We start from the raw sequence: 54,137 nt of genomic DNA on the forward strand, positions 1-54,137 counted from the left end.
GGGGGCGGGTCCCTGCGGGTCCTTGCTCCCATTTTATCTCCCTAGTTCGGGCCTCGCCCCCGGCCCAAGCGGGCCGCGTGGGCCCCCCCCCGGCGTCGCCCGCTTCCCTTAAGCGCAACGCGCTGGAATCACCGCGCCGCGGCTACGGGCTGCTCCTGAAAGGCCGGCACCACGTGCTCGATGAAGAGCTCGAGGGAGCGCTTCTTCTCCTCGTGGGTGAGGCTGTTGTCGGACCAGAGGCTGAACTCGGTGACGCCGAGTGCCTCGTAGTGGCGGAGCCGCTCGATGACCTCCTCCGGCGTCCCGATCATCGCCGTCTGGTGCAGGGACTCCGGCGTGAACTCCGGGCGGCCGGCGAACTTCTCCTCAGGGCTGGGCTCGAGGAAACCGTTCTTCGGGGCGGTCTTATTGCCGAACCAGGCATCGAACGTCCGGTAGAACTTGTTGATGCCCTCGGCCGGACGCCGCCAGCCGTCCGGCTCGTCCGCGGGGTGGACGTGGGTGTGGCGGAGCACCATGAGGTCCGGGCGGGGGACGCCGGGGTTGTTCTCGACGGCGGTGTCGAACTTGCGCGCGAGGTCCTCGACCTCCTCGTCGCCCTTCATCAGCGGCGTCACCATCACGTTGCAGCCGTTGGCGACGGCGAACTCGTGCGAGGAGATGTCGCGGGCGGCGATCCACATGGGCGGCGTCGGCTTCTGCACTGGCTTGGGGACGCTGGTGGAGGTCGGGAACTGCCAGACCTCGCCGTCGTGCGCGTAGTCGCCTTCCCAGAGGGCGCGCACGGCCGGGACCATCTCGCGCAGGTGCTTGCCGCCGTCGACAGCGGACATGCCGCCCATGAGGCGGTCGAACTCGAACTGGTACGCGCCGCGCGCCAGTCCCACTTCCATCCGGCCGTTGCTGATGACGTCCAGGAGCGCCGTCTCGCCGGCCACGCGGAGCGGGTTCCAGAACGGCGCGATGATGGTTCCGGCGCCAAGGCGGATGCGCGAGGTCCGCGCCGCAAGGTAGGCGAGCTGGGGCATCGGGCTGGGGGAGATGGTGTACTCCATGGAGTGGTGCTCACCAATCCAGACGGTGCTGAAGCCGCCGGCCTCCGCGATGAGCGCGAGCTCCGTCAGGTTCTCGAAGCACTCGCGGTGTGAGACGGACTCGTCCCAGCGCTCCATGTGGACGAAAAGGGAAAAGCGCATTAGGAACTCCTTCGATCTGCGGCGATGCTCGCCGGCGCCTGCTGGGCGGTCGCTTGCTGGGCAGTTGCCTGCTGGACGGTTGCCTGCTGGGCAGGGGCCGCGGCCGCCGCGTTGCGTTCGGCGATGGTCTGGTTGCCGCGGGACCAGTGCTCGTGCTCAATCTCGCGGATGATGACGGTGGTGTTTTCCGGTGCTGCGCCCACGGCGTTCTCGGCGGCGCGGTGCAGTTCGCCGATGAGCGCGCGGAGCTGCTCGGGGGTCCGGCCCCGGGCAATGGAGACTTCGATAAGAGGCAAGGTGGTCAGCTCCTCATGATGAAGGGGTCGGCGATGGGGGACTCGTCAGTGTTGATCCAGATGCTCTTGAGCCTGGTGTACTCACGGATGCTCTCGATGCCGTGTTCGACGCCGACGCCGCTGGTCTTGAAACCTTCGCGCGGGGACGCCGGGGACATGGCACGGTACGTGTTCACCCACACGGTTCCCGCTTCCAGCCGGCTGGCCATCCGGTGCGCCCGGGCCAGGTTGGTGGTCCAGACCCCGGCAGCCAGCCCGTACGTGGTGTCGTTCGCGAGCCGCAGGACCTCCTCCTCCGTTTCGAAGGGCATGATGGCCGCCACGGGGCCGAAGATCTCCTCCCGCACCACGCGCATGGAATTGTCGACGTCGGTCAGCACGGTGGGCTCGAAGAAGTAGCCGCCCAGCGGGATGTTGGGGCGGCCGCCGCCGGTCAGGACGGTGGCGCCTTCCGAGACGCCCAGGTCAACGTAGCTGGCTACCTTGTCGCGCTGGTCCTGGAACGCCAGGGGGCCAAGTTCGGTGGCGTCGAGGAGCGGATCGCCAATCACGATGCTCCGGGCACGGTTGGCGACGCGCTCCAGCAGTTCGTCGTAGACGGACTTGTGGGCGAAGACGCGGCTGCCCGCAATGCAGGTCTGGCCTGCCGCGGCGAAGATCCCCGCCACAACACCCATGGACGCGTTCGTGATGTCGGCGTCGGCGAAGACGATGTTCGGTGACTTGCCGCCCAGCTCCAGGGTGGAGCCGATGAAGCGCGACGCCGTTGACGAGGCGATCCGCGCGCCGGTGGCGGTGCTGCCGGTAAACGAGACCTTGGCCAGCCGCGCGTCGTCCACCAGGGCCGCGCCGGCCTCTGCACCGAAGCCGGTGACCACGTTGATCACACCTGCCGGGAATCCTGCCTCGTCGGCAAGGGCGGCCAGGCGGAGGACGGTGGCCGAGGTGTATTCGGACGGCTTGATGACGATGGTGTTGCCGGCCGCAAGTGCGGGGGCGAGCTTGCTGGTGGTCAGCGTCAGCGGCGAGTTCCACGGCGTGATGGCACCCACCACGCCCAGCGGTTCGCGGAGCGTGTAGTTCAGGATGGCCGGGGTGGAACCGGGAATGGTGTCGCCCTGGATCTTGTCGGCCAGCCCGGCATAGTAGTAGTAATACTCCGGCATGGCCGCCAGCTGGGCCCGCATCTCCCGCAGGAGCTTGCCGTTGTCCTGGCTTTCCATCCGGGCGAGCTCGTCGGCGTGCTCGCCCACCAGATCACCGAGACGGCGGAGTAGGTGGCCGCGCTTGGTCTGGCTAAGGTTCCGCCAGCTGGGATTCTCGAAGGCCGCGGACGCCGCTGAGACGGCGCGCTCGACGTCGGCCGCGTTACCCCGTGCGGCCTGGTACAGGACGTCAAGGGTTGCCGGGTTGGTGCTGTCGAAGTAGTCACCACCCGACGGCGGGACCCACTCCCCGTTGATGAAGTGGTTGTAGCGGCGTTCAACGGACATGTGAATGCTCCTTGATGAAAGCGGTAAGCGTGTTGGCGAGCTCTTGGGGACGTTCCACCGGCATCATGTGGCGGGCGCCGCTGATGATCGAGTAGGTGCAGCCGGGGATGGCGGCGGCCAGCCGGGCGCTCATTTCGGGTGTCGACCCCGGGTCCAGCTCGCCGGTCACGGCATGGGAGGGGACGGTGATCAGGGGCAGTTCGGCGGCGATTTCCGCGTCTGCGGTGGCGAACACGCGGTAGCAGGCCAGGAAGGACTCCGGGTCATTCCTGAGCAGGACCTCCCGGGTCGCTTCGACCAGCTCGGCCGGGACGGCGGACCCTTCCGGATACCACCGGCGGATTGATGCTTCCACGGTTGCCGGAAAATCGGATCCCGCCGAGGCCAGCCGGACCATGACAGCGGCGTGCTCCTCGGAGGTGCGTGCGCAGACCGAGGCGACAGAGGCCAGGCTGGCAACCAGGTCTGGCCTGAACCTGGCCAGGTGCTGGGCCACGAGGGCACCCAGCGAGAACCCCACCAGGTGCGTGTCCGGCTCGAGTTGTTCGGCGGCATCCGCCGCGAGCCCGGCAAGCGTCACCCCACCAGGCGCCGGCGGCCGGCGTCCGTGTCCCAGGAGTTCCAGGACCTGGACGTCGTATTCCGGTTCAAGGAATTCGCGAAGGGGGCCCCACATCGACCCGTCGAGGCCGACGCCGTGGATGAGGGCGATGCGGTCGCGGCTCACGGCGGCTGGCACCTACTTCGTTTCGGTGGCGAACGCTGCCAAGCGCTGCTGGGGCCGTCCCTGGGCAGCGGCGGCGAGGGCGATCACGATTTCATCGGCGTGCGGTGCGTCGTTGATCCGCACCTCGATGCTCTGGTGGTGGGAGCGGATGGTGGCGTCAGTGATGTGCTTGAGCGGGATGTCGAAGACAACACCGGCCGGCCCGCGCTTTTCCACTGCCGGCAGGAGCGTGGTGGCGTTGGCGGCGTCGCGGAAATGGTTTCCGAAGGCGAGCGTGTGGATGAGCCCTGAACCGTGCTCGATTTCGCCGTTCAGTCCCACAATGGCGGCCTTGCCGTACGCTTCGGCCGGGGAGCCAAGGGCCTCGAGCACGCGGGGGGCCAGCAGCGCCCCGATGGCGGATGCGTTGCCGTCGATGCCGGCGGAAAGGTCCTCGACGAATCCCTGGCCTGCCCAGGGATTCTTGACGATGGCGGCGACGACGGCAACGCGTGCGGCGGGGCTGACTTCGCGGCCTCCTTCGATGAGGACGTCTTCGGTCAGGGTGACGATCTTACGGATGCTCATGAAACAAGTTCTCCTAGTGTGTCTGCTTTGACGATCGGGTCGGTGAGGCGGTCACCGATGCGGGAGTGGGGGCGTGGCCCGGTTGATGCACCGAGGACGACGACGATCTCACCCGGGCGGGGTGCGTCACCGATGCGTGTGGTGATGGTTTGGTAGTGGGTCCGTGTTGCTGCGGCGTTCTTGTGCCAGAGGGGTACGACGAGTGAGGCGCCGGCGTCGCCGCGGTCATCGGCGAAGCAGATGATGGATTCGCCTTCGAAGTACTCGCGGACGAGGTTGCCGAAGAACGGTGTGTGGATGAGCGCGGCGCCGTGTTCGATTTCGCCGTCGGTGCCCACAATCGCGGCCTTGCCGAAGGCCTGGATTGCGTCCACGCCGCCGAGGTTGGCAGCGAGCACGTCGGTGAGTTTGCGCGCCAGCACCGGGGCAAGCTGCACCACTTCGTCGCTGAGGTCATCGGTCGCGTTGCCGCCCAGCCAGGGGTTGCTGACCACGGCCGCTGCCGTTGCGCGGACCGCGGGCACGGCGGGGGAGTGGCCGTTTTCGAGCAGGATTTCCTCGCTGTAATACACGATCTTGCGGATGCCGAAGCTTTGGTCGTTCGTCATTTGGGCTCTTCAATCATGGAGAAGCGCATGGCTTCCTTTCGTGGACGTTGGGTCAGTTCCGGCGGTCTTGCGCCGGGTCGGTCAGGGCCTCCCGCGATGAGGCGTGGACGTGGTTCCGCATGGCGGATTCGGCCCCGAAGGGGTCTTTATGCTCGATCATGTCCAGGACGGCGCGGTGTTCACGGGTGGAGGCCTCGAGCCTGCCCGGATGCTCAACCGTGCGCAGGACCAGACGCTGGTAGGCGAGCTGGTTCATGAGCCGCTCGTAATGCTCAACAAGCTTGCGGTTATCCGAGCCGCGGACGATCGTCCAGTGAAACTCGTGCACCAGCCGGGCATAGGCGTCGGTGTCATGCGTGAGGGAAACCATTTCGGACTCCTCAAGGTTCCGCCGGAGTACGGACAGTTCCTGGACTTCCCCGCGGCGGGCAAGCAGGGATGCCGCGAGTCCCTCCAAAGATTCCTTGAGCTGGAAGAGCTCGATGATCTCCCTGCGGGTGGGTTCCCGCACGAACGTGCCCACCTTTGGGCGGATCTCCACCAGGCCTTCGTGCTGAAGCTGCTTAAGTGCTTCCCGGATCGGAGTCCGGCTCACGTCGAACTCCTGGGCGAGGAAAGCCTCGGGGACGACTGCACCCGGGGGAAAGTCGCCTCCAAGGACGAGTCGGCGGATCCGGTCCAGGAGTCCGTCACGGTCAGCTGCTTCCCTGACTACTTCGAGATCATCTTGCATACATGAAAGCGTATGTTGCATGCATCAGCAGCGTCAACAGCTGTGGCGATACTTTTCGAAAACTCGCTGGTTTCTGGGAAATACGCGGAATTTCGTATTCCTCTTGACCTTAGGTTGTGAGCTGGATTACCGTCATTGGTATGCAACAGACCTTGGAACCGCTCATCACATCGGCTTGGCTCGCGGCCTGGGACAAGGGAGACCTTGATGCCCTCGATGGCCTCGTAGCCGCCGGCTACACGCGCACCAGCAAGGCGACGGGTGCAACTGTCGACCTCGCTGGCCTCAAGTCAGAGATCGCTGCGGTGCGGGGGGCTTTCCCCGACCTGCGCACCACGGTCGATGACGTCGTCGAAGGGGACGGCACCGTCGCCGTCTTCTGGACATCCACCGGCACACACACCAATGAATATCTTGGGGTTCCGGCAACGGGACTCACCGTACAGACCCGGGGTTCGAACATCCTGGTCCTCGAGGAGGGCAGGATCGTTCGGGAATCGGTGACCTGGGACGGAAGCGAGCTGCTCGCCGGCCTCGGCATCCGGCCCCTGCGCGGCATTGCAGCACCCGCCGATTCCGACGGCGACGACTTCCCGGAACTCGACCCGGACCTGATGAAGGCCTTCAACCGGCAGTTCATCACCGGAGTTACCGTCGTGACCACCAAGGAAGGCGAAACCCCCAAGGGGCTGGCGGCCAACTCCTACTGCTCCGTCTCGCTCGAACCGCCCCTGGTGCTTGTATGCGTCCAGAAGACGTCCAGCACCTACCCCGCGCTCTTCTCCTCCAGCCACCTCGGCATCAACATCCTGGGAACCGGGCAGCTGGACACGGTGAAGGTCTTCGCCTCGAAGGCGGCGGACAAATTCGCCGAGCTCAACTGGCATGAAGGGCCCCAGGGAAGCCCCCTCCTGGACGGCTCCGCTGCTTCCCTTGAAGCCGAAATCCAGGAACGGTTCCAAGCCAAGACCCACACGGTCTTCATCTGCCGGGTCCGCCACGCGGAAACCAGCAGCACGGCGCCAATGGTCTACAAGGCCGGACGGTTCTTCGACGGCGCCGAACTCGCCCAACTCTAAAGTTCCGGCGCGGCTGACCACCCTCGGACAGGAAACCAGCCGCGCCGACCCAATCTGCTCTCAAGCAGCGCACCTAGGTGCGCATCCCACATTAGGACAACAATGAGCCCAGACACCATGCGCGCCGCCGAAAGCAGCGTCGCCGAAGACCGCGGTTACCGCGACAGCCTCACCAAAATCGAGCCCTACGGCATCGAGCACATCCCCGACGTCGAACGCCACGGGAAGCCCCGCTCCCAGTTCTTCCTCTGGTTCGCCGCGGGAATGAACTTCCCCATCGTCGTCCTCGGATTCAGTGCCACCTACTTCGGACTCCCCTTCTGGGCAGCGGTCCTGGCGATCGTCCTCGCCGGCGTGACCTCCTCGGCAGGAATGGGATACCTGTCGGCAATGGGAGTCCGGCTGGGCGTCCCGCAGCAGATGCAGGGCCGGGGACCGCTCGGCTTCATCGGCAACCTGTTCCCGGTGGCCTACGTGAACGTGTTTGCCGGCATCGGCTGGGCTGCCGTGACCGTCATCCTCGGCGGCCAGGCCATCGCACTGCTGACCGATATTCCGTTCTGGCTTTCCGCCCTGATCCTCATGGGGATCCAGCTCGGGGTGGCCGTCATCGGCTACAACCTGATCCACTTCCTGCAGCGCATCCTGTCGTTCGTCCTGGTGGTCGGCTTCGTCTTCATCACCATCGTGGCAGCGGCCAACGGCAAGGTCGTCAACACCGCCAACGAATCCGCCCCCGGCTTTGACGGCATCGGCGGATGGATCATCTTCTTCGGCTGGTTCTTCTCCTTCATCGTCGCCTGGATGCCGTTTGCCTCCGACTACTCCCGCTACCTGCCCAATACCCCGGGCAACCGGCGCGGCGCCGGCTGGGCCACCATGTCGGGGAACTTCGTCACCCTCGTCTGGATGGGCATCCTGGGCACCCTCCTCGGATCCACCACCACCGCATCCGACAGCATCGGTGCGCTCAAGGAGCTCATGGGCCCCTGGGCCGCCGTCGGCCTCGGCGTCGTCGCCCTGTCCTCCTTCACCCAGAACTTCCTAAACGTCTACGGCGGTGCCATCTCCATCCAGACCATGGGCGTCCCCGTCAAGCGCCACACGGCAGTGGTCTTCATCTGCGTGGCCTCCTACCTCGTGGCGCTGTGGGGCCAGACCGGGTTCAACAGCGGCTTCACCGCCTTCCTCAACCTGACCGCGTACTGCATCGCCCCGTACGTCGCCGTCCTCGTGTGCGACTACCTGTTCGGAGGCCGGCGCACCGAACGGGGCCTGCGCGAGCTCTTCGACAAGAGCCGGAAGTTCGAATGGGGTTTCGTGGCCTGGGCTGCCGGCGTCGTACTTTCCTCCCCGTTCTGGATGTCCTCGATCTACACCGGACCCATCGCGGCCGCCTTCCCGCAGATCGGTGACCTCTCCTACTACGTCGGCGGAGCGGTCGCAGCGGGTGTCTACTTCGCCACCCACCGGCGCCAGCGCCTCTCCGGACGGGAAATGCTCGACCGCGGCGCCGCGGCCCAGACCCTGTGAAAACAGACCCTGTGAAAACAGGCCCTGTGAAAGCAGCCCCTGTGAGCGTCGACCGTTCCGGGCTGGAGGGCAGGACGCTCGTGGTGATCGACATGCAGCGGGCGTTCCGCGACGAGGGCCAGTGGCAGGTGCCCCGGTACCAGGAGATCGGGCCAGTCATCAGCCGCCTGCAGCAGGCGCTCGGCTCCGGTCCCGTCTTCACCCGGTTCATCCGGGACGAAGCCGAGACCGGCGCCTGGGCCGCCTACTACCGGCGCTGGAACGGCATGCGGTTCCCGTCCGGCTCCGAGGCCTGGGACATCACCATGGATGTCCCGGGCGGGGCAACGGTGCTCGATGCCCCGACCTTCTCCAAGTGGGGACCGGAGCTCGCCGCCCTGGTCCCCGAAGGCGCGGAGATGGTCCTCACCGGCGTGGCCACGGACTGCTGTGTCCTGTCGACGGCCCTCGGCGCCATCGACGCCGGTCGCTTCGTGACTGTCGTTTCCGATGCCTGCGCCGCGGTCAGCGACGAAGCCCAGAAGCAGACCCTGGCCCTCCTGGAACTGCTCTCGCCGATGTGTGAAGTGGTCACCAGCCAGGAGTTCCTCGCCCGCACCACGAGCACCGGATGAGCACCGCAACACTGCAAAGGCCACGAACCGAAGAAGACCCCACAGTCTGCCCGCCCCGGGCCGTGGTGGCTGTAGTCGTTGAGTGGCGCGGGCGGCAACCCCTGGCTGGTGCACACGTTCACCGCCGTCAGCAAGCGGCGCCGGCTGACGATCAACGACGAGCACCACGCGTACCGCTGGACCGTCCCCGCCAAGATCAGCCGGTTCTCCAACCGGGTTCCCTGGCTGGACACAGTCCTCCAAGGCGCTGAGATAGAGCCGCGGATCGTCGAAAACCGAACATGAGCTACGCATAGTAAGGAGCCCGATGTGGCTGAAGGAAACACTGTGACCACTGAACGCGAGACGGGACTGCTGGCGTCAGTGCCCACCGGGCTGCTGATCAACGGCGCATGGCGGGACGCCTCCGGCGGCGGCACGTTCGACGTCGAGGACCCGGCAACCGGCAAGGTCCTGGCGACGCTGGCCTCGGCCACCAGCGAGGACGCCCTCGCCGCGCTCGACGCAGCGGACGCTGTCCAGGCGTCCTGGGCGCGCACGGCACCGCGGCACAGGGCCGAGATCCTGCGCCGGGCCTTCGACCTGGTCACCGAACGCGCCGAGGACTTCGCCCTGCTGATGACCCTGGAAATGGGGAAGCCGCTGGCCGAGGCGCGGGGCGAGGTGGCCTACGCTGCCGAGTTCCTGCGCTGGTTCTCGGAAGAAGCGGTCCGCGATTACGGCCGGTACCTGACCACGCCCGAAGGCAAGAACAAGATCCTCGTTCAGCACAAGCCGGTGGGCCCGTGCCTGCTGATCACGCCATGGAATTTCCCGCTGGCGATGGCCACCCGCAAGGTGGCGCCTGCCGTGGCGGCCGGCTGCACCATGGTGCTCAAGCCGGCAAAGCTCACGCCGCTGACCTCTCAGCTCTTCGCGCAGGTGATGATGGAAGCGGGCCTGCCGGCCGGAGTGCTGAACGTCGTGTCGTCGTCGTCGGCTTCTTCCATCTCCGGACCCCTGCTGAAGGATGCCCGCCTCCGGAAGGTTTCCTTCACTGGCTCGACGCCGGTGGGCAAGCAGTTGATGGCGGAGGCGTCCCGGAACGTGCTGCGCACCTCGATGGAGCTCGGCGGCAACGCCCCGTTCATCGTGTTCGAGGACGCTGACCTGGACAAGGCGGTGCAGGGCGCGATGGCGGCGAAGATGCGCAACATGGGTGAGGCGTGCACCGCCGCCAACCGGTTCCTCGTGCACGAGTCCGTGGCGGAGGAATTCACGGCCAGGTTCGCCGGGGCCATGAAGGCACTTCGGCCTGGCCGTGGCACCGACGCCGGCGTCACGGTGGGTCCGATGATCGACGGCGGCGCGCGCAAGGACGTGCATGCCCTGGTGGAGGACGCCGTCATTGCCGGTGCAACGGTTATCACCGGCGGTGCGCCCGTGGATGGCCCCGGCTACTTCTACCAGCCCACGGTCCTGGCCGGCGTCTCCAACACCGCGGAGATCCTGCGCACCGAGATCTTCGGTCCGGTCGCCCCGATCACCACCTTCAGCACCGAGGAAGAGGCCATCGCCATGGCCAACTCGACCGAGTACGGCCTTGCTGCTTACCTTTACACCCGCGACTACGCGCGGATGTTCCGCGTGTCCGAGCAGATTGAATTCGGCATGGTCGGCTTCAACGCGGGTGTCATTTCCAACGCCGCGGCACCCTTCGGCGGAGTCAAGCAATCCGGCCTGGGGCGTGAAGGCGGTTCCGAGGGCATCGCCGAGTACACCACCACCCAGTACATCGGCATAGCCGACCCCTACGCATAGAAAGTGGGAGTTTTTGTCCAGATAATGGCCGCTGTAGGTCCATTAGGGCCGATTATCTGGACAAAAACTCCGGAGTTATATGCCTGGCGGTCAGCGCGTCAAGGGTGCCGTAAGCCCGTCTGTTGAGGTCCTCGGTGTGAGCCGGCTTCCGTTGGAAACCGGGAAGGGGAAGCCGAGGACGGCGAGGCGGCCGCGGACCTGGTTCTGGGCCTGGCAGTCCTGGACGCACTCGGTGGGGGAGTTGGCCACTTCGGTGGCGTCCTCGCCGGTGACCATGCCCATCCGCCCGCCGCTGGCGACGTCCCAGACAGACATGCCGCCGCAATGGTTGCGGGTCTCGCTCAGGCCGAGGGCGTTGGTGAAGTCCGGGCCGCAGGCCGCTTGCGGCACCCGGTCGGCCACCTGGGCGCTGTCGCGGACGGCGAACCTGGCTGAGACATTGTTGCCGATGTTCACCCGGGGCCGGACCCGGACGCAGAACTGGCTTGGCGGTCCGGTCTGCACACTGGTGCAGGCGGATCCGACGTAATCGCCGAGGCGCGCGCGGAACTTGGCGTTGTCGAAGTAGAAGGCTTCGGTGGCGAGGCTGTGCACGATGCGGGTCCGGGTACCGTCGCCGCGTTCGGGCTCCATCTGGAACAGCCCGCCATTGGCGCAGTCCTTGGCCTGGATCGTCATGGACAGCCCGCCGGTGCCTGTCCGGGAGAGCGTTGCTTCTTCGCCCTTGACCTCAAGGGCGATGGTGCCGGTCAGTGTGAGTCCGCGGTGGTCGGGGATCTTGCTGGCAAAGACCGGGGTGTACCGGCCGCCGGTGATGTCGAGTTCATTGGCCGCGCCGGTGAAAGCGTAGTTGTAGATCGCGAAGTTCGCCGGGTCCACCTCGAACCGGACATACTTGCCCTGGACCACGAACCGGCCCCCGGTTGCCCCGACTGTGCCGTCGAATTCACCGGTCTTGCCCAGCACCGTGAACCCGCCGCCCACGCACCCTTTCGACGACGCTGCCTGCGCCGGTCCGGCGAGGCCCGCGAAGCCGGCCGCCGACGCCGCCAGTGCGATGGCCGCCGCCGCTGCCCGGAATTTCAAGTTCGGTTGCTGCCCCACAGCACGCATCAGATCCTCCTTGTCGGCTGGCATCGCAGAACTCATTTATTGAGTTTCCGTCCCGTCAACCGACGTCAGACTATGACTCGGGCAGCGCCGCAGGAGTGGAAGTTGCCGTATACGGTACAAACCTTGGATAAACCTTGGAAGTTCCCTGAAGGTCTCCGCCGGAGGGTCCCCCCGAGGCCGCCGAGAGGTCCATGCCGCTTAGACCAGCGGCCACGGGTAGCGCATCCCGGTGCGGTCAACGGGCAGCACCGGTTCGTGCAGCAAGCGCCGGACCCGGCGCCGCAGGGCGGCGGCCTCGTCGCCGTCGAGCAGTTCGGCCACACTGGCAGGCACAGCCTCGGCGAGCGGGGCGATGTCCTCGAGCAGGGCTTCGGGGATGGGGTCACCCGCAAAGTCCCAGATCACGGTGCGCAGTTTGAAGATCGCCGAGAAGCACAGCCCGTGGTCGATGCCCCACACCCGCCCGTCGTCGCCGCGCAGCACGTGACCGCTTTTGCGGTCAGTGTTGTTGGCGACGTAATCGAACAGGGCGATGCGGGCCAGGTCGCTGTGGGTCTCCGGGACATCGGCGTACAGGGTGAAGTAGTGCTCGCTGAAGTCGCAGTCGATGAACCACTGGAGTGAGCCGACACCCAGTGGGGCTTCCTCGCGGATCACCGTCGCCGGCACGATTCCCCAGCCCAGGGACTCGCTGAGCAGGTACGCCGCACGCTCCCGCCGGTACAGCCCGGGCTCGAAATCGGACAGCGGCCGCTCCCCGGCCTCCGGCTTGTACACGGCAAAGCCGGTGTCGTCCCCCGCGGAAATCTCCACCAGGAACGTTTCGTTGCTGCTGCGCGGAATGCGCCCGAGCAGCTCAACCTGCCCCTCCGCCAGCAGCGTCAGCTCGCGTCCGGACACCGGCTGCCCCGTTTCACGGTCCGCCCCGTCTCACGGAACCCTCAGCCCGCTCAGCGGTTCCGACGTCGAATTCACCATGAGCACGGCCGGCGCCTGACCGTCCGAATAGGAGATGGCGGAGACCGACCCCGGGCTGATGACGATCCGCTGGAAAAGGTCCAGGGGCGTGCCCAGGGCATGGGCGACAGCCGCCTTGATGGGATCGGCATGGGAAAAGCAGACGACGACGCCCCCTGCGTGCGCTGCGCCCAGCACCTCGAGCGCCCCAACGATCCGCGCCTGCATCTGCGTGAAGCTCTCGCCGTTCGGGAAGCGGAAGGCCGACGGGTTGTGCTGCACCGTCTGCCATTCCGGCAAGCCCGCCAGTTCGGCCAGCGCGGCGCCGGTCCACTCGCCGAAGTCGCATTCAATCAGGCCGGCGTCCTTGCGCACGTCCAGACCTGCGCTGGCTGCCGTGGGCTGGGCCGTCTCGCACGTTCGCTCCAGCGGCGAGGAGTAGACGGCATCGACCGGCAGGCCCACGAGCCGTTCCGCCACGCGCTCGGCCTGGGCCCGGCCACGGTCGGACAGGTGCAGCCCTGGTGCCCGCCCCGGCAGCACCATGCCCGTGGTGGGCGTCTCCCCGTGGCGCACCAGAAGGAGGAGCGTGCCCCGGGCTTTCGAAGGCGGTGCGGACGGTGCTGCTGCAGTCATCAGGATCTAAGCGTAGCGGCAGGGGCCCCGACCGAGCTTGCAAGGGTGGGGGAGCCGCGAAGCGGTAGCGGTATCGAAATTGCTCGATTCCCGGCAGGGTCGAGGACTACGGTAGAGGGGTGAGTGATCGTCCCGATATCTTCACCGTTGGCGAACTGCGTGCATCCGGCCACGTCCACAAGGACCTGCGCCATGAAATCCGTGACAATCTGATCGCCGCGCTCGCGGCGGGCCGCGATCCGTGGCCGGGATTGTTCGGGTTCAGCCGGACCGTCCTGCCGCAGCTCGAACGTGCCCTGATCGCGGGGCACGACGTCGTCCTGCTCGGCGAACGCGGGCAGGGCAAGACCCGGCTGCTCCGCACCCTGGCCGGGCTGCTGGACGAGTGGTCGCCGGTGATCGAGGAATCGGAACTCAACGAGCACCCGTACGAACCGATCACCGAGCAGTCCCGCGCCCGTGCCCTCACCGAAGGCGACCGGATGCGGGTGGCCTGGCGCCACCGCTCGGAACGGTACGTCGAAAAGCTCGCGACGCCGGACACCTCCGTGGCCGACCTCATCGGCGACGTCGACCCGATGCGCGTGGCCGAGGGTCGCCGGCTCGGGGACCCAGAGACCATCCACTACGGCCTGGTCCCGCGCTCCAACCGCGGAATCATCGCCATCAACGAGCTGCCTGACCTCGCCGAACGGATCCAGGTGTCCATGCTGAATGTGATGGAGGAACGCGACATCCAGATCCGCGGCTACGTGCTGCGGCTGCCGCTTGACGTGCTCGTCGTCGCGTCCGCCAACCCGGAGGACTACACCAACCGCGGCCGGATCATCACGCCGCTGAAGGACCGCTTCGGCGCCGAAATCCGCACCCACTACCCGATCGAGCTCGATGACGAGGTCTCCGTCATCCGGCAGGAGGGGAAGCTGGTGGCCGACGTGCCGCCCGTCATCCTCGAGATCATGGCCCGCTACACCCGGGCGCTGCGGCAGTCCCCGGCCATCAACCAGACCTCCGGCGTTTCCGCGCGGTTCGCGATCGCCGGCGCTGAAACCGTCGCCGCTGCGGCCCTGCGCCGGGCCAGCGTGCGCGGCGAGGACGAGGCCGTGGCGCGGATCATCGACCTGGAATCCGCCGTCGAGGTCCTGACCGGCAAGATCGAGTTTGAGTCGGGCGAGGAAGGGCGCGAACAGGGCGTTCTGGACCACCTGCTGCGCACGGCCACTGCCGAAGCCGTCCGGGCGCATTTCCAGGGCATCGACATGGGCCCTCTCGTGGCCGCGCTCGACGGCCACACCACCGTGACCACCGGGGATCAGGTCACGGCGCGGGAGTTCCTGGAGAACCTTCCGTCCCTCAACGGATCGAGCCTCTACGACAAAATCACGGAGCGCCTTGGCGCGGCAAACGACGGTCAGCGCGCCGCCGCCGTCGAACTTGCGCTGGAAGGCCTCTACCTCGCCCGGCGGATCTCCAAGGAGTCCGACGACGAGGAAACGGTCTACGGCTAAGCACAGTTTCCGCGGGGTACAAGTCCTCCGCGGTACAGATCAGCGGGTACAGGAGGCATCATGACCCTTCATAACCGGTCCAGGTACGGCCGGTATGCCGGTGGTCCGGATCCGCTCGCCCCGCCGGTGGACCTGGCAGAGGCTCTCGACGCGATCGCCGAGGACGTCATGGCAGGGTACTCGCCCCGGCACGCCCTGCAGGAGTTCCTGCGGCGCGGCGGCCAGAACCGCGACGGGCTGGACAACCTGGCCCGGCGCGTCCAGCAGCGGCGGAGTGAGCTGCTGGGCCGGCACCGGCTGGACGGCACCCTCAACGAGGTCCAAAAGCTGCTGGACACCGCAGTGCTGGAGGAACGCAAGCAGCTCGCCCGCGACGCCGTGATGGACAACACCGAGCGCGCCTTCCGCGAGATGCAGCTGCAGAACCTGCCCCAGTCCACGGCGGCTGCCGTCAACGAACTCGCGTCCTATGACTGGCAGGCGAACAGCGCCCGGGAGGCCTACGAGCGGATCAAGGACCTGCTGGGGCGTGAAGTCCTGGAACAGCGCTTTGCCGGCATGAAGCAGGCGCTTGAGAACGCCACCGACGAGGACCGCGAAGCCGTGAGCGAGATGCTGCGCGATCTCAACGAGCTGCTGGGCAAGCACCGCCGCGGGGAAGACACCGCCACGGATTTCCGGGACTTCATGGCGAAGCACGGGGACTTCTTCCCGGAGAATCCGCAGTCGGTCGAGGAGCTGGTGGACGCCCTCGCCAAGCGTGCCGCCGCGGCCCAGCGGATGCTGCAGTCGATGTCCCCCGAGCAACGCGAAGAGCTGATGCGGCTGTCCGCCCAGGCATTCGGCTCGGCAGAACTCATGGCCCAGCTCAACCAGCTCGACGACAGCCTGCGCGCCCTGCGGCCCGGCGAGGACTGGAGCGGCTCCGAACGCTTCCAAGGCCAGGAAGGGCTCGGGCTGGGTGACGGCACAGGCGTGCTGCAGGACATCGCCGAGCTCGACGAGCTGTCCGAGCAGCTGTCCCAGCACTACAACGGGTCAACCCTTGACGACCTGGACCTGGATGCCCTCGCCCGCCAGCTCGGGCAGAACGCCGCAGTGACGGCACGTACCCTCGCCGAGATCGAACGGGCCATGCAGGATGGCGGCTACCTGCGGCGCGGTGCCGACGGCGACCTCAGGCTGTCCCCGCAGGCCATGCGGCGGCTCGGAAAATCGCTGCTGCGGGATACGGCCAAGCAGCTGTCCGGCCGGCAGGGGGGCCGGGATACGCGCCTTGCCGGGGCCGCCGGCGAGCAGACCGGCTCCAGCCGCCAGTGGGAGTTCGGCGACGCCGAGCCGTGGGACGTCACCCGCACCATAACCAATGCGATCCGGCGCACCATGGCCGACGGCGGCGATCCGGGCCAGGGACTGCACCTCGCCGTGGGTGACATCGAGGTGACGGAGACGGAGGCGCGGACGCAGGCCGCCGTCGTCCTGCTTGCCGACGTGTCCTTCTCGATGGCCGCCGAGGGGCGGTGGGTGCCCATGAAACGCACGGCGCTCGCCCTGCACCACCTCGTCTCAACCCGGTTCCGCGGGGACCGGCTGCAGCTGATCACGTTCGGCCGCTACGCGCAGTCGATGGACATTGGCGAGCTGACGGCCCTGTCGGCGTTGCGGGAACAGGGAACCAACCTGCACCACGGATTGCTGCTGGCCGGCCGCTTCTTCCGCCAGCACCCGTCGATGCAGCCCGTCCTCCTCGTGGTGACCGACGGTGAGCCCACCGCGCACCTGCTGGCCGACGGCGAGTCGTGGTTCTGCTGGCCGCCGGACCCGGAGACCATCCGCGTCACCGTCGCGGAGCTGGACCGGCTGGCGCGTGCCGGCACGCAGGCGACGTTCTTCCGGCTTGGTGACGACCCGGGCCTGGAACGCTTTGTCCGGCGGCTGGCCCGCCGGATCGACGGCCGGGTGGTTGCGCCGGAAACCGGAGACCTGGGCGCCGCCGTCGTGGGGGCCTATCTCCGCACACACTTCCGCGACGGCCTGTACGACGACGACTGGTCGGCGGGGATTTAACGCCGGCCTTGTGGGGCGAAGGTCAGGCGGCGGCCAGCACAGGTGCGGCGACCGGAAGCGCTGCCGGCTTCGGTGCTGTGACCTTCGGGGCGACGATGCTGAACCGGTAGTCGCGCTGGAGCGGATCGACCTGCAGCGGAAGGTGATGGGAGCGGGCGCAGCCGCGGAGCTCTTCGAGAGCCTGGGGCTCGACGTCGGCCAGGGTCATATCCAGTTCCAGTGACAGTCCGGGGACCAGTGAGTCGGCCCGCTTCATGACGTCGTACAGGCCCTGAATGCTTTGGACAGTCACATGGCCCTGTGTCTTGACCCGGGCCTTGGCGCCGTCGAGGTCAACGCTGACCAGCACCCGAAGCTTCTCGTTCACTCAGTTGTCTCCCCAGTTTAGAAAGGGCCACCACGCTGTGGCCCCCGACTACGATAGACGAATGTGACCTGACTAACAAGTGTGCGGGCTGGGAGGCCCTGTCCGGACCTCCCGGAACGGATGCCCGCTGGGGTGTAATGGCACCATGAGCAAGAAAGACGACATCCGGAAGTTCCTCATCTCCCGGCGTGCGAACGTCACCCTCGCACAGGCCGGGCTGCCCGACTTCGGCGACGAACGGCGCGTGCCCGGACTCAGGCGTGAAGAGGTCGCGCAGCTCGCCGGCGTCAGCGTGGACTACTACACGCGGCTGGAGCGCGGCAACATCCACGGCGCGTCCGAGGCCGTGCTCAACGCGATCGCCCGGGCACTGCACCTGACCGACGTCGAACGCGAACACCTCCTGGATCTCGCCCGTCCCGCCACGGCGGCAGCGAACGCCGCGGGAAGAACGACGGCGGCCGTCGCCGTCCGCCCGTCCGTCCAGCGGGTACTCGACAACCTGGCCATGCCCGCCGTCGTTTACAACGCCCGCCAGGATCTTGTGGCCTCGAACCTGCTGGGACGGGCGCTGTTCTCGCCGCACTTCGACTCCGACCGGCCCAACATGGCCCGCTTCATCTTCCTCGACTCCCGTGCACAGGACTACTACGCCGACTGGTCTCTCGCCTGCAGCCTGACCGCTGCGATGCTCCGCTACGAGGCCGGCCGCGATCCGCTCAACGCCGAGATCACGGAACTCATCGGCGAACTTGCCACCCGCAGCCCGCAGTTCCGGAAGGACTGGGCGGACCAGGACGTCCACGAGCACCGCACCGGCCGGAAGGTCTATGGCCACCCCGAAGTGGGCGCCATGGACCTCACCTACGACGTGTTCGAGATGCCGGGCGAACCGGGGCTGTCCATTGCCACGTACACCCCGGACGAGGGCTCCGAATCAGCCGACAAGCTGATCCTGCTCGCCAGCTGGGCCGCGACCAAGGATTTTGGCTCCGGCCCGGGCGCTTAGCCGGCCACGAAACCGCCACTCGCCCAGCGGCGCAGTTCCACCTTCTCGGTTTCATCAAATTCCATGAGGGCCACCCGGCACAGCTCCTCCACATTTTCCGTCCAGGCCGCCGCCAGTTCGCCCGCGGTGGCCGTATCGCTGAGCTGAAAGTCCACGTAGCCGAAGCCCTGGATGACAAAGTTGACCGCGTTCCGGGAGACGGGCTGGCCCGCCGTGACGCAGTCATCCCGGACAAGTCTCGCCAGTTCGCTGCGAGTGACGGGGTTTTCCCGGAGCCGTGCCTCCAAAGCCAGGAACATCTGCCGGAACTGCGCCTCCGAGAGGGCCGGGACGTCCGTCACGCGAGCGACCTGTTCCTCGATGCCGGGCTGGACCGCGGCGTCGGTGGGCAGGTCGGCACCTGAAAACCGCTTCGTGTCCCAGACCCAGCCGCCTTGCGCCGCCGAATACTCAATCCCGTTGCCCAGCTGGGCGACCCATGTCCCGAATTTTCCGTAGCCGCCCCAGTCGGCCTTGAGGGACGGGTCCGCCGTCAGTGCCCTGTGGGCCACCATGGCGCCCGCCACCGGTCCGGGCGCGCCGCGGACAAACTCGCCCACCTCGTTCACTGCTGGTGAAACGGCCTTGGTCCTTCCCGGGAGGACGCCGCCCTTCGTATCAACAGAACGCATCGCGGGCATGGGCTCAGACGTTGTGCCGTGGAGAATGGCCACGAAATCGTGGGACTCGACGACGTTGTCTGCCATCTCCCGGTAGGCGAAGGCCACCGCGCCTGCCGCGATCACGGTGGTCATGCGGTCTGCGGCCCTGAACCGCTGCACCAGCGACGTGAAGTCCGCGTCCGCCGAGGCAATGAAAAACTCCTCGATTCCCGCCGGGCCGGCCAGGGCATCCATGGCGTCGAGCACAAGGTTGATGTCCGTGCTGCTCTTGCCCCGCTGGGTCAGGGAAGGGCAGTCGATGACGCGAAATCCCGCCCTGGTCCAGTACGTCCGGTACTTGGAGTACACCACGGGGTTGAGGTAGCAGTTGCGGATCAGGAAGCGGCGCGACTGCTCGCCTGCACCACCCGCGGACAGCGCATCCGCCCAATGCTTTGGGTCCTCGGCAAACCGCTTGGCTGCGACCGGGTCCAGCGCATGCAGCCCGGTGTAGACATTGTCGAAATCAACGAACATCGCGGCCCGGATGCCTGGCCGCCTGGACTGCGGATACGCTTCGGTCATTGGCTCAGTGTGCCAGCATGATTGTGCCGCCACCAGATGACGAGGCCGGTCCGGCCCCGGTTATGTCACCGCCGTCGCGTTCGCCGGTGACCCTGTGGCACCCGTGATGTTCAGCGGCTTGACGGTGACGAGGGCGTCCCAGTTTCCGGTGGCCTTCATGTGCCGGCTGAGCGGGCCGAGCTGCCAGAGTTCGCCCAGTGGCAGGCCGAGTTTGGCGAGGAGCTGCTGGTGCATCATGCCGTGGTCGTTCGGTGCCGTGTCCCGGAACGGACTCGACGGGACGGGCGGCAGGCATTCGACGGCGAAGTTGTCCGCCGCGAGGACGGCGAGCCGGTTGTCCCAGGCCCAGGCGACGAACTCTGCCGACTGCCCGATGCCGCTGGCCCGGCGGCTGTCCCGCAGGCTGTTCCTGTCCTCCGGCGGGAGCGAGAGGAACCATTCGCACCATCCCGTGTGCAGCATGAGGATGTCGCCGGGCCGGAGAATCAGGGACTGCGCTTCGGCCGCTGCCCGGATCAGGGCCAGACTGAGAGGTTGCCCGTTCGCGTGGTCGATCGGCGTGCCCTGTTCCCGGCAATAACCGTCCAGGTCCACCAGCACGCCCCGGCCGACGATGGGCTGCTCGGCCCACACCTGGATGCCGAGCGCCGCTGTTCCTTCCCGGACGTCGCCGTCGGGCGTGCCGTTGTAGAAGCCGACGTCGTCCGCCCTGCGGTGCCGGAGCCCGTCGATCTGGCTGGAGCCCTGCAGGTAGTACCCGTCGAGGTAGTCGTCGCGGTGTGCGGGGTGGGACGAGTAGATCGTGTGCCGGGGAGCCCTTCGTTTCAGCGACATGCCGGGATCGAACGCGTCGGCGGGGTAGTCGAGGCCGAACGCGGTGCCGGTCCTGATGCACGCGGAGGCTTCCCGGACGGAATCAGGGCCGATGAAGGACGGGGTGCCGCGTCCGGCGTCGGGGAAAAGGCCCCAGGAGGTTCCCGAGAGGGGCCCGTCCCGTTCCAGCAGGGACTCGAAGGAAGGGTAGGTTGTGCCGGATTCCGGGGTCATCGTGTGCGGGCTTCCTGCTGCGGGCTGTTCTGTTTCGCCGGGGCCTTGTAGCTGAGCAGGAACCCGGCGATGGCGCAGACGGACGCGGCGATGCATGCCGGGCCCTTGACGGCTTCATTGAGGACTGCCAGCCACTCGCCCTGGCCTGTAATCAGGGCGATGGCCTGTCCGGCAACGAAAACCATGCCGGCGATGAGGAGCACCGCCAGGCTGACCACGAAGACGGCGTTGATGGTGTGTCGTAGCTTCTGCATTTGCACGCTTCCTAGAGGGGGACGCCGATGGGGAGGACACCGACGGCGATCAGCACGCCGATGGCCAGCAGGGGCAGGGCGTAGAGGGCGAACAGGCGGGCAAAGGTCCTGATCGGGTCCACATCGGCGATGCCGCAGGCAACGTACAGGGGCGCGCCTCCCGGCGGGACCGCCGCCTCGCAGGAGGAGAAGACCAGTACCGCGACTGCCGCCGTGGTGGCCGGGACGCCGGCCGCAACCAGTGTGGCCACGCCAACGGTTCCGACGGCGGCCATGGTCGCCGTCGCGGACAGGGGCGCCGCGACCGCGATGACGATCAGCCCGATCAGGATGGCTAGCAGCCACAGCGGCAGGTTCAGCCCGTTCAGCAGCGCCGTCATCTGCTTGGGCAGGCCGGTGGCGGCCAGTGCGTTGGCGCCGGCGAACGCGAAGACCACCGTGACGCCGACGACGCCGAAGCGCGGGGCGGACTGCTGCAGGAACTCCCAGTAGGCCTTCGGACTGCGGGGCAGCCGCTTCCGTCCCAAAATGGTTCCGGTGATGATGAGGATCACGGGGATCCATACGATGACGCTGACGGATTTGGTCACGTCCGAACCGGCCCAGTCCGTTAGCGCAGCGGCGATGGCCCCGGAAGTGATGATCAGCGGGATGGCCACCACCACGAACAGGAGCAGGGTGGCCCAGCCCTGGCTGAACGCCCGCCGGATGGGAGCCCGGTGGGCCGGGTCGAGGGGTGCCATGTCGCTCTTGCGGATCAGCACATACGTGATGATCAGGCGGTGCAGGAAGCACCACAGCCCGCCCAGCAGCAGCGGAAGGACAAGGTCGTTGATCTGCAGCAGCGGCCCGACGGTGGCGGATCCGACCAGGACGAACATGGAGGCGCTGAACGGAAAGGTAATGCCCATTCCGGCGTTCCCGGCCACGAGCGTGGCCGCGGACGGTTTGTCCAGCCGGGACTTTTCCATCCAGGGAATGGTCACCGAGCCCACGGTCGCGGCGATCGCGGCCTGGTTGTGGACCACGCCGCCCAAGCCGGCCGATGCCACCGTGGAGACCCAGGCCGGGCCGCCCTTGACGCCGCCGATCAGGGAGTTCAGGAGGTCGATGAGCCGGTCCAGCACCCCGGTGCGCTCCAGCAGGTAACCCATGAAGACGAACGCCATGGTGGCGTAGACGATTTCATCGGTGATCGCGTCATAGAACGAGTCCCAGCCGATCTGCGCGGCGGCCCCGGTGAACGGAAGGACAACGAGGAATCCGAGGAGCATGGCTTCGCCGACGCTGCGCCTGATGACCGTCGTCCAGAGCAGGATGACGGCCAGATAGGCCCCCAGCGCCCAGATGCCGGTCATCGGGCTGCTCCTTCGTAGGTTTCGTTGGTGTCCGGGTTCATCGTTGACTCCCTGTTCATTGATTCTGCCTCATGCGCGGTCAGCGCAGGGCTGCCTCCGGTGCGGGTACCGCGGCGATCCGCGCCAGGGCTGCCGCCGAGGCTTCCGTCATTTCCGCCGGGACGCCGAGCTCTGCAAGGTAGTTCGCGGTGTCCTGCATTTCCCGGGACCTGCGCACGGCGTGCTTGGCCGTTCCGGTCAGCAGCCTGTCGATGACAGCCTGGCCGTCGCCGGCGAGCTGCCGTGCGATCTGCTCCCGGATCCACTGTTCCAGCCCTGCGGCCCGGCCTGCGGTGACGGCTTCGACGATGATCGAGGCGAGGCCCTTCATCAGGACGCTGCGCAGCAGCTTGTGGGACATTGCCGCACCCGGCCCGCCGTCGGCAATTTCGACGGCGGTACCCAGCGGAGTCAGCAGCTGCGCCACCGCAGCCGAGCCGGGACCGCTGACCATGAGCGGCGTCTTGACGCCGAGGGCGGCGACCGGGCCCAGGATCGCGACGTCGGCGAAGAGCGCCTGGCTGGACAGCTGGCCGAGTTCCTCCATGACCGCGGGGGAGGAGGAGGTGAGGTCCGCGTAGGTGCTGCCGGCCGGGAGTACGGGCAGGCAGTCCTGCGCGACGCTGCGGGCAGCGGCGGCGCCGGTGAGCACCAGAACGATCTCCGCGTCCCGGCAGGCCTCGGCGGCGGTGGCCGCCCGCGTGATTCCCTGCGGGGTGGAGGGGGCCACGGGGTCAAACCCGGTGACCTGGTGCCCGGCTGCAGCCAGGGCTTCGGCGTAGGCTGCTCCTGCTTCGCCCAGGCCGATGATGGTGCACTTTGTCATGGGAGGTCTGTCCTTACTGCTGGCCGCGGGCGGCGATGATTGATGCGCGGCGGTTGGTCTCGTCGGCGAAGACGGCTTCTGCGGCGTCAGCCACGGCCGCGGCCTGCTCACTGGGGATGACGACGATGCCGTCGGAGTCGCCGATGATGATGTCGCCCGGCAGGACGGGAACGCCGCCGAAGGCGACGGGGCCGCCGAGCCGGTGCGGGCCGTTCTTGTACGGGCCTGCCGGGGTGACCGCCCGGGCGAAGACCGGCATGCCGATCTCGCCCAGAGCCTCGGCATCGCGTGCAGCACCGTCAAGGGCGAAGCCGGCGATGCCGAGGCTGATGGCGCGCTCGCCGATCAGCTCACCCAGGAGCGCGCGGGACTCGTCCGCGCCGCCCGAGACCACGATGACGTCCCCCGGCTGCGCCAGCCCCAGGGCCTGGTGGATGCCCTGGTTGTCCCCCGGGCGGGTCCAGACGGTGAAGGCGGGACCGGCGATTTTCGCCCCGGGCCAGATCGCCTGGATCGCTGAGTCGGCGACGCCCAGCCGGTCCATGGCGTCACCGATGTTCGCGGCGGGCAGCTTGGCCAGCCGGTCGATCAGTTCCTGGTCCGGGCGGGTGAAGGAGGTGTCCTGAAGGGCGGGGGTGGTCATGGCGGTGTCTTCCCTGGTGGTGTTGGTGTGGCGGCTAACGGGCGGGCGGGTGTTTTGGGTCAGTCCTTCTTTTGAACCAGGGGCAGGACCTTCTTGAAGTCCGCCTCCTGTCCGGCCCAGAACGTCTCGTAGTCCTTGCCGGAGAGGTAGCTGGTCTGCAGGCCGAGGTCGTTCATCTTCTTGACGACCTCCGGGTCCTCGATGGCCTTCCGGAAGGCGGCCTCGAGCTTCTTGGCGACGGCGTCCGGCAGGCCGGCGGGGGCGGAGTAGCCGCGGGCGGTGCCGGCTTCGACGTCGTACCCGCTTTCCTTGAACGTGGGCACGTCCGGCAGTGCCGGGGACCGCTCGGCGGTCATGATGCCCAGGACACGGGCCTTGTTCTGCTTGGTCAGATCGGTCACGTCACTGACATTGGCGACGAGGACGTCCACGTGCTTGCCCAGGAATGCCGTGGTGGCCTGGGATGCACCTTCGGAGAAGTGGACCGGAGCGAACTCGGCGCCGGTGGTCTCCTGGATCTGGGCCAGCGCAAAATGCTCGCCGGTCTGCAGGCCTGTGGTGCTCGCGGTGAGGGACTTGGGCTTGGCCTTGACCGAGTCCAGCAGTTCCTTCAGCGTCTTGTACGGGCTGTCCGGCTGGACGGCGATGACGGCCGGGTCGATGACCTGGCGTCCCAGCGGCTGGAAGCTGCTGCGCGTGTACTTCGCGCCGCGGGCCGGGTCCAGCGGGGACACGACGACGGACGGGGAGCCGGTGGCGCCGATGGTGTAGCCGTCGGGCTTGGCTCCGGTCAGCTGGGTGTAGCCGATCTGGCCTCCGGCGCCGGGCTTGTTGATGACCTCGACGTTGGTGCCGAGTTCCTTTTCCAGCACGGGCTGGACGAGGCGGGCTGCGGTGTCCACTGCGCCGCCTGAGGAGAAGGCGACGATGAGATCAATGGTCTTGCCCTTCTTGGGGAAGTCGTTCCCGGAGGTGGAGGATGCGCCGGCGTTGGCGCCGCATCCGGTGAGGGCGAGCAGGGCGGCTGCGGCAAGGGCCGCGGTTACTTTCTTGCGTGACAAGGTTCTTCTCCTTCGAAGAGATGCGTGGGCTAAGTGGCGGATAGGTATGTGGATGGGTGGCGGGGTGAATCAGGCTTCGGGGTCCTCTGTGAGGGCCTTGGGTTTGCGGAACTTGAGCAGTGGGCTGCAGATGATCAGCACGCCAAGGCCGATCAGCACTGCGGAGATGGGGCGGTTGAGGAAAACGCTGAAGTCGCCCTGGGAGATTTCCAGCGATTCGCGCAGGGAGCGTTCCATCAGCGGTCCCAGGACCAGGGTGAGGACCATGGGGGCCAGCGGAATGTCCAGGTGCCGGAGGGCCAGGCCGAGGAGGCCGAAACCGATCATGACGAAGACGTCGAAGACGCTGAAGTTGATGGTGTAGGCGCCGATGACCATGAACAGCAGGATCAGGGCGGTCAGGATGGGGGTGGGGACCCGCAGGATCGAGGTCCAGAGCCCCACCAGGGGGACGTTGAGCAGCAACAGGAGGACGTTGCCGATGAAGAGGCTGGCGATGATCGCCCACGCGATATCGGAGTGTTCGGTGAACAGGCTGGGTCCTGGGGTCAGGCCCTGCTGGAGGAATGCGCCCATCAGAACGGCGATGGTCGGGGATGCCGGGATGCCGAGGGTGAACAGTGGGATGAGCGCCGCGTTGGCATGGGCGTTGTTGGCCGTTTCCGGGCCGGCAACGCCTTCGACGGCGCCCTTGCCGAGTTCGCTACGGAAGCGGGAGAACTTCTTTTCCGAGGCGTAGGACAGAAGGGATGACACGGATCCGGTCATTCCGGGGATCAGCCCCAGGCCGAAGCCGACACCCGTGCCGCGGGCCATGGCCGGTGCGCTGCGGCGCCATTCCGTCCGGGAGGGGAACAGGGAGCGGAACCCCGGAGCGTGCACCAGGGGGGTCTCGGCGTTTTTCCGGTAGGAGAGGATTTCGGAGAGGCCGAAGACGCCGACGATGACGGCCACGAAGCTGACGCCGTCCAGGAGCCGGTCCATGCCGAAGGTAAAGCGGGGTGCGCCGGCGACGGGGTCGATGCCCACCATGGAGATCAGCAGGCCCAGCGCTCCCGAAATCAGGGCCTTGACCATTGATTTCCCGGCCAGCGCCACGAGCAGGGAGATTCCGACCACCATGAGGGCGAAGAACTCAGGGGGTCCGACAAGCAGGCCCAGTTCACCCAGCGGCTTGGCGGCCGCGACCAGTCCGATGGTGGCAATGGTTCCACCGATGAAGGATCCGACGGCGGCCAGGGTCAGTGCCGCTCCTGCCCGGCCGAGTTTGGTCATTGCATAGCCGTCGATGGTGGTGATCGCTGAGGATGCCTCACCGGGAGTGTTCAACAGGACACTGGTGATGGTGCCCCCGTACTGCGTGCCATAGAAGATCGCGCACAGCATGATGATGGACCCGGCGGGGTCCAGATTCAGCGTCAGCGGGATCAGGAGTGCGACGCCCGCGACGGGTCCGACGCCGGGCAGGACGCCGATGATGGTGCCCAGGAGGCAGCCCAGGAACGCAAAGATCAGGTTCTGCCATGTCATGGCAGTCGCGAAGCCGTTCAGCAGTTCATTGAGGGTGTCCATGTCTAGAGTCCGATCAGGTTCAGGACGGGAATGGATGAGACAGGAAGGGCCACGTTCAGTCCGTAGTTGAAGGCGTAGAAAGCGCCGACGCTTCCGGCCAGGGCGGTCAGCAGGGCGGACAGCCAGCCCCTCTTTCCCCGGATCTTCAGGTGGTACATCAGGAAGAGGAACATGCTCAGCTGGAAGCCGAGCAGGTCCAGCAGCGCTGCCAGCAGCACAAGGCTGACGACGACGGCGAGCACCAGTCCGCCGTCGGCCCGCTCACCAGCGGCGCTGGGGCGCTTGAGTTCCTGCAGCAGCCACAGGACCGACATCGCTGCGAGCACTGCGCCCATGGCGAAGGGGAACAGCCCGGGGCCGGGACCCAGGGAGGTCCACAGGCCGAGGCCCACCGAGCTAACAAGTACGTAGGCGCCCAGTGCCCCGAAGGCGGCGATCCCTGCCAGAACGCTGCGCGCTGGCCTCGCCCGTGCGGGGGACTGGGTCATGGTCGACTCCGTTGTCATCAAAATTGCCTTCCAATTGCTTTCATAGAATGAAAGTCTCTTACGTCAGAAGAAATAGTGACACGGCCCACAGGAGCTGTCAAGCGGGTGGGTGGGGGAGTGGAAGTTACATAGAATGAAAGAATGACGGTGACAAACACCCAGCCCGGCACTGCGGCGGACGACGGCGGCAAGCCCTCCAACATGCGCTCGCTGTCGCGGGCCATGGAAGTGTTCGCGGAACTGCAGCGGGCCGACAGGCCCCAGCGGCTCAGCGATTTGGCGCGGAACTGCGGTATGAGCCTGCCCACCACGCTGCGCATCCTGCGTGTGCTGCAGGATTTCGGCATGGTCAGCCAGACCGACAAGACCTACCGGATCGGTCCGGCCGTGCTGCCGGCGGCGCGCAGCTACATCGAAAACGACCCCCTGGTGACCGCGTCCCGCCCCGTGCTCCAGCAGGTGGCGGCGCAGACCGGAATGACCGCGTCCCTCTACACGCGGCTGGGTTTCGAGCGCATCCTGGTGGTCCGCGTCGACGGCGACGCCCCGCTTCGGTATGACATGCCCCTTGGCAAGCGGCTGCCCCTCACTCTCGGGGCGGCGGGCAAGATCCTGCTCGCGGGCGCACCGGATCACCATCTCGAGGAGGTGGTGCAGCAGGCGGTGGCGGCCGGGCATGAGGAATCCACCTTCAGCCTGGCCGAGCTTAAGGCCCGCCTGCCCCAACCCGGAACGGACTACGCCTATTCGGCCGACGAGCGTGCCACCGGTGTACATTCCGTTGCGGTCGCCATCAGGAGGTCCGGACTGCCCAGCGAATCGATTGCGCTGACCAGCCCGGTGGAAGCAGCCACTAAAGACGGGCTGACGGCCAGCGTGCCCGAACTGCGCGGCGCTGCGGGCCGGCTCGCCGAGCTGCTGGAGGGAACCGTCTACTGAAATTAAACAGACACGGCCGCCCCTGCCGTACGTGTGCAGGGGCGGCCGTGTTGTGTTGGGAAATGGCTAGCGGGTGCGGGCGGAGATGACCTGTTTGGTCATGGCGCCTGCGCTGCCGAGGTAGCCTGCGGGGTCGCAGAGCTGTGCGATGCGGTCCTCGCCGAGGTGCTGGACAAGTTCCGGATGCCTGACGAGTTCGGATTCCAGTGTGGTGCGGGTTTCGATGGCGGTCTTGCAGGCGTCGTAGATGACGTGGTGGGCCTCCTGGCGGCCGAGGACGGGGGCGACGGCCATCATGACGGCCTCGGCGACGATCAGCCCGCCGGTGATGGCGGTGTTTTCGCGCATCCGGTCGACGTTGACCTCGAGTCCGGACAGCATGAATTCCGCCTGGGCCAGGGAGCTGGCGAGCAGCAGGAAGGATTCGGGGATGGTGGCCCATTCCAGGTGCCAGGGGCCGGTGGCGCGTTCGAAGTCCTGCACCATGGCGTCGAGCATGGTGGAGGATTTGTCCCTGAGCATTTTGGCTGCGGCGAGCATCAGTTCGCAGGAGATGGGGTTGCGCTTTTGCGGCATGGTGGAGCTGGCGCCACGGCCCATGACGAACGGTTCGGCGGTTTCGCCGTATTCGGAGGAGCACATCAGCATGACGTCCAGGGCAATCTTGCCGAGGGAGCCGCCGATGTTGGCCAGCAGGGATACCATTTCGGCCAAGCCGTCCCGGGCGACGTGCCAGGTGATGTCGGGATCGGTCAGGCCGAGCTCCGCCGCCAGCGCGGCCCGTGTTTCCAGGCCTTCGGGTCCTTCGCCGAGGGATGCGAGGGTGCCGGCGGCGCCGCCGAACTGGACCATAAGGTCGCGTTCGGCGGCCTGGGCGAGCCGGTCGGCCTGCCGGTCGAGGGAGGAGAGCCAGACGGCGCAGCGGTAGCCGAAGGTCACGGGCAGGGCGTGCTGCAGGTGGGTGCGGCCGGCGGCGAGGGTATTCACGTGGGTTTCGGCGAGCCGGGCCAGCGCAGCCCTGACTCCGTTGAGCTGTTCTGTCAGGATGGCGACGCCTTCCTTGCACTGGAGCATTGTGGCGGTGTCCATGATGTCCTGGGTGGTTGCGCCCCAGTGGATGTAGCCGCCGTCGTCGCCGCACTGCTCCGAGAGCTGCTGCACGATGGGCAGGATGGGGTAGCCGACGATTTCGGTTTCCCGGCGGAGCCGCTCCTGGTCGAGTCCGGCGAAGTTGGCGGTCTGGGTGATCCGGGCGGCGGCGTCTGCGGGAATGAGGCCCACCCTCGCTTCGGCGCGGGCGAGGGCCGTTTCGGTGTCGATGATGCGGCTGACGTAGGCGTCGTCGCTGAAGACTTCGCGCATGCGGGCGGTGCCGAACATGTCGCGGAACAGCAGGGAATCGTAGACGGTGGAGCTCATGCGAGTGGATCCTTTACTTCGTGGCGGCGGCGGAGAAACTGCCGGATTCGTGGACGGCGGCGGGGGTTAAGGCGGGGGAGGAGGCTTCCCTGGCTTCCTGGCGTTCCATTTCGGCGAGGAAAAGGGCGGGGTCGGCCAGCGCGCGGCGGACCTTGGGAACGTCCATTTCCTTGGTCAGCTTGGAGACGACGATGGTGGCCACGACGTTGCCGAAGGTGTTGCAGAAGGCGGTGGCAATGGACATGAACCGGTAGACGCCGAAGAGGATCGCAACGCCTTCCAGCGGCAGGTAGCCGGTGGCCGCGACGGTCGACGCGAAGACGACGTAGGTGCCGCCGGAGACGGTGGCGGCGCCCTTGGAGGTCAGCAGCATCAGTGCCATCAGGCCCAGCTGTTCGCCCAGTCCCATGTGAACGCCAAACGCGTTGGCCAGGAAGATGGTGCAGATGGACATGTACAGCGACGTGCCGTCCAGATTGAAGGCGTAACCGGTGGGGACCACCAGCCCGACGCTCTGTTTGGAGCAGCCCATGGCGGTGAGCTTCTTCAGCAGCCCGGGCAGCGCCGACTCGGAGGAGGCGGTGCCCAGCACCAGGGACATCTCAACCTTCACGAAGCGCAGGATCCGGAAGACGTTGAACCCTGCGATCAGGCAGACCAGTCCGAGGACGACGGTGATGAACAGTGCGACGACCGCCCAGTATTCGAGTACCAGCTGGGCAAGTGCCAGCAGCATGGCGCTGCCGTTGGTGCCGACCGAGTAGGCGATGGCACCAAAGGCGCCGATCGGGGCGAGCTTCATGATCACGTTGATGAAGCCGAAGAACGCCTCGGAGACGGTGTCGAGGCCGCCCTGGATCTTGCCGAGAACGGCAGGTTTGAGGGTGAGGAGGCCTGCCCCGAAGATGACGGCGAGGATGACCACCTGCAGCAGCTGGCCGGAGGTGAAGGCGCCGAAGAAGTTGTCCGGGAAGATACCGGTGAGGAAACCGGCGAAGGAGTGGTCGCCGTTGGTGGCGGGTGGCTTGCCGCTGCTCGCGGTGAGCGCGCCGGCCCCCTCGCCGACGTGCAGGAGGTTCGCGGCCAGCAGGCCGAGGCCCAGGGCGAGCGTGGACACGACTTCGAAGTAGATGAGGGCGGAGAAGCCGATCCGGCTGGCCTGCTTGAGGTTCCCGGCGGACAGGATGCCCAGGACCACGGTCAGGAAGACCAGCGGGGCGATGCCCGTTTTGATCAGGGCGAGGAACAGGTCGCCCACGATCTTGAGCTGGGCTGAGAACGCCGGGAAGGCGAAACCGACGACGATGCCCAGTGCCATGGCGATCATGACCTGCGCACCCAGGCCCCGGTACCAGGCTTTCTTCGGCCGGGGAGCGGCTGCTTCCAGGAGCTGTTCTTGCGACTTCATTGACGCCTCACTTGTCTAGACACATTTTCTGTCTAGACAAATGTGAGGCATGTCATGGGGTTCTGTCAAGGCCGCTGCCAGAGTGGGCCTGGCGGCAGTGGGGTGGGACTCGGGTTAGCTGCGTTCCAGAACGGACTCGTAGACGAAGCGGGAACCGGGGTGTGTGCTGACCGCGACGGCGAGGATTTCGCCGTCGGTACCGATGTAGCGCCGCGTGAGCTGCAGGGCGACGGAACCCGGCAATTCTCCCAGCGCCTTGGCGGCGTCGCCGTCGAGCACTGTGGCTTTGATGTGCTGCAGGACGCGCTTGACCTGGCGGCCGGTATGCTCGGCGATCAATTCGGCCACGAGCCGGTCGCTGTCCTTGAGCTCGTCCGAGATGAGGGCGGCGTGCTCGGGGGAGAGGTACACCTGGGCCCAGGACAGCGGGCGGCCGCCATCCGCCGGCTCCTGCCGTGTCGACGTGATGCGGGTCCGGACCGTGCCGGCGGGAACACCCAGATCGTCCGCGAGGCCGTCATCGACGGTGACCTGGTCTGTGGAAAGGATGCTGCGCACCGCAGTCCGCCCGTACTGGGCAAGCTCTTCGATGGAGGAGAGCTTTGTGTGGAATTCCTGGGCCGGCTGCAGCCGGACCACCCGTGTGCCCTGGCCTTTGCGCCGCGCGATCAGGCCGGCCTCCTCAAGCTGGCGGAGCGCCGCTCGCAGCGTCTCCCGGGACACGCTGTACTGGGACGCCAGCTCCGGCTCGGACGGGAGGAAGGCGCCCACCTCCCACTGGCCGCCGGCGATCCGTGCCTGCAGATCCTCAGTGATCGCTATATACCTGGCAGCCACCGCTGGCCTTCCTCCCTTGGGGTCGATACTCTTGCAGACAAGTCTAGACAGGTTGGGGCCGGATGCCGCGGACCTCGCATGAGGGAGTCTCAATGGCCGGAATGCCGCCGGCAACAGTGGAGGTGAGTGCCGCCGTCGTCCATGCCCTCCTCCGGGACCAGCGGCCGGACCTTGCCGGCCGCTCCCTCGAGCGGGCAGCCAATGGCTGGGACAACGCGACCTTCCGGCTCGGGGACGATTTGGCGGTCCGGCTGCCGCGCCGGGATGAGGCCGTTCCGCTGATCCTGCACGAGCAGCGGTACCTTCCCGGTATCGCCAACCGGTCCCCGGTTCCGGTTCCTGTGCCCGTCCATGCCGGCCGGCCGACGTCGGACTTTCCCTGGCCGTGGAGCATCGTGCGGTGGGTGCCCGGCGCGCCGGCGGTGGACGCCGGACCAGCGGGCCGCGGACAGGCCGTTGACGGCCTGGCCGCGTTTCTCATGGCCCTCCACGTGCCAGCAGAAGCGGGTGTCCCGGTAAATCCCGTCCGCGGGGTGCCGCTGATGGACCGGAACGCGGTGGTGTCGGCGCGGCTCGGGGACCGCGGCCGCTACCCCCGGGCAGAAGAACTGAAGGCGGTGTGGGCGGAGGCCTGCGCGGCCGGGGCCTGGGCGGGTCCGGAAATGATGCTCCACGGCGACCTGCATCCGGCCAACATCCTGCTGGCGGCGGACGGATCGCTGGCCGGCGTGATCGATTTCGGCGATGTCGGGGCCGGGGACCCGGCCGTTGACCTTGCGGCGGGATGGTTAATGTTCGACGCCGGCACCCGCCGGCGCTTCATGGGCGCCTTTGGCTCCTCGGTGGACAGCGGCACCTGGGCCCGTGCCCGCGGCTGGGCACTGGTCCTCTCCACCGCCATGCTCAGCAACTCCGACGACAATCCGCGGATGTTCTCCGTGGGGGAGTTCGGGATCGGGCAGGTTCTGGCGGGCTGAGGCGGCGTTTTGCGCGGGCCGGGGCGTAGGGTGGGGCGCATGGAGATGCGCCTTGAAGTTGTGCAAGTGCCCGTGGCCGACGTGGACGCGGCGAAGTCGTTCTACGTGGAGAAACTGGGCTTCGTCCTCGACCACGATGTGGAACACATCCCGGGGATGCGGGTGGTGCAGCTGACGCCGCCCGGTTCTGCTGCCTCGATCGTCATCGGGACGGGAATGACCAGCATGTCGCCGGGGAGCCTGGAGGGGCTGCAGCTTGTCGTGCCCGATATCGGTGCGGTCCGCGCCGAGCTGCTGGACCGCGGCGCCGGCATCAGTGAGGTCCAGGACATGGGCGGGGTGCAGTTTGCCTTCCTTAGCGATCCTGATGGCAACCGCTGGGTCATCCAGGGTGCGACGCCTCCGGAGGTCAAGAGCGCGCACCTGGACGCCCCAGCTTCGTAGCCGCCGGGCGCACGGCGTCGCCGATATTCGCTGGCGCCCTATTCGTTGACGAGGACGGGGACGCCCACGGCGGCGGAAACCGCCTTGCCTCGGAGGTTTTCCGGGACCGGGATGCTGAACTTTTCGGTCTCCGACGGCGGTCCGATGTGGCTGTGCCCGTCTTCCGAAGCGTGGTGCACGTAGCGGCCGGTGCCGAGCAAGTTGCCCTGTTCGTCGTAGAAGCCCGCCAGGACCTGCAGCTCGAGAAGGTCGCTGACGTCGCTGGTGATGCGGATTGTTCCGCTTGCACCGGTGGCGGTGAACGCCGGCTGCTCCAGGACGAACCGGTCGTCGAACGGTCCCTTGACCTGGACGGCCCGGCCCTTGGCGGGTTTGGCGCTCTGCAGTCCGGGCAGTCCGGGTTCCCCGGATGCCGGGACCAGGCCTGGCAGGGTCGCCTGTACGGTCGCGGCCGGACGAGGCGTTTCTGCCGCGGCCGGACCTGCAGGCTGGTTCAGTGTCCCCGCGAGGACAGCGGCCGCAGCCAAAAGTGTTGCGCCGCCGATGATGACGGTCTTCATTTTGTGGTGCATGTGAGTGTTCCTGTGCTGGCAAGGATGGAGACATGGTTCCGGTGGCCGGGGATGTTTCCCCGGCCACCGGAAGGGGGAATGGTCAGCTCACCCGCAGGGCGTCGCCGACGATGGTGAAGAGATCGGTGTTGTCCACGCTGCCCTGGAGCTTTTCCGAACCCGAGCCGAAGGAGAAGACGGGGACGTCCGCACCGGTGTGGTTGCCGGAAAGGTAGGTCAGCCAGAGGCTGGCGTCCTTGGACCCGTCCTGGACGCCGGCGGCGTCATCAGGGGTGCGGAAGGTAGCGGGGGCGAAGTTGTGCGGATCGCCCGAACCGGCGCCGTTGACGATGCCGGTAGAGCGGCTGGCGTCCTTGGTGTTGCCGCCCGTGCGGGTGGGGGCGGAGTTGTTCGCCGGGTTGCCGCTGTCCACATTCACGGGCGGGTTCGCGGCTTCGGCGTTGGTGAAGGAGCCCTTCTCAATGATGTTGAACCCGGCGCATTCGTGGTCTGCGGTCACAATCACGAGGGTGTTGCCGTCCTTCTTGGCGAAGTCCATGGCCGCGGCGACGGCGTCATCGAAGGCCTTGATTTCCTCGAGGGTCTGGGACGCGTCGTTGGCGTGGGAGCGCTTGTCGATGAGGGCACCCTCGACCTGCAGGTAGAAGCCGTTGCCCTTGCTGCCGGAGCCGAGCAGGTCGATGGACTTCCTGGTCATTTCGGCCAGGGTGGGTTCCTGGGCCTGCGGGGCCGACGGGTTGTCCTGCTTGGACTTCTCCACGGTCAGGTTTCCCTTGTTGAACAGACCGAAGACCCTGCTCCCCGCCGCTGCCGAGAGATCCGTCTTGGTTGCCACGGTCTGGGAAGCGGGGGAGCCCAGGACCGTGTAGCCCTGGTCGCGGAGCGCTTTCTCGTCAGCGGTGTCAAAGCGGCTCAGGCCGCCGCCGAGGATGACATCGGCGGTGCCGTTGCGGGCGATCTGGTCGGCGATCGGGGTGACGCGAAGGTCGCTGGTGGCCAGGGGCGAACCTGTGATGGCGGTGTCCTGGCAGGCGGCCGCGGAATAGACGGGTCCCTGGCAGCCGCGGGCGAGGGCGTGGCTCATCTGCCCGGCAGGGGTGGCGTCGGTGATTTCGGCGGTGGAGACGTTGCCGGTACGGTATCCGGCCTGCTTGGCCTTTTCCATCAGGGTCGGGACGGAGGTGCCCTTGGCGTCCACGCCCAGGGCGGCGTTGTAGGTCTTGACGCCGGAGGCCCATGCGGTGGCCGAGGATGCGGAGTCGGTGACGTAGTTCGGGCGGAAATCTGCCTGCCCGGGCTGGCCGGAGTTTTTCTCCACGGAATAGGTGCTGACGTAGCCGTGGGCAGGCAGCTTTTCCATGTTCAGCCGGCCATCGGCGCCGTAGAAGCGCTCACGGCCGGCAGTGACGTGGGTACGGCCCATGCCGTCTCCCACCATGTAGATAACGTTTTTTACGCGGCCGTTGTTGGCGGCGTCATTGGCTGCTGTTGCCGGCGAGCCGGCGGCGGCCAGCCCGGCAAGGGCGGCAACTGCGACGAGCGTCGCCGATGCGGACACGGAAAATGTGCGTTTCATGTGGAGGTTCTCCCGGATGCGAATGATGGGTGCGAATGGCACCGCTCAGACACTAGGGACGGCACACGATGCGGCGGTGACCAGAAGGTGCCCCGCCGCTGGACGGGAGCTTACGGCCGGATTAACCTGCTTGCGCCATGAGTGATATTCAGGTCAGCTGACAGCTGTATAGATCGGATCGGAGGCATTCTGTCAGGGACATTCCTGCCCTGCTCTAGTCCACGTCGCTGGACGGTTCTGCAGCCCCTTTGCGGCCGGTAAGCCATCCGGGCAGGGCGGCGTCCAGCGCGTCTGAACGTTCGGGAGAGAGGTCGCCGTGGCGGAACTTGTACCGTTGGCTGCGCAGCCACCCCCCGAGCTCCTTTTCCACTCCGGCCACGCCGGGGGTGGTGCGGGGCCAGGGGTGCCCCGTGGCGAGATAGGCAGCCAGCTGCTCCAGACGGTCCTGCCATTGCTGATCCTCCCTGGCCTCGCGGGGTTTGCGCCGCCAGTCGGGCAGGACGGACAGGCCTGCGCCAATGACCGGGTTCAGGATGCCGGCGTCCGCGTCGCGGCGGCGGCGCCGCAGCCACTGCGCGAGTTCCCGCTCCGCCTTGTCGCCGGCGTTGCGGGAGGGGTAGCGGCCCGTGGCCTCGACCATGGTGAGCAGCTGGTATAGGCGTTTGATGCCGGGCGCCGCGGGGCTGGTCCCTGCTGCAGCTGCTGCCCGGTGCTCCGTTTTCAGGCCGGGATCCGTGGCCTTGGCCGCCGTGAGGTGGGTGGTGACGGCGGCGACTTTGACCCGGGCCAGTTCGGCGATCTTCTTCCGGGACAGCCCCTTGCGGTACATGAGGGTCCACTCCGGATGTGCATCCCCTGAGCTCTTCAACGACCCGAAGCGTTTCTGGTCCCCCACCGTCACGACGTCCTGTCGAGCAGTTCGGCGCGGTGCCTCGCGGCGGCCACGAAATCGTCCAGATCCTGCCGGGTGGCCGGCGAGGACCAGCGCCGGAGCGGACCGGCGGTTTCTACGGTGACCTTCAGGAGGGTCCGCCCTGAATCGGGGACGAGGGTAAATGACTGGACCACCCGGAGCAGCCGCAGCGGCAACGCGGAGGTCCAGGTCATGACCTCGCCCGCGTCCTGCCGGACCCGCGCCCGGACAGGGCGGCCCCGGCGCGATGTGGTGATGCGGACCGTTTCACCGTCACGGAGGTCCCCGTCGATCTCTGTGATACCCGAGTCCCAGACGGGCATGTTGCCCGCATCCGTGAGGACGTCCCACACTGTGGACAACCGTGCGTTGATCAGCACCTCGGATGCATGGAGAACCATTGGCCAAGGATAGCCATGGGAGCCCTGTGCCCGGCCGGGATTCCCGCACGTTTCATCCAACATTCATCTTCACCCGTCGGAGGGTGTCCGCGCCGTGGCCGCCGGCGTCACAGTGGCTGTGGCTGTTTATGTGGAGCCGGGCGGGCGTGCCCGGACAACAGCAAGTGTGTACTGCTTGGGATGTTTCAGGACCTGCGGCCGGGCAGAAGGAGCAGCGCATCGCCCACGGGGCGCTCACCGGTGGCGTCGGAGGGCGAGTTCACAACCTGGCCGTCCTGGACCATGGTGGTGGACCCGCCGCCGTCGAGGTTGATGGCGTCGACCATGCCGAGCGAGCGGGCAACGTCCGCCGCCTCCTTGATGCTCAGGCCAAGCGAAGTTGTTTGGCGTCCATCGGCGGTGACCAGCAGCGTGCGGCCCTCGGCGTCAACACCGGCAATCGTGCGAGGGTTCCGCTTGTGCACCCAGCCGTAGTAAAAACTGTTGCTGTCACCGGAGCGGACCATGCCGTCCCGGGCAGCCGTCACGTGGACCGCACCGTCTTCGATGAGCACCGGCCCGCCGTTGACGACGTCGGTGGTGGCGCCGGTTTTCAAGGGCTTGCCGTCCCCGTTGATGAGGTCAGTTTCGACCTTCAGCCGGGAGCCAACCTTGGCCAGAGCGGCGAGCTTGTCCACGTCCGCTCCGGTGGCCTGCAGGGTGTGCCCGCCTGCAGGGACAGCTGTGCCACGGACGCTATTGACGGCGGTGACCGTCCCGTGGACGTCCAGGACGACTTCCATCCCGGGGCCGGACGGCGTGGCGGAACCGAACTCGGGCGTGAAAGCCATTATCTCGTCCGCGTCGGTGCACGTGAAGTCGTGCAGCGGCAGCGAAGTCGGGGTGTCGTCGGTGCCGCCGCAGTTCCGGATGAGGCCGGGCACGCGGTTGACGCCGTCCAGGGCCAGCTTTCCGGTGTTCCCGGCGGCAGTAACTGACCCGGCCCAGTGCAGGCGCTGGATGGAGCTCTGATCCTTGGGACCGATGACCAAGGAGGGCCGGTCTCCGACCGGTTCGCTCAGCACCTTGCCGTCCCGAACTGCCGTGCCGGCCGGGTCTCCCGGTGCTCCGGCCTTCGGGTCCAGCACGAAGTAGCCCCCGTTCACGGCTGCGAGTGCGCCGGCCGCGGCTGCAAGCTGGCTGGTGGTTTCCCGGTCCTGCAGGTTCGGGCCGAAGGAGGACTCCAGCTCGCCGCGGAATTCCTTAGGGTCAATCGTGAGGACCTCCAGCTTCCAGGGACCGCGCGTGTTTTCGGCGGTGCCCTCGTCGCCGTCCCAGCCGGTGTAGATCACGGAGGATGCGTAGCCGGCGGCCTTGATCTTCGCGACGGTGGCGGACCCGTCGGCTTTGGTCGGGAACTGTCCGGCGCGCACCCGGTAGCCGAGGTCGCCACCTGAGTCGGCCAGCCTGGGGGACTCGACATGCTCGACGCGTGCAGGAACGCCGGCTGCCTGGAGTTTGCCGGCAACCGAGCGGGCCTGCGCCTCCGCGGACAGTGCTGACGCGGGCGCGTCGGGGTCAGGTGACGCCGACGGGATGGCCACCTCGGCGGTCCACTGCAGGTCCTGGTTGGGGGTCCCGCGGGTGATGGAGGTCCGGGTCAGTCCGGGGGCCAGTTTGGTCTCGGTGCGGTTCTCGGGCAGGTCTGCAGCGCCAAGGTCCAGGGTGCCGGACGCCGCGGGCGCGGCGGCTGCATGGGCCGGGGTCCAGGCCGCGGCATTGGAGGGACCGGCGGGGGCGACGAGGCAGGCAAGGGGGAGCCCCAAGGCCAGGGCGGCGACGGCGGTCCTGCTGAGGCGGCGGTTGAAGGCAGGCATGCTCAGATCCGTTCCGCGCCGGGGCGGCCGTTCCCGACAGCGAACGAGGCATCGACGACGGCGGGTAAGGCCGTGTCGGCGGCGGACGCCACGACGAGGTAGTCGCTGCGGAAGTCCTCGGGTGTCACGGTGCAGCGGGTCCAGCCGCGCTTGTCCGGGTTGATGTAGCGAGTGTGCGGGTTCGCCGGCAGGCCGTTCTTGATGGCCTGCGCCCAGCCGCAGCCGGAGCTGATCGACGTTCCGACAAATTCGGTAGCCACCACCCTCGACTTCGGATCGGCATAGTCGCGAAGGAGGTCGTTGGCGAAGGCTGCGTGCCAGTCCCCGCTGAGGACCACGGGGTTGGCCGGTGCCTGCTGATCGATGAAGTTGGTGAGCCGGTTGCGCGAGACCACGTACCCGTCCCACTGGTCGTGGTTGACCGACAGGATCTCGCCGGGGTCGTAATCGTACTGGGCCATCATGGTCTGCTGGGCAATCACGTTCCAGCGGGCGGGCGAGGAAGCCAGCCCCTGGAACAGCCACTGCTCCTGCCCGTCGCCCATCAGCGTCCGGGAGGGATCGTACACGCCGGGGTGCTGCGGGCCGCCGGGGAAGTTCTCGGTCAGCTGGTCCGAACGGTACTGCCGGGTGTCCAGGACGTGGAACCGGGCCAGGTTGCCGTAGTCCAGCCGGCGGTACAGGACCATGTCCGGACCGGTGGGCCGTTGCGGGCGGCGCAGCGGCAGGTGCTCGTAGTAGGCCTGGAAGGCATTGGCCCGCAGCTGGAGGAAACGCTCCGGATCGTTGGACGCCTCATTGTCCGGCTGCGATACGCCGTCGGCCCAGTTATTCTCCACCTCGTGGTCGTCGAACGTCACGACGAACGGGAACTTCGCGTGTGCTGCCTGCAGGTCCACGGAGCTCTTGTACTTGGCGTGGTTGTTGCGGAAGTCGGCCAGGGACTCGTGGTTCCGGCCTTCGTAGGTGTAGTCGCCCACGTGCACCACGAGGTCAAGGTCCTCCTGCGCCATGGTGCGGTAGGCGGCGTAGCGGCCGCCGGCCCAGGACTGGCACGACGCCAGGCCGAAGGTGACCCGGCCGGGGTCTGAGCCCGCGGCCGGGGCGGTGCGTGTGTGGCCCACCGGGCTCTCCTCGTTGCCCACACGGAAGCGGTACCAGTAGTCCGCCGACGGCCGTAATCCGCTGACTTCGGCGTGCACGGAGTGGGCAAGCTCAGGCGTGGCCGCCTCGTTGCCGGCCTTAACCACGTTGCGGAAGCCAGGGTCGGTGGCCACCTGCCAGCTCACCCGGACCTGGTACGGCGGCATGCCGCCCATCCCGTCTGCCGCCTGTGGTTCGGGCGCCAGCCGGGTCCACAGCACCATGCCGTCCGGGGTGGGGTCGCCGGATGCGATCCCGAGCGTGAAGGGGTTCTGCGGGAAACGCGGATCTGCCCAGGCGGGGGCTGCCGAGAAGCCGTAAACGGCAGCTGCCGCGACGGCGCCGCCAGTTGCGGCGAGGAATCCACGCCGGGACGTGGTGAAGGAACGGGACACAGTGTCTCCTGAAACAGTGATGGGGATGGTCCCATCCATTCAGGCAAGGGCAATTGATCTGATAGTGAACGGCCAGTTAACGCAGTCCGAACCTCTTGCGGCTCGGAATCTCCGCGGAACTTCAGCCGGGAGGGCGGCCCGGATCCGTGCCCGCAGCGCCGGATCTGGTCTGCGCTCGGCGCTCGCCGGGGGGCCTTAGCGCCGGACCCCTGGCAGCCGGTCGAGGCGCGACGTCGAATCCCGGATCACGAGCTCGGGCTCGACGACGTAGTGCTGGGCGGGTTCTCCGGTCAGGATCTGGTGGTGCAGCATCTTGAATGTCGCCATGCCCAGCGCCTGGAAGTCGAGTCGCATGGTGGTCAGTGGCGGGGAGAAGTAGGCGGCTGCAGGCATGTCGTCCACCCCGACGATGGAAAAATCCAGGGGTGCCCGAAGGCCGCGTTTCTCCATGGCGCTCATGAAACCGAGGGCAATCTCGTCATTGCTGGCGAAGACTGCCGTGAACGTGCCGGGATCCGCAGCCTTGCCGGCTTGGTACCCGGCGTCCGAGGACCAGTCCTTGGCGACATCGAGTACCTGGGGGTCGAGGCCGGCGCCCTGCATGGCATCGCGGTAGCCGCGCTCACGTTCGCGGGCTTCATTGCGGGTGGACGGCCCGGCCACATGCAGGATGTCGCGGTGTCCCAGGCCGATGAGGTGACGGGTCGCCTCCCAGCCCGCAGCGTGCGAATGGGTGCCTGCCGAGCCTTCGTCCGATGACGGAAGCTCGGAAACCGTGATCAGCGGCGTTGACTGGTCCCAGTCGGCGAGCAGCTTACCGACGCCCGGCAGAGGCGTGGACACCACAACGCCGTCCACCTGTACGGATTTGAAGTGCGCCAGCGCCCGCCGCGCCTCGGCTTCCCAGTTCTTCGCCTCAAAGTCGAGATTCAACGCCGCGATAGTGAGGGTGACGTCGGCCTCGCGGGCCGCGAACCCCAAGCCCGTGAGGACGCCCGAACTCCCGTAGACGAAGGCGCCCATGGTCAGGACGCCCACTGAGTTCGTCCTGCTGGTACGGAGCGCACGGGCGGACTGGTTGGGCACGTATCCCAGTTCCGCGATGGCGGCGGTGATCCGCTCGCGGGTCTCGGCCCGCACGTAACCAACGCCGGTGAAATAGCGCGACACCGTCTGGGTCGAGACGTTGGCCAGCCTGCCGACGTCGGCCATGCTGGGCCGCGCTCCCGTCCTTGCTTTCGCCACTGTCCGCCTTCCGTCCGCAGCAGTCTGCACCCTACGCCCATCCAAAGTAAGTTTACGATCACCTACGCACGAACGGCGGCAGTTCGTCTTTTTTCACAAATATTGGTCAACCGGTTGACGTGGGTTATCGTAAACCCCCATACTCCTTTATGGGCTAGGTCACATCTTCGGCCGAGATATCAGTGACGAAAGCACCCTCAACTCATACCTACGAAAGGACGCGACGATGCGTTTGCTTGCCAAAGGCGCTGTTGCCCTGACCGCCATTGCTGTTCTGGCTGGCTGCTCCGCCGGCTCCGGCTCCTCTGCTTCCGGCAAGACCGAGCTGAACTGGTGGGTGATCAACCTGACTTCCCCCACCGCGGTTGCTGCCCAGGACAAGATCATCAAGGATTTCGAAGCAGCAAATCCGGACATCACCATCAAGAAGACCGCCCGCGCCGTTGACGCGCACAAGGACTCGCTGCGGACCGCGATCGGCACCTCCGCGGCGCCGGACATCTACGACTACTGGGCAGGTCCGGGCCTGGGCGGCGAGCTGGTCAAGAACGGCGCCAGTGCCGATCTCACCAGCGAGTACACGCAGTACAAGTGGGAGAACCGGTTCACCGAAGCTGCCCTCGGGCCGGCGAAGCAGTACGGCGGCTTCAACGGTGTGCCGTGGAAGCTCAACGGAGAGGCCATGTACTACAACAAGGCCCTCTTCGAAAAGGCCGGCATCACCAAGCTGCCCACCACCATTGACGAACTGAACGACGCCGCAGCCAAGCTCAAGGACGCCGGCATCACCCCGATCGAGTTCGGCGGCACCGTCAACTGGCACGTCATGCGCCTGCTGGACACCTTCCTCGAGGGCTACTGCGGTTCCGGGACGTTCGACAAGCTGGTCACCAACCAGGCCAACTGGGGCCAGGAGGAGTGCGTCACCAAGTCCTTCACGAACCTGCAGAAGTGGTCCAAGGACTATTTCAACAACGGCTTTATCGGCATCAACAACGACGAGTCGTCCTCGCTGTTCTACACGGGCAAGGCGGCCATGGCCCTCGAAGGTGACTGGTTCAACGCCAGCATCAAGGACAACGCCAAGGTCGAAGACTTCGGCGTCTTCGCCCTCCCGACGGGTACCGGCCGCATGTACGGCTTCGAGCAGGCCATGTACGTCACCAAGGACAGCAAGAAAAAGGACGCTGCAGCCAAGTTCCTGGACTTCATGATGTCAACCCCCGTCCAGAAGGAAACTGCAGGCCAGTTCTCCACCCAGTCGGTGAACAAGGAAGTGAAGTCCGCAGCAACCGACAGCCTCAGCAAGTCCTGGGACGGCATCTTCAAGAACGCCAAGGGCCTGTACATGAACAACGACCAGAACCTCAGCCAGGCCCAGACCACCGAGTACTGGCGGATCCAGAACCTGGTTGCCACCGGCAGCCTGGACCCGGCCAACGCCGGGGCTGAGTTCCAGAAGTTCCTGGATTCGAGCAAGTAGCTCGTTCGCTGAAGGGCGGGACTGTGCCCCGCACGTGGCCCGCCCTTCAGCCCACTGACCGATCCACAGATCAAAGGCGACCTCTCTTGTCTAAGCTCACAGCCACGCGCCTGGAGACACCACCGGGCCCCGTCATGCGGCAACCCTCAAAGAAACCGCTCCTCAAGCGCATCGCCGGCGGCGGATTCATCGCAGCCCTGCCCTTCCTAGCCCCCGCCCTGGCGGCCTACGTTGTCTTCGTCATCGGCCCGATGGTCACCGCCGTGCGGCTGAGCCTGTTCAAGTGGTCCGGCTTCAACTCGGACCCGCAGGTATTCGTCGGATTCCAGAACTACGTCCGTCTATTCACCCAGGATCCGGTGTTCTGGACCGCGATGCAGAACACCATCGTCTGGGTGCTGCTCTCCCTGGTGATTCCCACCAGCCTCGGCCTGGTGATGGCGCTGGCCCTGAACCGTCCGATCTTCGGCCGGAACCTGTTCCGTTCCGTCTTCTACATCCCGGGTGTCCTTGCCCCGATTGCCATCGCGAACATGTGGCGCTGGATGTACAACCCGAACTACGGCGTCTTCTCCGAACTGGCCAAGGCCTGGCACCTGGGTGACGGCTCGGGAGTGACCTTCCTGAGCGATCCCAAGGTGGCCATCTATGCCATCTTCGCCGCCTTCGTCTGGCAGGTCGCAGGCCTGAACATGGTCCTCTTCCTTGCCGGCCTGCAGAGCGTTTCCAAGGAACTGGTCGAATCGGCACGCCTGGACGGCGCGAACAGCTGGAAAGTCTTCCGGCACGTGACCTTCCCGGCGCTGCGCCCCACCGTCGTCGTCGTTCTGGTGCTGACCATCGTCCACTCCATCAAGGTCTTCGACCTGGTGGTGGGCATGACCGGCGGCGGCCCCGCCCAGTCCTCGCAGGTGCTGGCGCTGTGGTCCTACTCCAAGTCCTTCCTGCAGCACGACTTCGGCATGGGCAATGCGGTGGCCACGGTACTGCTGGCCATCACCCTTGTCCTGGTCATCCCTTACCTGATCTGGTCCACCAAAGGAAACGAAGACTGATGAGCACCCTCACTCTCGGGCGCGCCAAGCACGCCGACGGGACTTCCCGTCCACGCCGCAACGTCGACTACATCAGGGTGGGTCTATGGATCGCGCTGGCCGTGACCATGGTCATCTGGGCCATGCCCCTGATTTTCGTGATGTTCACTTCCCTGAAGTCGGAATCGGCAATCTTCTCCACGTCCGCCTTCTCCCTTCCCACCTCGGCCGAGTGGAGCAACTACGCCGAAGCCATGCAGACCGGTAATCTCCTCACCGCCGGCGGCAACAGCCTGCTCATCGCGGCGATCAAGGTCCCACTGGGCCTGCTGTTCTCGGCGGCTGCCGCCTTCGGCCTGTCCCGGATCCGCTTCAAGCACAGCAAGCTGGTCCTCGGCGCCTTTGCGCTGGGCTCCATGGTCCCCATCCAGGTGGCCCTCGGCCCGCTCTTCAAGATCATCCTGGACCTCGGCCTGCTCAACAGCCCGGTGGGCGTGATCCTGCCCTACATCGGGTTCGGCCTGCCCATCCAGATCTTCATCCTGCACGGCTTCTTCAGCGCAATCCCGAAGGAGATTGACGAGAGCGTCCGCGTTGACGGCGGCGGTAACTGGCGGCTGTTCTGGCAGATCATCCTGCCGCTGTCCAAGCCTGCGCTGGCCGCCCTGTTCATCCTGGACTTCGTGTCCACCTGGAACGAATACGCCATCGCACTGGTCATCCTCCAGGACCAGACCGCGCAGACCATCCCGCTGGCCATCCAGGGCTTCCAGTCCCAGTTCACCAGCTCCTACGGGCCGCTGAACGCGTTCACCATCATGTCCATCCTGCCCGTCATGATCGTCTACCTGCTGTTCCAGCGCTACTTCGTCGAGGGCATGTTCAGCGGCGCCGTCAAGGGCTGACCGTCTCTTTCGGATCAACAACCAACTCTTACAGCAGCTTTCACCGCAGAAAGGCCACCATGGCGATCTTCACCGCCCAGACCCCGCTCTTCGACGTCATGCGCGACCCCGCAGGGCACGAGATCCTGGCCAGCCACGTTCCGGGCCTGGCAGCCAACCCCCTGCTCCACACGCTCTACCACTACCAGCTCGGCCTGATCCTCGGCACCGAGGAATCCCTTCGCAATGACCCGCAGAAGAAGGCTGAGATCCTCGCCAAAATCGAGGCGCTGGATCCGGTGCCTGCCGGCCAGGACCGCTCCGTGCGGGACATCGAACGGCCGTCCGGGTACGAACCTGACTCCGTGGAGCCCGGCAGCGCCACCGCCGAATACCCGTCCGAGGCCCGCAAATGGCAACGGTTCGAGCTCACCCTGCAGGGTCCCTCGCACGGCAACCCGTTCACCGACGTCGAACTCCACGCCGACTTCAGCAGCGGCGGCCGGACACTGCGGGTCCCGGGTTTCTACGACGGAAACGGCACCTACCGCGTCCGCCTGCTGCTGCCGGCTGAGGGCGAGTGGTCCTTCACCACGGACAGCAACGCCCGCTCACTGGACCGGATCACCGGTTCCTTTATGGCGGAAGGTGCCGAACCGGCGTCGCGCGGTGTTGTCCGGGTAGCGAATACGTTCCACTTTGCTTACGACGACGGCACCCCCTACCTGCCGATCGGCACCACCTCCTACGTCTGGACCCACCAGGGCGACGAGCTAGAGGAGCAGACCCTGGCAGCCCTGGAATCCGGACCGTTCAACAAGATGCGGATGTGCGTCTTCCCCAAGTCCTACCTGTTCAACGAAAACGAACCCGAGATTTACCCCTACGCGGGAACCCTGCAGGAAGGCTTTGACTACACCCGGCCCAACCCTGCCTACTACCACCACCTGGAACGGCGCATCAGCCAGCTTGAGGAGCTCGGCATCGAAGCGGACCTGATCCTTTTCCACGCGTACGACCGGTGGGGCTTCTCCACCATGAACGCCGCGGCGGACGATCTCTACGTCAAGTACGTCACCGCCCGGCTGGCGTCGCACCGGAACATCTGGTGGTCCTTGGCCAACGAATACGACCTCATGTTCGAGAAGACCACCGAGGACTGGGAACGCTTCGCGGCGATCGTGCAGGAGAACGACCCCAACCAGCACCTGCTCTCCATCCACAACTGCCGTGAGTTCTACGACCACACCCGGCCCTGGATCACGCACTGCAGCATCCAGCGGCGTGACATCTACAAGACCGCCGAGATGACCACGGAGTGGCGCGAGCAGTACGGCAAGCCGATTGTCATCGACGAGTGCGCCTACGAGGGGAACATCGACCAGGGCTGGGGCAACATCACCGGCGAGGAGATGACGCGCCGGTTCTGGGAAGGTGCCATCCGCGGCGGCTACGTGGGGCACGGCGAGACGTACGTCCACCCGGAGGACATCCTCTGGTGGGCGAAGGGCGGCGAGCTGCGCGGAACCAGCCCGGACCGGATCGGCTTCCTGCGCCGCATCCTTGACGAGAGCCCCGGCGGGCACCTCGAACCGCTGGCGGGCCACTGGGACGCACCCAGCGCCGGCATCAAGGACCAGTACGAACTGATCTACTTCGGGTTCAACCAGCCCACCTACCGGCGGTTCGTCAAGCCGCAGGACCAGGCGTTCGAGATCGATGTCATCGACACCTGGAACATGACCGTGGAGACCCTTCCCGGCACGTTCTCCGGGCGGTTCAAGATCGAGCTGCCCGGCAGGCAGTTCGTGGCCGTGCGGCTGCGCGCCGTCTGACAGTTCCACATCACGGCCGGGGACGGGTTTACCCTGTCCCCGGCCTGCCCGCCAGGCTTGACCCCACCGCGCCCTGACCGACCGCTCCGCTGACCCACCGCGACCGAAAGCACAACGTGATCCCCGCCGACAACACATCCCGGTTTCCTGCACCGGCCCGAACCATTGAAAGCGGCCCGTGGCGCCTCCAGCTGCGCGGGGACGAACTGGCCGACATCGAATACCGCGGCCACCCCGTGCTCCGGGCCATCCGGCCCGTGGTCCGGGACCACGACTGGCGGACACTGGCTCCGGCGGTCGAGGCAGTGACGTTCGACGACGGCGGCACGTTTACTTTGCGGCTCACCGTCCGGTTCGCCGGCTTCGGCGCCGAATACTCCGCAGACCTGACCGTCAGTTTTTCCGGCAATGACCTCAGGGTCACCTTCGAGGGCACCGCACCAAGTGATTTCCGCAGCAACCGGATCGGCCTGGTGGTCCTGCACAGGCCCGACGACGCCGGGCGTGACGTCACCGTCTCCGCTCCGGGCGGGACCCGCACCGAGTCTGCCTTTCCGGCCGACATCAGCCCGCACCAGCCCTTCGTGGACATCGCGGCGATGGCCTGGGACCGCGACGGCACGGCCTTCCGGCTCGAGTTCACCGGCGACGTCTTCGAAACCGAAGACCAGCGCAATTGGACCGACGCTTCCTTCAAGACCTACAGCACCCCGCTGTCCCGTCCCTACCCGGTCACCGTGCACGCGGGGGACCGGGTGCAGCAGAGCATCTGCCTCACGGCCCAGCCGGCAGCCGCGAATCCGGGACCCGCGGAACAGGGACCCGCGGAACAGGCGGCTGACGCGGTATCCGCCGAACCGGCAGACAACGTGCTGACGGTGCGCCGGCACATTCAGAGCAAGGTTCCCGCCCTGGGAACGTCAGCGTCCCGCTCGGCGGCGAGGCTCGGCGTCGTACCTGGTCTGGACGCCCTGATCGTGGAGCTTCCAAGCGACGTAACCCGGGCGAGCGAACTCCTGCAGCCCGCCGTGCGGCAGGCCGCAGAGCTGGGCGCCCCACTGGACGTGCGGATCGCCGCTGGCGGCGGCGCCGACGTCGGGCCTGTGCTGGATCTGCTGCCCCTCGGCAAGGTGGCAAGGCTCGGGGTGTTCAGCTCTGACAGGCACGTCACCGAACCTGAGCTGTGGGAGGAACTGCGCTCCGAAGCGCAGCGGCGCGGCTTCACCGGCACCCGGCTCGCCGGCGCGCGCTCCCATTTCACCGAGCTCAATCGGCGGCAGGACGTCCTTCCCCGCGACGCCGGTGCCCTCACCTACAGCATCACGCCGCAGATGCACGCGACCGAAGTGCCCCACATCGTTGACAGCGTCCCGATGCAACGGCTGACAGCGCGGAACGCGCTCCGGATCGGGGCCGGCAAGCCGCTGCATATCGGCCCGGTGACGCTGAAGGCCCGGTTCAACGCCGTCTCCACCGACGGCGCCTACGATGCCCGGACCGCCGAGGCCATGACCACCGACCCGCTGCAGGCAGAAGACTTCGCCGCCGCCTGGCTGCTGGGCAGCATCGCTGCCCTGACCCTGCCCGGCGTCGAGTCCGTCAGCTATTTCGAGGCCAGCGGCCCCAGGGGCCTGATCGCCGACGACGGGACCCCGACGCCGGCCTTCCGGGTTTTCGAAAAACTGGCCGCCCTGCGCGGCGCCGGGGTACTGCAAGTGGACGGCGACGTCCCCGGGCTGGTGCTCTACCCCGTCTCAACAGACGCCGGCGTGCTGCTCTTCGCGGCGAACCTGACGGCAGCACCGTTGTCCGTGGCGGTCCGGCTGGAAGACGGTGGCGCGCAAACCTTTGACATTCCCGCCTGGCAACACACCACCCGGCCGCTCGGCTGACCCACGAAATGAGGAACAAGATGACCAACAGGCTTGCAGGAAAGACCGCCCTCGTCACGGGTGCCGGATCCGGCATCGGGCTGGCCGTGGCGCAACGCTTCACCGCCGAAGGCGCCCGCGTGTACTTCGCCGACATCAACGTTGAAGCTGCCGAAAAGGCCGCCGCGGCCACCGGCAGCGACCGTGCCGTAGCCTTGCCCGTTGATATCTCCGACGAGTCCAGCGTCGAGGCCGCCTATGCCGCCATCGCCGCCGACGGGCCGCTGGACATCGTGGTGGCCAACGCCGGCGTCCAGCTCTTCGGGCAGGACGCCAAGGTGGGCGAGCTGTCCCTGGAGGTCTGGGAAAAGACCGTGGCGGTCAACCACCGCGGAGCGTTCCTCACACTGAAGCATGCCGTGCGGGCGCTCCAGGGCCGGGGCGGGTCCATCATCTGCACCGGCAGCCCCACCGCCGTGGTCGCGTGCGGGCAGACGTTCACCGCCTACTCGAGCTCGAAGGCCGGCGTCCACGGCCTGGCGCGCGTCGTCGCCGCCGACTACGCCAAGGAGGGCATCCGCGTGAACACCGTGGTACCCGGCTACACCGAGACCCCGCTGGTGCAAACCATCGCGGACGATCCCGCCAGCCGCGCCGGCCTGGTGGACTCCACCATGCTCGGACGGGCCGGCACCGCCGCCGACGTCGAAGGCATCATGGTCTACCTCGCCAGCGACGAATCGGCCTACGCAACCGGTGGCCTGTTCACGGTCGACGGCGGCCTGACGGCACTCTGAGCTCATCGAGCAGCCGCAGCACCCGCTCAGGCTGCTCGATGTTGGCGAAATGGCCGCAGCGCGGAATCGTCACCAGGCGCACGTGCGGGACGAGATCGGACAACCGGAGCAGGTCCGACGGCGGCGTGAACACGTCACGGTCCCCGCGCGTCGCCAATACCGGACAGCGGATGCTGCGCCATTGGCCAAAGTCGTAGAGAGCAACGGCCCGGGCAGCCCGCCAGAAGCTGGCCGGCCGGGCGTCATGCCCGAGCCCGCGGATCACCTGCCCGGGAACGGCGGCCGGGTCAGCGAAGAGCGGGGACAGCAGTGGTCCCATCACCGGTGTGGCGGCAACTGCCCTGATCAGCGCCGGCCCGGCCGGTCCGAGGGCAGCCATGGAGCGCATGGCCCACAGCGTGCGGACGAAGGCCGGGAGGCCGGACAGGCTGCGAACGGGATGCCGGACCGCCGCGGACACGCCGAACGTGGTGGCGGAAATGGCTGCAACTCCTGCAGCCCGGTCGGGCCACCGCGCAGCCAGGTGCAACGCCAGGAAGCCTCCCATGGAATGGCCCACCAGGTTCCATCGCCGGTATCCGAGCGAATCCAGAATTTCGACGACGGCGCGCCCCATCGCCTCGACGCTGAAGTCTTCCAGCCGGACATCTGCAATGGATTCACCCCAGCCGGGCAGGTCTATGAGCACTCGGTCAGCGTCCGGTTCCCTGGGCAGCAGCGCCCTGAACGTGGTCCAGGTCCCGGCAGCGCCGTGAAGGTAGACGACCGGTGTCCCGGACGCGGGATCCCCGCCTCCGGAACCCTGCTGAACCCGCACGGTGGCAGGACCCAACTCCGTGGGAATCATGTGTAGCCGCAATGCAGGTGCACTTGCCGGTGCGATCTCCTGCTGAATGCCTATGGTCATCTGCTGCTCCTAATACTCTGAAGAGTGTTCGGAGCCGGCAGCCGACCGGACTGCCTGCACCGGTGAGGTCAGTCGCCCCGTTGTTCGAGCAGATTACGCTGGGCGGTGATGATCTGTTCCTCGCCGCCGACGACGAGTTTCCGCACCTCGGCAGCGATGGCTTCCGGATCTCCGCCGTATACGGTGTCCAGCATCTGGCGGTGCCACTCCACGGAGCGCGACAGCGGCTCGTCCAGTGCTGTGGTCAGCCGGAACAACTCCGCGAAGGTCGGCACCTGCTGCTCCCATACCGCCAGCAGCCGGCGGTTGCCGCACGAGGTGAAAAACGCCGAATGGAATGCTGCATCTGCACTGGCAAACGCATCCGTGTCACCGGCTTCGGCCGCGGTCCGCATGTCCTCCAGGGCAGCTTCTGCCGCCTGGCGCAATCCCTCGGGGTTCTCCGCCGCGCACTGCTGCGCGGCCGCGAGCTCAAGCAACTCCCGGAGCGCGAAGAGGTCGCGGAGGTCCCGCTGGTCCAGGCCAACAACCCGATAGCTCCTGCCGGAGGCAGCGATCAGGCCTTCGCCAGACAGGATTCGCAGGGCGTCCCTCACAGGACCGCGGCTGACCCCAAAGGATTCGGCGAGGGCGGCCTCGACCAGCAGGTGCCCCGGGTGAAGGTCGCCGGTAAGGATGTCCGACCGCAGCGCTGCTACAACCTGCTCACCCAATGCCTCCGCACGGGCAACACGTCGGGTCACAGCCATGCCATTCCACCTGTCCTCTGGTTCCTGTCGGTTCAACGGTCAACAGCTTACCGTTTACCGCGGACGGATGGCGGTGGTGCGGCAGCTGCGTGGCTAGTCGCCCCACACAGCGACGGGTTTGCCGAGCACGCCTTCGTCGACTTCGAGGCCGAGCCCGGGCGTCTCCGGGGGAAGGATCCCCCCATCGCGCCGGATGACGTCGAACTTCGCGGTCTTGAGCGTGACCATGTCGTCGCAGTTGAGGACGCAGCGGAGCAGCTTTTCGGGCACGGTGGCACCCAGGTGGGCGATGCCGGCGAAGGCAATGGCGGATCCCACCGTGTCCTGGACGCTGACTGTCAGCCCGGCCGCGCGGGCAACGTCGCGCTGGCGCCGTCCGGGGGTGAGCCCGCCGGCCTTGGAGATTTTCAGCCCCAGCCCGTCCGCCACATCGTGGGAGATGGCCCAGGCAAGGTCGCTGTCATTTTGGGCGAGTTCGTCGAGGATGATCGGGTATGGGCACCGTTGCCGGAGTGACATGGTTTCGCGCCACGTGGCGCACGGCGCTTCGATGACGAAGTCGAGGCCGCGGGGGAGCATGGCCACCATCCGCATGGCTGATTCAGGCGTCATTCCGCCGTTGGCGTCGACCAGGAAGAATTCCCCCGGCTGCCGGTCGGCAAGGCAGGCGGTGATGCGCTCCGCGTCAAGGGCGGGTCCGCCTTCGCTGTCAGGGGTGCCTATCTTGATGGAGTGGCCCCGGTAGCCGCGGGCGCGGTGGTCGGCCACACGCTGCCGCATTTCCTCGGGGTCCCCTGCGTGAATGGAGGAGATCATGGCCATGGGCGTTCCAGTCCCGCCGCCCAGCAGTTCGCAGACGGGCAGGCCTGCCGATTTGCCGAAGATGTCCCAGCAGGCGATGTCCAGCGGTGTCTTTGCGTGGTTGTGTCCCACCAGCGTGGCATCCATCAGGTCATAGTTCCGGTCCACCCGGCGGGGGTCGCGGCCCAGGAGTGCGGGTGCGAGTTCTGCCATGCCGGCCCGTGTGCCCCGGGCGTGGGCGGCGATGTAGGTGGCGCCGAACGGTGTGCTTTCGCCCCAGCCTGTTGTTCCGTCGTCGGCGGTGATTTTGACGATGGAGGCGTCGAAGGATTCATAGGTACGGCCTCCCGACAGGTGGTAAATGCCCCCCGAGTAGGGCAGGTCCACCTGGAAGAGTTCGATGCGTTCTATTTTCATGGTCAGATTTCCGTCTTGTTGGTATTTGCCGGGTTCGCGGATGTAGCCGCTGGCGGGAGGAGGACGAGCTTGCCCGTGTGCTTCTTGGACAGGAAGTCTTCCTGGGCCTGGGCGATGTCGGCCAGGGGATACGTCTTGGAGACGACCGGGTGGATCTCGTTGGCCTCGATGTAGCTGATCAGGTTTTCGAAGACCCTGTCCTCCTGAAAGGTGCAGCCGAGCAGGCTCAGTTCCTTGAGGTAGATGGTGCGCAGGTCGATCTGGGCCAGGGGACCGGAGATCGCGCCGGCGATGGCGTACCGGCCGCCCGCGCGCAGCAGGTCGAGCAGCTGCCCGGCCTGGCTGCCGCCGACAATGTCGATGACGACGTCGAAGGAGTTCCGTCCGAGTTCGGCCACGAGGTCCGTTCCTCGGTCGATGGCGCGGTCCGCGCCTTCGGCCAGGACCTGGCCGGCCTTGACGGCGGAGCAGACGGCGGTCACGGTGGCGCCGCGGCGCTTGGCCAACTGGACGGCGGCGAGTCCCACTCCGCCGGATGCTCCGGTGATGAGGACGCGTTCGGCGCCTACACCGGCGCGGTGCAGCATGTTCTCCGCCGTGGAGTAGGCGCAAGGGATTGCGGCCAGGTCCGCGTCGGACCAGTCCGAGTTGACGGCGTAGGTTTCGCCGGAGGGGGCGACGGCGAACTGGGCGAAACCGCCGTCGCATTCGCTGCCGAATGTCCAGCACTCATAGGGGCGATAGCCGACGTAGGTCCGCAGCATGTTCCGGACCAGAACCCGCTCACCGATGCGTTCGCCCGGCACACCGGGGCCGACGGCGACGATGCGGCCGGCGGCATCCGCCCCCTGGATCCGGGGGAAAGTCAGCGCCTCACCCGACCACGCGGCGTCGGCATCGGTGATTTTTTCGAAACCGTCCGCTCCACCGGCGTTGGTTCCGGAATCGACTGCTTTTGAATACCAGCCAATTCGCGTGTTGATGTCGGTGTTGTTGATCCCTGCCGCCGCGACTTCGATGAGCACCTCGCCCACGCCGGGAACGGGGACAGGAACATCGGTGCGGTACTCAAGCTTCTCCAGGCCGCCATGGCCGGTGAGCAGCGCGGCGGCCATCACCTCGGGCAGTGCGGCCTGGCCCGTAGCTTTGAGGCCAGTGAGGGCCTGATCTTCAGTACGAGTGCTCACAGAACTCCTATGTTCGTCTCTGCTGATGTTGATGGAGGTTCACGAATTTTGAACGTGACGTTCAATTTATGTGGTTTGCAATGACTTTGTCAACGGTAAACCGTTTGCACGGTCCCGTCGCTCATCGTCTTCCTGCGAAAAGCGCCAGTCCACAAGCTTCGCCCGCCTGTTCTCGCCCCAGTACCGGAAGGCAACAATCATCGGGCTCTTCTCCCACGTCTCGCCGGCGATCATCCTGGGCGGACTCGTCGCCCAACGGCTCGCGCCCGAGACCAAGGGCCTGAGCCTGAGCCAGGCCTTCGCGCCCCTCGCCCAAGTGGCGGCGAAGTAATCGCACGACGGCGACAGCGCTACCCACCCCAAACCGGCCGGCGTTAGGATGCCGTGTGACTTTCACCCACGGATACGCGGCCAACGGCGACCTCCGCATGTACTACGAGGTCCACGGCCGGGCAGTTGACGATAAGCCCCCGCTGCTGCTGATTCCCGGCGGGGGCTCCACTATCCAGACGAATTTCGCCGGCCTCATCCCGCTGGTGGCCGCCCAGCGTCAGGTGATCGCGGTCGACGAGGAAGGCCACGGCCGCACGGCCGCAACCGACCGGCCGCTCACCGCCGAAAACTCCGCCGGGGACATCCTGGCGGTCCTCGACCAGCTGCAACTGGACTCGGTGGATGTGCTGGGCTTCAGCGCCGGCGGCCATACTGCCCTCGCCCTGGCCATGCAGCATCCGGCCAGGGTGCGCCGCCTCATCGCCGCCTCCACGTTTTTCAGCCGGGAAGCCGTGCCCGACGAATTCTGGGAGGGCATGAAAACTGCCACTCTGGACAACATGCCCGCCGTCTACCAGGGCGCGGACAGGAAGATCAACCCCGAGCCCGGTCATCTGGAGCGCCTGTTCGAGCTGGACCGGCAGCGCATCATCGGCTTCCCCGGCTGGTCCGAGCCGGACCTCGCCAGGATCACCGCGCCCACCCTGGTGGTCGCAGCCGACCAGGACGTGATGAGCCCCGGGCACGCCGTCCGCATGTCGCGCGCCATCCCGGAAGCCCGGCTGCTGATCGTGCCCGGCGGCCACGGCGACTACCTCGGCGAACTTGCCGCCAGCGACGGCGACCTGCAGGCCCTGCTCAGGACCCTGCCGTTCATCCTGCGCTTCCTGGACGCCCAACCTTCTGAGGCGTAGGCGGGACGGGCGGGCGGGGGGGCGCCCGCCGGCCGCCCGGCCC

Annotated in this window: 53 protein-coding genes; 19 read left to right on the forward strand and 34 right to left on the reverse strand. The window is 66.9% G+C overall.

What is annotated here, in order from left to right; genetic code table 11:
• Nucleotides 1-128: 128 nt before the first annotated feature.
• The 7 genes from ACFQ50_RS14860 to ACFQ50_RS14890 are packed head-to-tail and all read right to left on the reverse strand — an operon-like array spanning nucleotide 129 to nucleotide 5,620.
• Nucleotides 129-1,196, reverse strand: a complete 1,068-nt coding sequence (locus tag ACFQ50_RS14860; RefSeq protein ID WP_377996321.1) for an LLM class flavin-dependent oxidoreductase — start codon at nucleotides 1,194-1,196, stop codon at nucleotides 129-131.
• Complete coding sequence (locus ACFQ50_RS14865) at nucleotides 1,196-1,492, reverse strand: 4-oxalocrotonate tautomerase family protein (protein WP_377996323.1); 297 nt, start codon at nucleotides 1,490-1,492, stop codon at nucleotides 1,196-1,198. The genes ACFQ50_RS14860 and ACFQ50_RS14865 overlap by 1 nt, the downstream gene beginning before the upstream one ends.
• Before the next feature lie 5 nt (nucleotides 1,493-1,497).
• Nucleotides 1,498-2,985, reverse strand: coding sequence for an aldehyde dehydrogenase (locus ACFQ50_RS14870; RefSeq protein ID WP_377996324.1), 1,488 nt, complete (start codon nucleotides 2,983-2,985; stop codon nucleotides 1,498-1,500).
• The gene (locus ACFQ50_RS14875) at nucleotides 2,975-3,712 is read right to left on the reverse strand and encodes an alpha/beta fold hydrolase (protein WP_377996325.1); all 738 of its coding nucleotides are present in this window, start codon (nucleotides 3,710-3,712) and stop codon (nucleotides 2,975-2,977) included. Before ACFQ50_RS14875 ends, ACFQ50_RS14870 begins: the two co-directional genes overlap by 11 nt.
• Before the next feature lie 12 nt (nucleotides 3,713-3,724).
• Complete coding sequence (locus ACFQ50_RS14880) at nucleotides 3,725-4,279, reverse strand: amino acid synthesis family protein (RefSeq protein ID WP_377996326.1); 555 nt, start codon at nucleotides 4,277-4,279, stop codon at nucleotides 3,725-3,727.
• Nucleotides 4,276-4,887, reverse strand: coding sequence for an amino acid synthesis family protein (locus tag ACFQ50_RS14885; RefSeq protein ID WP_377996327.1), 612 nt, complete (start codon nucleotides 4,885-4,887; stop codon nucleotides 4,276-4,278). Before ACFQ50_RS14885 ends, ACFQ50_RS14880 begins: the two co-directional genes overlap by 4 nt.
• A 52-nt stretch (nucleotides 4,888-4,939) precedes the next feature.
• Entirely contained in the window at nucleotides 4,940-5,620 is a 681-nt protein-coding gene (locus ACFQ50_RS14890) for a GntR family transcriptional regulator (RefSeq protein WP_377996329.1), read from the reverse strand.
• Nucleotides 5,621-5,760: 140 nt separating this feature from the next.
• Here ACFQ50_RS14890 and ACFQ50_RS14895 point away from each other — a divergent pair, with 140 nt between their 5' ends.
• The 5 genes from ACFQ50_RS14895 (at nucleotide 5,761) to ACFQ50_RS14915 (ending at nucleotide 10,646) form a co-directional block, all read left to right on the forward strand.
• A complete protein-coding gene (locus ACFQ50_RS14895; RefSeq protein ID WP_377996330.1) occupies nucleotides 5,761-6,699 on the forward strand; it encodes a flavin reductase in 939 nt (312 codons plus the stop codon).
• Between the two features lie 102 nt (nucleotides 6,700-6,801).
• Nucleotides 6,802-8,232 (forward strand): purine-cytosine permease family protein, encoded by a 1,431-nt coding sequence (locus ACFQ50_RS14900; protein ID WP_377996332.1) that lies wholly within the window; start codon nucleotides 6,802-6,804, stop codon nucleotides 8,230-8,232.
• Nucleotides 8,233-8,258: 26 nt separating this feature from the next.
• Entirely contained in the window at nucleotides 8,259-8,846 is a 588-nt protein-coding gene (locus ACFQ50_RS14905) for a cysteine hydrolase family protein (protein ID WP_377996333.1), read from the forward strand.
• Nucleotides 8,847-8,954: 108 nt separating this feature from the next.
• Nucleotides 8,955-9,131, forward strand: a complete 177-nt coding sequence (locus ACFQ50_RS14910) for a hypothetical protein (protein ID WP_377996335.1) — start codon at nucleotides 8,955-8,957, stop codon at nucleotides 9,129-9,131.
• Nucleotides 9,132-9,173: 42 nt separating this feature from the next.
• Nucleotides 9,174-10,646, forward strand: a complete 1,473-nt coding sequence (locus ACFQ50_RS14915) for an NAD-dependent succinate-semialdehyde dehydrogenase (RefSeq protein WP_377996336.1) — start codon at nucleotides 9,174-9,176, stop codon at nucleotides 10,644-10,646.
• Nucleotides 10,647-10,736: 90 nt separating this feature from the next.
• On the opposite strand, the gene ACFQ50_RS14920 is transcribed toward ACFQ50_RS14915, so the two are convergent.
• From ACFQ50_RS14920 to ACFQ50_RS14930, 3 genes are all read right to left on the reverse strand, one after another.
• Nucleotides 10,737-11,795, reverse strand: a complete 1,059-nt coding sequence (locus ACFQ50_RS14920) for a hypothetical protein (protein WP_377996337.1) — start codon at nucleotides 11,793-11,795, stop codon at nucleotides 10,737-10,739.
• Nucleotides 11,796-11,957: 162 nt separating this feature from the next.
• Nucleotides 11,958-12,659 carry an SCO1664 family protein gene (locus ACFQ50_RS14925; RefSeq protein WP_377996339.1) on the reverse strand — a complete coding sequence of 234 codons (702 nt, stop codon included), beginning with the start codon at nucleotides 12,657-12,659 and terminating at the stop codon, nucleotides 11,958-11,960.
• A 30-nt stretch (nucleotides 12,660-12,689) separates the two neighbouring features.
• On the reverse strand, nucleotides 12,690-13,352 hold the full coding sequence (locus tag ACFQ50_RS14930; RefSeq protein ID WP_377996340.1) for an MSMEG_4193 family putative phosphomutase: 663 nt from the start codon (nucleotides 13,350-13,352) through the stop codon (nucleotides 12,690-12,692).
• A gap of 119 nt (nucleotides 13,353-13,471) precedes the next feature.
• On the opposite strand from ACFQ50_RS14930, the gene ACFQ50_RS14935 reads away from it, so the two are divergent.
• Entirely contained in the window at nucleotides 13,472-14,860 is a 1,389-nt protein-coding gene (locus tag ACFQ50_RS14935; RefSeq protein WP_377996341.1) for a sigma 54-interacting transcriptional regulator, read from the forward strand.
• A 60-nt stretch (nucleotides 14,861-14,920) separates the two neighbouring features.
• On the forward strand, nucleotides 14,921-16,927 hold the full coding sequence (locus ACFQ50_RS14940; RefSeq protein WP_377996342.1) for a VWA domain-containing protein: 2,007 nt from the start codon (nucleotides 14,921-14,923) through the stop codon (nucleotides 16,925-16,927).
• A gap of 22 nt (nucleotides 16,928-16,949) precedes the next feature.
• Here the strand turns inward: ACFQ50_RS14940 and ACFQ50_RS14945 are convergent, their stop codons facing one another.
• Complete coding sequence (locus tag ACFQ50_RS14945; protein WP_377996344.1) at nucleotides 16,950-17,294, reverse strand: hypothetical protein; 345 nt, start codon at nucleotides 17,292-17,294, stop codon at nucleotides 16,950-16,952.
• A gap of 145 nt (nucleotides 17,295-17,439) precedes the next feature.
• On the opposite strand from ACFQ50_RS14945, the gene ACFQ50_RS14950 reads away from it, so the two are divergent.
• The gene (locus tag ACFQ50_RS14950) at nucleotides 17,440-18,303 is read left to right on the forward strand and encodes a helix-turn-helix transcriptional regulator (RefSeq protein WP_377996345.1); all 864 of its coding nucleotides are present in this window, start codon (nucleotides 17,440-17,442) and stop codon (nucleotides 18,301-18,303) included.
• Here ACFQ50_RS14950 and ACFQ50_RS14955 read toward each other — a convergent pair.
• From ACFQ50_RS14955 to ACFQ50_RS14995, 9 genes are all read right to left on the reverse strand, one after another.
• Nucleotides 18,300-19,529 (reverse strand): NYN domain-containing protein, encoded by a 1,230-nt coding sequence (locus ACFQ50_RS14955; RefSeq protein ID WP_377996346.1) that lies wholly within the window; start codon nucleotides 19,527-19,529, stop codon nucleotides 18,300-18,302. The two genes, ACFQ50_RS14950 and ACFQ50_RS14955, sit on opposite strands and share 4 nt — an antisense overlap.
• Before the next feature lie 60 nt (nucleotides 19,530-19,589).
• The gene (locus ACFQ50_RS14960) at nucleotides 19,590-20,576 is read right to left on the reverse strand and encodes a cyclase family protein (RefSeq protein ID WP_377996347.1); all 987 of its coding nucleotides are present in this window, start codon (nucleotides 20,574-20,576) and stop codon (nucleotides 19,590-19,592) included.
• Nucleotides 20,573-20,830, reverse strand: a complete 258-nt coding sequence (locus tag ACFQ50_RS14965; RefSeq protein WP_377996348.1) for a hypothetical protein — start codon at nucleotides 20,828-20,830, stop codon at nucleotides 20,573-20,575. The genes ACFQ50_RS14960 and ACFQ50_RS14965 overlap by 4 nt, the downstream gene beginning before the upstream one ends.
• Nucleotides 20,831-20,841: 11 nt before the next feature.
• Nucleotides 20,842-22,188 carry a TRAP transporter large permease subunit gene (locus ACFQ50_RS14970; protein WP_377996349.1) on the reverse strand — a complete coding sequence of 449 codons (1,347 nt, stop codon included), beginning with the start codon at nucleotides 22,186-22,188 and terminating at the stop codon, nucleotides 20,842-20,844.
• Between the two features lie 79 nt (nucleotides 22,189-22,267).
• Nucleotides 22,268-23,053 (reverse strand): DUF1932 domain-containing protein, encoded by a 786-nt coding sequence (locus ACFQ50_RS14975; protein WP_377996350.1) that lies wholly within the window; start codon nucleotides 23,051-23,053, stop codon nucleotides 22,268-22,270.
• A 13-nt stretch (nucleotides 23,054-23,066) separates the two neighbouring features.
• Complete coding sequence (locus ACFQ50_RS14980; RefSeq protein WP_377996351.1) at nucleotides 23,067-23,696, reverse strand: methyltransferase; 630 nt, start codon at nucleotides 23,694-23,696, stop codon at nucleotides 23,067-23,069.
• Nucleotides 23,697-23,755: 59 nt separating this feature from the next.
• On the reverse strand, nucleotides 23,756-24,757 hold the full coding sequence (locus ACFQ50_RS14985; RefSeq protein ID WP_377996352.1) for a tripartite tricarboxylate transporter substrate binding protein: 1,002 nt from the start codon (nucleotides 24,755-24,757) through the stop codon (nucleotides 23,756-23,758).
• Between the two features lie 69 nt (nucleotides 24,758-24,826).
• Complete coding sequence (locus ACFQ50_RS14990) at nucleotides 24,827-26,329, reverse strand: tripartite tricarboxylate transporter permease (RefSeq protein WP_377996353.1); 1,503 nt, start codon at nucleotides 26,327-26,329, stop codon at nucleotides 24,827-24,829.
• 2 nt (nucleotides 26,330-26,331) lie between these two features.
• On the reverse strand, nucleotides 26,332-26,835 hold the full coding sequence (locus ACFQ50_RS14995) for a tripartite tricarboxylate transporter TctB family protein (protein WP_377996354.1): 504 nt from the start codon (nucleotides 26,833-26,835) through the stop codon (nucleotides 26,332-26,334).
• Between the two features lie 123 nt (nucleotides 26,836-26,958).
• On the opposite strand from ACFQ50_RS14995, the gene ACFQ50_RS15000 reads away from it, so the two are divergent.
• Nucleotides 26,959-27,756 (forward strand): IclR family transcriptional regulator, encoded by a 798-nt coding sequence (locus ACFQ50_RS15000; protein ID WP_377996355.1) that lies wholly within the window; start codon nucleotides 26,959-26,961, stop codon nucleotides 27,754-27,756.
• 66 nt (nucleotides 27,757-27,822) lie between these two features.
• On the opposite strand, the gene ACFQ50_RS15005 is transcribed toward ACFQ50_RS15000, so the two are convergent.
• The 3 genes from ACFQ50_RS15005 to ACFQ50_RS15015 all read right to left on the reverse strand — a co-directional run bounded on the left by ACFQ50_RS15005 (nucleotide 27,823) and on the right by ACFQ50_RS15015 (nucleotide 31,420).
• On the reverse strand, nucleotides 27,823-29,175 hold the full coding sequence (locus ACFQ50_RS15005) for an adenylosuccinate lyase family protein (protein ID WP_377996356.1): 1,353 nt from the start codon (nucleotides 29,173-29,175) through the stop codon (nucleotides 27,823-27,825).
• A 13-nt stretch (nucleotides 29,176-29,188) separates the two neighbouring features.
• A complete protein-coding gene (locus ACFQ50_RS15010) occupies nucleotides 29,189-30,583 on the reverse strand; it encodes a cation:dicarboxylate symporter family transporter (protein WP_377996357.1) in 1,395 nt (464 codons plus the stop codon).
• 114 nt (nucleotides 30,584-30,697) lie between these two features.
• The gene (locus ACFQ50_RS15015; protein WP_377996358.1) at nucleotides 30,698-31,420 is read right to left on the reverse strand and encodes a GntR family transcriptional regulator; all 723 of its coding nucleotides are present in this window, start codon (nucleotides 31,418-31,420) and stop codon (nucleotides 30,698-30,700) included.
• 92 nt (nucleotides 31,421-31,512) lie between these two features.
• Between ACFQ50_RS15015 and ACFQ50_RS15020 the strand changes: the two genes are divergently transcribed.
• Both ACFQ50_RS15020 and ACFQ50_RS15025 read left to right on the forward strand, forming a co-directional pair.
• Complete coding sequence (locus ACFQ50_RS15020) at nucleotides 31,513-32,397, forward strand: aminoglycoside phosphotransferase family protein (RefSeq protein WP_377996359.1); 885 nt, start codon at nucleotides 31,513-31,515, stop codon at nucleotides 32,395-32,397.
• A gap of 39 nt (nucleotides 32,398-32,436) precedes the next feature.
• Nucleotides 32,437-32,841, forward strand: a complete 405-nt coding sequence (locus tag ACFQ50_RS15025; protein WP_377996360.1) for a VOC family protein — start codon at nucleotides 32,437-32,439, stop codon at nucleotides 32,839-32,841.
• Between the two features lie 38 nt (nucleotides 32,842-32,879).
• Here the strand turns inward: ACFQ50_RS15025 and ACFQ50_RS15030 are convergent, their stop codons facing one another.
• The 7 genes from ACFQ50_RS15030 to ACFQ50_RS15060 all read right to left on the reverse strand — a co-directional run bounded on the left by ACFQ50_RS15030 (nucleotide 32,880) and on the right by ACFQ50_RS15060 (nucleotide 40,942).
• On the reverse strand, nucleotides 32,880-33,413 hold the full coding sequence (locus tag ACFQ50_RS15030; RefSeq protein WP_377996361.1) for a hypothetical protein: 534 nt from the start codon (nucleotides 33,411-33,413) through the stop codon (nucleotides 32,880-32,882).
• Between the two features lie 82 nt (nucleotides 33,414-33,495).
• Nucleotides 33,496-34,989 carry an alkaline phosphatase gene (locus ACFQ50_RS15035; RefSeq protein ID WP_377996362.1) on the reverse strand — a complete coding sequence of 498 codons (1,494 nt, stop codon included), beginning with the start codon at nucleotides 34,987-34,989 and terminating at the stop codon, nucleotides 33,496-33,498.
• A gap of 214 nt (nucleotides 34,990-35,203) precedes the next feature.
• Nucleotides 35,204-35,884 carry a helicase associated domain-containing protein gene (locus ACFQ50_RS15040; protein ID WP_377996363.1) on the reverse strand — a complete coding sequence of 227 codons (681 nt, stop codon included), beginning with the start codon at nucleotides 35,882-35,884 and terminating at the stop codon, nucleotides 35,204-35,206.
• A gap of 2 nt (nucleotides 35,885-35,886) precedes the next feature.
• A complete protein-coding gene (locus ACFQ50_RS15045; RefSeq protein ID WP_377996364.1) occupies nucleotides 35,887-36,303 on the reverse strand; it encodes an SRPBCC family protein in 417 nt (138 codons plus the stop codon).
• A 185-nt stretch (nucleotides 36,304-36,488) separates the two neighbouring features.
• Nucleotides 36,489-38,159: a phosphodiester glycosidase family protein gene (locus tag ACFQ50_RS15050; RefSeq protein WP_377996365.1), complete on the reverse strand. Its 1,671-nt coding sequence runs from the start codon at nucleotides 38,157-38,159 to the stop codon at nucleotides 36,489-36,491.
• 2 nt (nucleotides 38,160-38,161) lie between these two features.
• Nucleotides 38,162-39,697, reverse strand: a complete 1,536-nt coding sequence (locus ACFQ50_RS15055; RefSeq protein WP_377996366.1) for an alkaline phosphatase D family protein — start codon at nucleotides 39,695-39,697, stop codon at nucleotides 38,162-38,164.
• Between the two features lie 195 nt (nucleotides 39,698-39,892).
• Entirely contained in the window at nucleotides 39,893-40,942 is a 1,050-nt protein-coding gene (locus ACFQ50_RS15060; protein WP_377996368.1) for a LacI family DNA-binding transcriptional regulator, read from the reverse strand.
• A gap of 226 nt (nucleotides 40,943-41,168) precedes the next feature.
• Between ACFQ50_RS15060 and ACFQ50_RS15065 the strand changes: the two genes are divergently transcribed.
• The 6 genes from ACFQ50_RS15065 (at nucleotide 41,169) to ACFQ50_RS15090 (ending at nucleotide 48,846) form a co-directional block, all read left to right on the forward strand.
• Nucleotides 41,169-42,425 (forward strand): extracellular solute-binding protein, encoded by a 1,257-nt coding sequence (locus tag ACFQ50_RS15065; RefSeq protein ID WP_377996369.1) that lies wholly within the window; start codon nucleotides 41,169-41,171, stop codon nucleotides 42,423-42,425.
• Between the two features lie 86 nt (nucleotides 42,426-42,511).
• Complete coding sequence (locus ACFQ50_RS15070) at nucleotides 42,512-43,480, forward strand: carbohydrate ABC transporter permease (protein ID WP_377996371.1); 969 nt, start codon at nucleotides 42,512-42,514, stop codon at nucleotides 43,478-43,480.
• Nucleotides 43,480-44,364, forward strand: a complete 885-nt coding sequence (locus ACFQ50_RS15075; RefSeq protein WP_377996373.1) for a carbohydrate ABC transporter permease — start codon at nucleotides 43,480-43,482, stop codon at nucleotides 44,362-44,364. The genes ACFQ50_RS15070 and ACFQ50_RS15075 overlap by 1 nt, the downstream gene beginning before the upstream one ends.
• Before the next feature lie 59 nt (nucleotides 44,365-44,423).
• On the forward strand, nucleotides 44,424-46,178 hold the full coding sequence (locus tag ACFQ50_RS15080) for a DUF5605 domain-containing protein (RefSeq protein WP_377996375.1): 1,755 nt from the start codon (nucleotides 44,424-44,426) through the stop codon (nucleotides 46,176-46,178).
• Nucleotides 46,179-46,294: 116 nt separating this feature from the next.
• Entirely contained in the window at nucleotides 46,295-48,070 is a 1,776-nt protein-coding gene (locus tag ACFQ50_RS15085; RefSeq protein WP_377996376.1) for a hypothetical protein, read from the forward strand.
• A 20-nt stretch (nucleotides 48,071-48,090) separates the two neighbouring features.
• The gene (locus tag ACFQ50_RS15090) at nucleotides 48,091-48,846 is read left to right on the forward strand and encodes an SDR family NAD(P)-dependent oxidoreductase (protein WP_377996378.1); all 756 of its coding nucleotides are present in this window, start codon (nucleotides 48,091-48,093) and stop codon (nucleotides 48,844-48,846) included.
• Here the strand turns inward: ACFQ50_RS15090 and ACFQ50_RS15095 are convergent.
• The 4 genes from ACFQ50_RS15095 to ACFQ50_RS15110 all read right to left on the reverse strand — a co-directional run bounded on the left by ACFQ50_RS15095 (nucleotide 48,815) and on the right by ACFQ50_RS15110 (nucleotide 52,907).
• Nucleotides 48,815-49,753 carry an alpha/beta fold hydrolase gene (locus ACFQ50_RS15095; RefSeq protein WP_377996379.1) on the reverse strand — a complete coding sequence of 313 codons (939 nt, stop codon included), beginning with the start codon at nucleotides 49,751-49,753 and terminating at the stop codon, nucleotides 48,815-48,817. The two genes, ACFQ50_RS15090 and ACFQ50_RS15095, sit on opposite strands and share 32 nt — an antisense overlap.
• A 68-nt stretch (nucleotides 49,754-49,821) precedes the next feature.
• A complete protein-coding gene (locus ACFQ50_RS15100; protein WP_377996380.1) occupies nucleotides 49,822-50,502 on the reverse strand; it encodes a GntR family transcriptional regulator in 681 nt (226 codons plus the stop codon).
• A 93-nt stretch (nucleotides 50,503-50,595) separates the two neighbouring features.
• Nucleotides 50,596-51,720, reverse strand: coding sequence for a mandelate racemase/muconate lactonizing enzyme family protein (locus ACFQ50_RS15105; RefSeq protein ID WP_377996381.1), 1,125 nt, complete (start codon nucleotides 51,718-51,720; stop codon nucleotides 50,596-50,598).
• A gap of 2 nt (nucleotides 51,721-51,722) precedes the next feature.
• Complete coding sequence (locus tag ACFQ50_RS15110; RefSeq protein ID WP_377996382.1) at nucleotides 51,723-52,907, reverse strand: alcohol dehydrogenase family protein; 1,185 nt, start codon at nucleotides 52,905-52,907, stop codon at nucleotides 51,723-51,725.
• A 70-nt stretch (nucleotides 52,908-52,977) separates the two neighbouring features.
• Here ACFQ50_RS15110 and ACFQ50_RS15115 point away from each other — a divergent pair, with 70 nt between their 5' ends.
• Together ACFQ50_RS15115 and ACFQ50_RS15120 are read left to right on the forward strand one after the other, a co-directional pair.
• Complete coding sequence (locus tag ACFQ50_RS15115) at nucleotides 52,978-53,238, forward strand: hypothetical protein (RefSeq protein ID WP_377996383.1); 261 nt, start codon at nucleotides 52,978-52,980, stop codon at nucleotides 53,236-53,238.
• A gap of 55 nt (nucleotides 53,239-53,293) precedes the next feature.
• Complete coding sequence (locus tag ACFQ50_RS15120; RefSeq protein ID WP_377996384.1) at nucleotides 53,294-54,094, forward strand: alpha/beta fold hydrolase; 801 nt, start codon at nucleotides 53,294-53,296, stop codon at nucleotides 54,092-54,094.
• Nucleotides 54,095-54,137 lie beyond the last annotated feature (43 nt).

Origin of the sequence: Arthrobacter sp. NPDC056493 (assembly GCF_042795115.1) — a bacterium.
In the GTDB taxonomy this organism is placed as follows: domain Bacteria; phylum Actinomycetota; class Actinomycetes; order Actinomycetales; family Micrococcaceae; genus Arthrobacter.

Bases quoted from the DNA above. Each gene is read 5' to 3' on its own strand.
- ACFQ50_RS14860 (WP_377996321.1), bottom strand. From the start codon at position 1,196: ATGCGCTTTTCCCTTTTCGTCCACATGGAGCGCTGGGACGAGTCCGTC.
- ACFQ50_RS14870 (WP_377996324.1), bottom strand. From the start codon at position 2,985: ATGTCCGTTGAACGCCGCTACAACCACTTCATCAACGGGGAGTGGGTC.
- ACFQ50_RS14880 (WP_377996326.1), bottom strand. From the start codon at position 4,279: ATGAGCATCCGTAAGATCGTCACCCTGACCGAAGACGTCCTCATCGAA.
- ACFQ50_RS14885 (WP_377996327.1), bottom strand. From the start codon at position 4,887: ATGACGAACGACCAAAGCTTCGGCATCCGCAAGATCGTGTATTACAGC.
- ACFQ50_RS14890 (WP_377996329.1), bottom strand. From the start codon at position 5,620: ATGCAAGATGATCTCGAAGTAGTCAGGGAAGCAGCTGACCGTGACGGA.
- ACFQ50_RS14895 (WP_377996330.1), top strand. From the start codon at position 5,761: ATGCAACAGACCTTGGAACCGCTCATCACATCGGCTTGGCTCGCGGCC.
- ACFQ50_RS14900 (WP_377996332.1), top strand. From the start codon at position 6,802: ATGAGCCCAGACACCATGCGCGCCGCCGAAAGCAGCGTCGCCGAAGAC.
- ACFQ50_RS14920 (WP_377996337.1), bottom strand. From the start codon at position 11,795: ATGAGTTCTGCGATGCCAGCCGACAAGGAGGATCTGATGCGTGCTGTG.
- ACFQ50_RS14930 (WP_377996340.1), bottom strand. From the start codon at position 13,352: ATGACTGCAGCAGCACCGTCCGCACCGCCTTCGAAAGCCCGGGGCACG.
- ACFQ50_RS14940 (WP_377996342.1), top strand. From the start codon at position 14,921: ATGACCCTTCATAACCGGTCCAGGTACGGCCGGTATGCCGGTGGTCCG.
- ACFQ50_RS14950 (WP_377996345.1), top strand. From the start codon at position 17,440: ATGAGCAAGAAAGACGACATCCGGAAGTTCCTCATCTCCCGGCGTGCG.
- ACFQ50_RS14955 (WP_377996346.1), bottom strand. From the start codon at position 19,529: ATGACCGAAGCGTATCCGCAGTCCAGGCGGCCAGGCATCCGGGCCGCG.
- ACFQ50_RS14960 (WP_377996347.1), bottom strand. From the start codon at position 20,576: ATGACCCCGGAATCCGGCACAACCTACCCTTCCTTCGAGTCCCTGCTG.
- ACFQ50_RS14965 (WP_377996348.1), bottom strand. From the start codon at position 20,830: ATGCAGAAGCTACGACACACCATCAACGCCGTCTTCGTGGTCAGCCTG.
- ACFQ50_RS14970 (WP_377996349.1), bottom strand. From the start codon at position 22,188: ATGACCGGCATCTGGGCGCTGGGGGCCTATCTGGCCGTCATCCTGCTC.
- ACFQ50_RS14975 (WP_377996350.1), bottom strand. From the start codon at position 23,053: ATGACAAAGTGCACCATCATCGGCCTGGGCGAAGCAGGAGCAGCCTAC.
- ACFQ50_RS14980 (WP_377996351.1), bottom strand. From the start codon at position 23,696: ATGACCACCCCCGCCCTTCAGGACACCTCCTTCACCCGCCCGGACCAG.
- ACFQ50_RS14990 (WP_377996353.1), bottom strand. From the start codon at position 26,329: ATGGACACCCTCAATGAACTGCTGAACGGCTTCGCGACTGCCATGACA.
- ACFQ50_RS14995 (WP_377996354.1), bottom strand. From the start codon at position 26,835: ATGACAACGGAGTCGACCATGACCCAGTCCCCCGCACGGGCGAGGCCA.
- ACFQ50_RS15000 (WP_377996355.1), top strand. From the start codon at position 26,959: ATGACGGTGACAAACACCCAGCCCGGCACTGCGGCGGACGACGGCGGC.
- ACFQ50_RS15005 (WP_377996356.1), bottom strand. From the start codon at position 29,175: ATGAGCTCCACCGTCTACGATTCCCTGCTGTTCCGCGACATGTTCGGC.
- ACFQ50_RS15010 (WP_377996357.1), bottom strand. From the start codon at position 30,583: ATGAAGTCGCAAGAACAGCTCCTGGAAGCAGCCGCTCCCCGGCCGAAG.
- ACFQ50_RS15020 (WP_377996359.1), top strand. From the start codon at position 31,513: ATGGCCGGAATGCCGCCGGCAACAGTGGAGGTGAGTGCCGCCGTCGTC.
- ACFQ50_RS15025 (WP_377996360.1), top strand. From the start codon at position 32,437: ATGGAGATGCGCCTTGAAGTTGTGCAAGTGCCCGTGGCCGACGTGGAC.
- ACFQ50_RS15030 (WP_377996361.1), bottom strand. From the start codon at position 33,413: ATGCACCACAAAATGAAGACCGTCATCATCGGCGGCGCAACACTTTTG.
- ACFQ50_RS15035 (WP_377996362.1), bottom strand. From the start codon at position 34,989: ATGAAACGCACATTTTCCGTGTCCGCATCGGCGACGCTCGTCGCAGTT.
- ACFQ50_RS15045 (WP_377996364.1), bottom strand. From the start codon at position 36,303: ATGGTTCTCCATGCATCCGAGGTGCTGATCAACGCACGGTTGTCCACA.
- ACFQ50_RS15050 (WP_377996365.1), bottom strand. From the start codon at position 38,159: ATGCCTGCCTTCAACCGCCGCCTCAGCAGGACCGCCGTCGCCGCCCTG.
- ACFQ50_RS15065 (WP_377996369.1), top strand. From the start codon at position 41,169: ATGCGTTTGCTTGCCAAAGGCGCTGTTGCCCTGACCGCCATTGCTGTT.
- ACFQ50_RS15075 (WP_377996373.1), top strand. From the start codon at position 43,480: ATGAGCACCCTCACTCTCGGGCGCGCCAAGCACGCCGACGGGACTTCC.
- ACFQ50_RS15080 (WP_377996375.1), top strand. From the start codon at position 44,424: ATGGCGATCTTCACCGCCCAGACCCCGCTCTTCGACGTCATGCGCGAC.
- ACFQ50_RS15090 (WP_377996378.1), top strand. From the start codon at position 48,091: ATGACCAACAGGCTTGCAGGAAAGACCGCCCTCGTCACGGGTGCCGGA.
- ACFQ50_RS15095 (WP_377996379.1), bottom strand. From the start codon at position 49,753: ATGACCATAGGCATTCAGCAGGAGATCGCACCGGCAAGTGCACCTGCA.
- ACFQ50_RS15100 (WP_377996380.1), bottom strand. From the start codon at position 50,502: ATGGCTGTGACCCGACGTGTTGCCCGTGCGGAGGCATTGGGTGAGCAG.
- ACFQ50_RS15105 (WP_377996381.1), bottom strand. From the start codon at position 51,720: ATGAAAATAGAACGCATCGAACTCTTCCAGGTGGACCTGCCCTACTCG.